This is a genomic window from Pseudoalteromonas distincta, assembly GCF_000814675.1.
In the GTDB taxonomy this organism is placed as follows: domain Bacteria; phylum Pseudomonadota; class Gammaproteobacteria; order Enterobacterales; family Alteromonadaceae; genus Pseudoalteromonas; species Pseudoalteromonas distincta.
Map to the genome: position 1 here is coordinate 1 of NZ_JWIG01000005.1, position 57,671 is coordinate 57,671.

The following is a 57,671-nucleotide window of genomic DNA, read 5'->3' on the forward strand; positions in this document are numbered from 1 at the left end:
TTACGGACAGTGCCTGGTGGGTAGTTTGACTGGGGCGGTCTCCTCCTAAAGAGTAACGGAGGAGCACGAAGGTTGGCTAAGTACGGTCGGACATCGTACGGTTAGTGTAATGGTAGAAGCCAGCTTAACTGCGAGACAGACACGTCGAGCAGGTACGAAAGTAGGTCATAGTGATCCGGTGGTTCTGAATGGAAGGGCCATCGCTCAACGGATAAAAGGTACTCCGGGGATAACAGGCTGATACCGCCCAAGAGTTCATATCGACGGCGGTGTTTGGCACCTCGATGTCGGCTCATCACATCCTGGGGCTGAAGTCGGTCCCAAGGGTATGGCTGTTCGCCATTTAAAGTGGTACGCGAGCTGGGTTTAGAACGTCGTGAGACAGTTCGGTCCCTATCTGCCGTGGGCGTTTGAGAATTGAGAGGGGTTGCTCCTAGTACGAGAGGACCGGAGTGAACGAACCGCTGGTGTTCGGGTTGTCATGCCAATGGCATTGCCCGGTAGCTACGTTCGGAACTGATAAGCGCTGAAAGCATCTAAGCGCGAAGCAGGCCTCGAGATGAGTTCTCACTAGACTTTTAAAGTCTCTGAAGGGCCGTTGAAGACTACAACGTTGATAGGCAAGATGTGGAAGTGGTGTGAGCCATTAAGCTAACTTGTACTAATTACCCGTGAGGCTTAACCATACAACGCCAAACGCGTTTTATGCGACAGTTTAGACAGAAGTTAATATGACTAAAGTAGACATTACTTAGAAAGACTTAAAAAATATTATCAGATATTTTCCAAATTCAGTTAGTGCGTAGAAATACGGATTAACGCCCAAATTTGCTTGGTGACAATAGCGTTTTGGACCCACCTGACTCCATGCCGAACTCAGTAGTGAAACGAAACAGCGCCGATGATAGTGTAGCATTTGCTATGTGAAAGTAGGACATTACCAGGCTTCAAATTGTAGAGAGCCCGATTAGAAATAGTCGGGCTTTTTTACGTCTGCAGAAAAGTGAAATACGCGCAATTAATACACACTCATATCGCGACACAAAGAGAGTGTAGCATTTCACTGTGGCTCTCCACCGCTGTGGGCACTACGACACTACCAGACTTCAAATTGTAGAGACCCGTTACAGCAATGTGACGGGTTTTTTGCTATCTGGGATTTAATAAATAGCCAAGAACCCATGCCGAACTAAGTAGTGAAACAAAACAGCTCGAAGGCGAGCCCCGGCCAACGATAGTGTAGCATTTGCTATGTGAAAGTAGGACATTACCAGGCTTCAAATTGTAGAGAGCCCGACTAGAAATAGTCGGGCTTTTTTACGTCTGCAGAAAAGTAAAATGTGCGCAATTAACACACTCATATCGCGACACAAAGATAGTGTAGCATTTCACTGTGGCTCTCCACCGCTGTGGGCACTACGACATCTTACTGCGTAGCGCACCGACTTCAAATTGTAGAGAGCCCGACTAGAAATAGTCGGGCTTTATTACGCCTGCAGAAAAGTGAAATGTGCGCAATTAATATACACTCATACCAACACCATCGAGTAGGGCGGAAAAATAGATCACTTAATTAAGCGAGTTGGTATAAAAATAAAATTGTGAACTACCGAATTTACGTTTTCGGTTTGTGTAAGCAGTTGTTTAGGTGAAGTATCAAACAGAATTTATAAATTAGTTTGATTAGTTCATTATAACTCGTTAACTAACCACAGACTTAGCTTGTTTATGAGGGCAATGAATACTAATATGATTTCATGATCTTATAACTAAATCTATTGGCTTAGTTGTTTTAAAATTACTACCAATAATGATTGTGAGCTGTAACTTAAATGCCTTATGAAACATTTGTAGATGACTCTGCATCGCTAGTTGAATTTACCCGAGTTTACTTAGCTATTTTTTATACTTTTGTTGCCGGATTTTATACATTTAGAATTATTTATAAAAATCGAAATACACCATCAGGCGTTATTTATCCCGGTGATAAATTTTGTACTAGTTGGTGGAACCATATGGTTTTTAAATTTTTCAGGGCTGCTATTTGGTTTGTATGTGTAATTAGAGTGTTTGTACCTGAGTTAGATAGCTATCTTGGGCTATTCCCGATACTCAATGGCTGGCCAGGCGTATTATTTGGCGATGTATTATTGACAGCAGGCTTTATTTTAACGATGTTTGTACATTTTCATATGGCAGCCCTTTGGCGTTCAGGCATTGATCCTAAGGGACCACATGAGCTTAAAACATCAGGATTATATGAATACTCTAGGAATCCGATGTATTTAGGCGTTGTAGCTGCACAGGTGGGGTTCTTTTTAGCCTTACCTAGTATATTTAGTTTGACCTGTTTAGTTATTGGTTTTACAGCTATATATAGACAAACATTAGTTGAGGAGGCTCATTTAGCTCATCGTTTTTCTACACAATATAAAGAGTATAAACAACTAGTCCCTCGCTGGTTATAGCTTGGGATTGAGCTTTAAATACATGGATTTTTAAGGCAAAAGTAAAGAAATGTTCTGTGTTGGCTTGCTAAAATCTAGCATGATAGACATAAATCAGATCACTTCTTTTTGTTTTATACCAATTCGCTTAATTAAGTGATCTATTTTTAGGATGGAAAACGTGTTGATAGCTAGGCAAAAAAATTGCTATTTAGTTGTTCTAAATGAAAATTTTTTAACACAGGTAGCGACACGTTCAGCCCCGAAAAATGATTAAGTATTATTGCGGATTGGTATTATATACTTTTCCATAAACTCTTGTTTAGTAATTGCCTTTGAAAAAATGTAGCCTTGAATATAATCACAAGCAAGCTGCTTTAATAGGTCATACTGTTTTTGTGTCTCAACTCCTTCAGCAACCACCATTACGTCTAGATTGTGAGCCATAGTGATAATAGCTTTCACGAGAGCAATACTATTATCGTTTGATTCTATATCGTTGATAAATGAGCGATCTATTTTTAAAATATCTATATCTAAGCGCTGTAAATACGCCAAAGAAGAATAACCAACACCAAAGTCGTCAATTGCAATATCTATATTAATAGTGCTTAAGCGTTTTAATTGTCGTTGTATTGACGAGTCGGGATCCATTAAAGTATTTTCAGTGACTTCAATTAAAATGGTGTTTGCGGGTAGTTGGTACTTTTTACTTGCAATAATCCATTCATCCACCCAGCAACCAGCGCGGTCAATTTCAAGAGGTGATGTATTTACACTGACTTGAATTGTCTTTTCACTTAAAACATTGAATTGGACAGTATCTTGAATTGCTTGAGATTTTACCCATTGGCCGATATCGTTTATTAATCCGTTTTTTTCAGCGACAGGTATAAACTCATTTGGCCCTATTAGGCCTCGCTCAGGGTGATTCCAACGAATTAGGGCTTCAGCTTTTGGTACTGATTTCCCGTCAATTGAAAATATAGGTTGGTAAAATAATTCAAATTGGTTTTTTACAATTGCAGTGCGTATCTCCTCTATTAGACGACGCTTTTCTGTGGCTTTTTCTTCGATAGCATAGGAGAAAAACTCATAGCGATTCCGCCCTTTATTTTTAGATAAATACATTGCTTGGTCAGCGCGTCTAACGAGCTCTTCTACTGTTAAACCATCAGCAGGGAAAAATGTTAAACCTATGCTTGCGGTAACATAGACTGTTTCTTTTTTTACTTTAATGCTCTGCATTAAGCTACTTTTTACTGCTTCGGCAATTTTTGATGCTTCATCCGGGCTATTTACACCCTCTAAAATTAATGTAAATTCGTCACCACCCAAACGTGCGACTGTATCTTTAGTCGTTATACAACTTTGCAGTCTTGTTGCTACTTGGTGTAAGAGTAAATCACCGTAGTCGTGACCTAGGCTGTCATTTACTTCTTTAAAGCCATCCAAATCTATGAATATAAGGGCGAACTTCATTCCCTTAATACTTACTAAGCTTTGTAGTTTTTCGTAAAAATAACGCCTGTTCGGTAAGTCGGTTAATCCATCTTGGTAGGCATATTGTTGCAACTGAATATTCGCATTTTCAAGTTCATTAGTACGCAGTCTAACTTGGTTTTCTAATGAATTTTCTCTTTGCTCAATGTTGTATAACATCGCATTAAAACAAGAGGTTAATTGTCCTACTTCATCTTGTGATAGCTGTTTAGCGCGTAAGCTATAATCGTGTGATGTAGTTATTTTATTTGCTGTTTGAGCTAGATATAAAATAGGGTTTAAAAAGCGACGCCTTAATAAAAGAGATAAAATTAGGCTGATGGCAAAGGTGAATACCATCAAAATCATTATAAATTTAAAGTAAAAAGTAATTCTGTCTTGAATGTAGCTGTTGTTAGCGCGTATTTTTAATATACCGTAATCATGCATATCGAGCTGAAGGGGTGTACTTACTTCAATACTTTGCTCCATATCTTCATCTTCGGATTGCGCAATAACAAGTTGCTCACCAGTCATACTTGTTACCATTATACTAATGACATCTGATCGTATAAGTATTGGGTTTATAAGCTCTTGCACTGCATCAATATCATCAAACATAAGTGCTGTAGTTATATTCGGTGAAAGCATTTTTGACAGAGAGCCCAAGCTTTCTATTTGTTCCTCTTTAGCGCTAGTGATTTCATAAGCACTAAATACAATGGTTACTGTCGCGGTTGATACAAGTGCAACACTCATTAAGATAAATAGTAATTTTTTGCTCATCGTATTTAATGCAAATAGTTTTTTCATTGCACTACCTATCTACAACGCGGGCAAGGCGTAGCACTTTTGAGCTCATAGTAATGCCTGCATCTTTAAGCTGTTTCGGAGCAATTTCAAAGCGAATTTTGCCACTGGAAAGAAAAAACCTGATATGACCGCCATTTTCAATAAATGTGTCTGTTTCACCAATGAGCATAACGTTTTTCAGCTCTAAAGGAGTTATGTTTTGCCATTCGATAAATGTATCAGAGGTAATAAATAGCATGTTACACGCCGAGGTTGTTACTTTATCAAGAGTGATTAATTTATTGTATAGAGGTAAGTTTTTTATAGTGCGACTTTTTAAAGCGTTGTTAGCTGCATCAATAAAGTATTTATCAGGGCTACAAATAATAAATTCATTAAGAGATTCTAAATGATAATCCCAGTGTCCAAAACGTGCAAAGTTATATAAGAAGCCTGCTTTTAGCATGTATTCTTTTTCAACAGCACAAACGCTGGCACTAAAAAGTGTCAACGTTATTAAGCTACTGTGAATTAAACTTCTTAATTTAATCATCTAATTAACTTAGAAATTCGCTGAAATTGTAAACGTAATACATTCATCAATATAGTTTGGTAATGTATAGGTTTCGCGCGTATTATTGTACTCAATATGTGAACCTGCAAAGAGGTTTTTACCCGAAATTGCAGTAGACCACACAGGTGTTGCTTGCCAATTCCAACTAATATCTAACGTTGTGTAATTATCAGTGTTATATGCATTTGAGTTTATTGCGCGCAATGTCGCAAACACATTATGGTTGGTTAAAAAAGAATAATCGGCTTTTGCAAATAACTGCCTGTTTTTAGAGTCATAGCCGATTGCGGGCTCTACTCGAGGAGGTAAATCGTACTTATAATCGGTGTAACTATAACCAAACTCAGTATTGAGATTATCAACTGGTTGCCATGATACAACTAGGTCGAACCCTTTAGTGGTCGTGTCTGCTACAGATGCAAAGTCTAAATCTATGCGAGTCATTGTTAGTGCTTGAAATACTTCTGGGATTCTCCCTGCTAGAAATAATTCAAGTATAGGTGTGAATTGTTCAGCATGGGTATTCATATCAATAACCGCTACGTTATTAGCATCTGTATAATAAGTAGAAAGATCCAATGACCAATCGTTAGCAGTAAAACGGTAGCCTAATTCATAAGATAGATAGTTTTCAGATTTAACTTTGTCGTTACCATTTAGGTAGGTTGCAATTCGGTAGTCGTCTATTTGTCCAAAGCCAGAGCTTAAACCGGTAAGATCTTTAATTTCTGTACCATTAACTTTAAAGTTGTCGTTAAATTCAATCAATGTTGGTGTACGTACACTTCTCGATATAGCACCCCAAGTAAGGTGGTTATCTACTGGTTTGTATATAAGCCTTGCTGACGGTTGATTTTCCCAGCCGGTTAAATCGTTATGATCAAGCTTAGTACCAATAATAAAATCGAGTGTATCAGGTGTCACATTGTATTGAGCTTGAACAAGTGCACCAAACTGTTTGAGGTTATCAAAGTTTTTATCGCTATCTAAAAATACACTTTCTGCGAAAGAGATAGAGTTATACCGGTAGTTTAATCCCCAATCTAGCTGTAGAGATTGGTATATGAAGTTCATTTGATAATCAATATCTATCGATTCAAAGTCTTCTTTAATATAATCTTGAGAACCATTTTGTTTCAGCCAAGAAATTTGTAGCATTTGATTGGCATCGGGCGACACTCTGTTTTCAAGGCGCGCCATTATGCGTGAGTCTGTTCGCTTTAAATCATCTGAGAATGAAATGTTTTCGTTGGTTTCATCTATAACACCTCGATAGTTTTGACCAAGTGTTGAGTGAGTAACGTCCCCCTGAAGTAGCGCAGACCACTCATCATTAGGGGTAAAGTCAGCCCGAAAACCTAAAGAATTTTGTTTAGTTGTATCGTTAGGTGCGAGTGAAATCCCTTTTTTTGATTCATTCGCATCTTTTACATGACCATACGCACGGTAGCTGCCTATGTTACTTATATCACCACCGTAACGAAGATTTGCATCAACATTTATTTGATTACCAGTTGTTACGTTTGCGTATCCACCGCGAGTATCAATACTGTTTTTAGTAATGATATTAATCACGCCATTATTTGCGTTACTACCCCAAAGTAATCCGCCTTGTCCGCGTATTACTTCAATGCGTTCAATATCATACAAAGGAACGTTGAGTGTTTCCCAATAAACTGCAGCAAATTTTGGGGTATATAAGCTTTGTCCGTCAATCATAACCAATAGTTTGCTAGAAAATCGAGAGGCAATACCTCTTGATGAAATAGCCCATTGATTGTTATCGAGCTGACGTACAATTAAACCAGGCACCATTTTCAGTGCTTCAGGTACTGATGTAGCACCAGAGTTAGTAATTTGTTCTTTACTTAATACATAAATAGATGAAGCGGTATCAAATGCTGATTGTGCTCTTTTCATCGCAGAAGTTGCTTGTACATCCATGCCCATTAAAGCATCAAGATCGAGGTCTTCATCTTCAAACGGTTCGGCCGTTAAGAGAGGGCAAACAAAAAGTAATGGCCAAAACAAACGTTGTGATATTTTCACCCAAAAGTCTCCTGCGCAATCAAAAAATCAAAAACAGTCTTTGTTTTTGTAATACATGTGATATCACACAATATTAACATACATTAACAGTGTAAAAGCATAAATGAGATTAAATCAAGGTAACTAATTTTATAGTAGTTAAAAGGTCTAATTTCGCCCAATTGAACTGTAAAAATATAGTTAAATGAACTTTATAAGTATATTTATTAAAGAGTCAGTAAAATGTAAATAGCTGATAGTTATATGTTTATATATGACTTAAAATTTAGTCTATTTCAGAATAACTTCAAAGTATTTACGGTTATTAAATATTTAATCTTAACTTTTTCGTGTCATGCTTCTCAAAGCAATATTAATTATATGGGCACAATTTATACCTAGCCCTGTGTTATCTGCGATTGTGGTTTAATTATCTTTGCTTTTGTTAAAGCTATATAGAATACTTAAATTTGCTTGGTTTTGCTTTGAAGGCACCAAAGTATGATAAAAAATGAATTAATTAATGTAGAAGAAGTACTCGCTTTAATGCTTGATGCCGTTTGTGTGGTAGATAAACAAGGCACATTTGTTTTTGTAAGCGCAGCATTTGAGCAAATTTTTGGTTATACGGCCGACGAAGTTGTAGGCAAAAAAATGATTAACTATGTTTACGAAGGTGATCATTATAAAACGCATAACGCCGTAACTTCGCTATTGTCTGGCGAAACGGTAAACCCTCGCTTCGAAAACCGCTGGATGAGAAAAGATGGTCAAATAGTCCATATATTATGGTCTGTTCGCTGGTCAGAGCAACATCAAGTAAGAATTGCAGTTGCGCACGATATAACTGAGCGAAAAGTAATGGAAGAGCAGCTCCATTACATGGCTCGGCACGATGTATTAACTGGCTTACCAAATCGCTCTTTATTGATGGAGCGATTAGAAAAAGTAATTATTAGTGCAACTACAAACAACACATTTTTTTCTTTGCTGTTTATAGACATAAATGGCTTTAAAGCAGTAAACGACACCCACGGACACGAAACTGGCGATAAGCTTTTATGTGCTATAGCAAAAAGGCTCTCAGCGTCGGTTAGGCATTACGACACAGTAGGGCGTTTAGGTGGAGACGAATTTTTAATTATTTTAGATAATTTAAGTTCTAGCCACGAAACCGTCAGAATAAAAAATAAAGTTCTCACTGAGTTTAAAGCTGTCTTTAAGTTAGATGACGTACTACTAAATATTTCCCCCAGTATTGGCATTGCAAACTACCCAGAGCACGGACAAACAGATCACGAACTTATAAAATATGCTGATCAAGCTATGTACAAAAATAAACAACAAGGCTTAGATAACGTAACCTATTTACCTTAAAAATTATGCCGAACTACCACCTTAGACAACTCATCATCACAACGCCCTTAACTACAATACATTACTTAGCGCCACATTTTTAATAGCGGTTTTCCAGTGCTGCGTTAAAAATCTATAAATGCTCTTACAGCAGTTTGTTGGTAGCTCCTCGATAAATAAACTGCACAAGCTATGCCTGGGTGATAATGAAGGCAATTACCGTATCGGCAGTAATACATTTTTTACTAATGATGCAGGCGAAAGCAAAGTTTCGGTCACTGATTATGCAACCGCAATGGTTGATGTAGCGCAAAATGCAGCGCACGTAAATCAGTATATTAGTATTGCCTACTAATATGGTTACTAATCAAAAGCGTTTGATTATTTAGATATAACAATACTGGCTCACAAGGTTAAAATAATTTAATCTGAGTGTATTAATTCTTATTAAATTATTTGCCTTATGAGCCTTCTTTTTTCTCTTGCGTTAGCAAGCCTTCCCACTTTACCAGAGCCAGTTGCTAATAATGCTGTGGCTAAAGTTACAGTACAAAACCAAACCTATTTTTTAAGCTTTATGGGGCTGGGGGGCGATAAACAATACTCGTCAGTGCATAACAAAGTGTGGGCGCTTAAAGTTGGCGATTCACAGTGGCAATCTAAAACTGGTGTGCCTTCAAGCTTGCCATTAAAAGGGCGCTTAGCGAGCACCGCAGTCGGTTTAGGCGAGTACGCTTATGTGTTTGGCGGCTATACGGTAGCAGAGGATCATACTGAAGTTTCAAGCCCCGACGTATATAGGTACGACGTAATAAAAGATACCTACACTCATCTTGCGAGCATGCCAGTACCCGTAGACGATAGCGTAGCGCTGAGCTACAAAGCGCGTTACATTTATCTAATTAGCGGTTGGCATAACGACGGCAACGTAAACTTAGTACAAGTATACGACACGCAAAATAATACATGGCAACAAGCCTCGCCATTTTTAGGTGAGCCTGTATTTGGCCAAGCCGCTGCTATTAGTGCTAACACCATTGTTATTTGTGATGGCGTTAAAACACAAGCTAATCCTGATTCGCGTCGCTCGTTTGCAGGTGTAGCACAGTGCTTAAAAGGCACAATAGATTCAACTAATCCACAAAAAATAGATTGGCGCACATTGCCACATCCAACAGGCACTGCTCACTACCGAATGGCAGCCACCAGCTATAATGGCAATATTTATATGATGGCAGGCTCTAATAACCCATATAACTACAGCGCAATAGGTTACGACGGCAAACCTGCACCTGCAAGTGACCATGTTTGGCGCTTTAGTATCGAAAAAAACGAATGGCAAATTTTATCCCCAGTTGAAGTAAAGAGCATGGATCATCGTGGCTTACTTGAGCACAGTGGGGTTTTATATCGAATTGGTGGTATAGATAACAGTCAGCAAGTAAGCGCTAACGTACTCGGTTACGAGGTTGAAAAGTGAACACTCTTTACATTACCGGAGCGGGAGTCAGCGCAGCCAGTGGTATTCCCACCTTTAGAGGGGAGGATGGTTATTGGACCATTGGCAGTAAAAATTATACGCCTATGGAAATGGCAACGCGCGCAATGTACCAAAACGCCCCAAAAGAGTTTTTAGCATGGTATTACCATCGCTTTGCAACGTATCGCAACCATGGCCCAAACGACGTACACCATTGGCTAAGTGACAAAAACCTAATTACTCAAAACATAGATGGGCTTGATGGCAAAGCGGGTAACAAAAATTACATAGCGATACACGGCAGGCTTGATCAAATGACCTTATTTCATGAGCAAGGTGAGCCTGTCACGCCAGTTGCCACCCCGTGGGATAGCGTAGACGAAAGCCGCCTGCAAGAGTCTCTTTTTGAGCTATTTAATATTCAAAACCAAACGCCTGACCTAAACCATTCATTTAAGCCCTTTGTTTTATTATTTGACGAATACTACACCGAGCTTTACAGAATAACACAAGCACAACAGCGTATGCTCAACGCCGATAAAATTGTATTTATGGGCACCTCGTTTAGCGTCAATATTACGCAAATGGCCATTGAAATAGCCCGAAATTACGACATTCCTGTTGAAGTGGTTGACCCCGCACCTGCGCATATTTTGCACGCTAACGTCACATATAAAAAAATGAATGCATTAGATTACATTCAATCTAATTAATAAGTGCTATATTTTAAAGGGGTTGGTAATGTTTTCTTAAATATTACAATCTCTTTATATAATATTAACGAGTCAAAAATGTTATTATTATCCTGATTATAACAATACTAAAGAGATCTGAATGAGCGACTTAACTGCAATAGCAAACTTGTCCATTTTACTTGTAGAGCCTTCAGAGGTTCAGCAAAAAATAATAATAAAATCGCTTTTAGAAAGTGGTGTAAAACAAGTTGAAACTGCATCTACACAAACACAAGCGCTTAGCTTATTAGCAAGTTATCACCCTGATCTAGTTATAAGCTCTATGTATTTATCTGACGGGACAGCCGACTCACTATTGCAAGAAATAAGATCAAACCCTCTCACCGAGCATCAACCTTTTATGCTTATATCGAGCGAGCGTAATAAAAAATACCTTGAGCAATTACGCCAATCGGGTGTGCTGGCTATTTTGCCAAAGCCTTTTAGCGCAAAAGCCATTACCCGCGCACTCAAAGCAACCCTCGATATTATAAGCGAAGAAGAAGTAGAACTTGATCATTTTGACGTAACGTTGCTGCGAGTTTTAGTGGTAGACGACAGCCGCTTTGCGCGTAAACACATAATACGTGTACTTGCGGGGATGGGAATACCTGCACCAATAGAAGCTGAAAACGGTAAAGAAGCTATTGAGCACTTGAATAACCAACCGTTTGACTTAATAGTAACCGACTACAACATGCCAGAAATGGACGGGCGAGAACTAACAGAAGCCGTTAGAAGCTCAAATAGCTACTCACATATTCCTATTTTAATGGTGAGCTCAGAGGCAAACGACACTCACTTAGCTAATATTGCGCAAGCGGGAGTTGATGCCATTTGTGATAAGCCGTTTGAACCCGCAACGGTGCGAGAATTACTGTATAAAATAATGTCTTGAACAGACAGCTAAGGCAAAAGTGATTTTAGCCTTAGCAATATATCTCATAAATAAATTCTAAAGACTTCCTTGGGGATTGAGTTTCTCTTTGCTGTTAACTTGGTTCGAATTTTTATCTGAAGTTAAAACAAATGCCGATACAACTACAAAGAATGCAACTACAATACCAATAAGCTTATATGCCTCAGCAAAGCCTATCGCATCGTACAAAATACCAGTAAATACAGATAAACCGCTTGCCGCAACCTGCCCCATAAACTGAAAACCAACAATATAAATAGTGGCAGAAAGCCTTGCATCAAATGTGGCAGATATATATTTAAAAATAGCAATTAGCATAATAGGCAGCTCAACTGCATGTAATAGTTTCATTGCAGAGATTGATAATGGATCAGTTGCATAGCCAGAGCCGATTATTCTTAGTGCCATAACAACACCGCTTACAATTAAGCCGTTTTTTGCGCCAATTTTATTGACTAAAAAAGGGGCTAAAAACATTCCACCCGCTTCTAAAAATACTTGAAAAGAGTTTAAGTAACCATACATAGCATTTCCCTCTTCTCTAGTAGGAAACTGCGCTGCAAAGTAAACAGGGAACTGCTGATCGTAGACGCCATATATACACGAAACGCCAATAACAAAAGTTGTAAACGCCCAAAATTTAGCATCTTTGAATAGCGCAATTGCGTCAGTAATTTTTAATGCGCTGGCGCTTAGGTTTACTTCCTTAGACTCATCACTTGCTTTAACAAACCATAAACACACTAAAAAAACTAAAGCACTTACACTTGCTAAAACAAAATTTAAGGTGGGTGATATATTAAAAATTTGGCCAGTAAAAAAGGTTGCAATAGCCCACCCAACCGAGCCCCACATACGTGCTTTACCAAATTCAAACCCAGTATTGCGGCCAACTCGTTCTATGTAGGTTTCAACGGCCCCAACGCCTGCAAAAAATGCGACCGAGCAAAATAAACCACCAGCAAAGGCCCCAACATACAAAGAACTAATAAGTAACGGGGTATAAACATAAATAAAAAATGGACCGCTTAGTAGCAACATCACACCAACAAACCATAACAGGTTCTTTTTTAAACCTAACTTATCTTGAATAAAACCATAACAAGGCATTACAAACAGTGCTGCAATAGCATTTATACTAAATACGATACCTGTTTGAGTACCATTTAAGCCTATTGCCTGGTTAAGCCATATAGGATAAATCGAAAAGCAGAAAGACCATGTTAAAAAAAAGCTTAAAATACAGCCGCTTAATAACCAATAATTGCGTTTAGATAAGTGTTCAGTCATTTGTCAGTGCCTTAATATCTACGCGGAGCTGTGTGACCCCCTAAGAAGTAGTTCTCCGCTAATTTCATGTGTTTTAGTGTGTGATTGTAATTCTTTATTTATTGCGATTTGTGCAGCTAGTTGGCCCATACGAAAGTAAGGAAGACTCACTGTTGATAATTTAGGTAGTAGGTTTTCGGCGATTAATTTGTAGTTATCGTAACCAACAATAGAAATGGTTTGAGGGATTTTGTAACCCATTTGACGTATAAGCATAAATACGCGCATAGCCATTTTATCGTTACCACAGCATATGGCTGTAGGGCGCTCGTGCCTCGACATAATGTCGCGTAATACATCGGGTAACTGTGCAAACTCATCTTCTGGGTCTGTGCAAACACCTATTTTTATCAACTCTTCTTCAACACTTATGCCTTTTGCTTCGTGAGCGTCTTTAAACCCTAGCGTTCTAAGTGGTGTAGCGGGCATATCTTCAAAAAGTGTTAAATACGCTATTTTTGTGTGCCCTAAATTTAATAACTCTTCAGTTAATTTATAGGCCCCTTTGTAATCATCGGGCAAAATAGTTGGGTGCTTAAGCTGAGATTCAAAGCAGTTAACAAGTATTAAAGGGCACTTATTAAATGATTGTTTAATATTCACTTCTCGGTGATAAACCGTCGCGTAAATAATGGCCTCGGCGCGTTGGCGCCTAAAATCATCCACCAGCCGAGAAAAGCTTTGTTCGTTACCACCAGACTCCCCAATCATTAATAGCTTGGAATGTTTTTCACACTCATGTTGAATGCCCGCAATAATATCGAAAGAGTCAGGCGTGGTGGTCAGGTGTTCGGTAATAAGGCACACAATGCCTTTCTCTTGCCCGCGTAAAGACTGCGCCGCTGCCGAGGGATAAAACTCAAGCGCTTTCATCGCGGCTTCAACTTTGTTTTTGGTTTTATCACTCACGCCCTCAAACCCGCCTAGTACTCTAGAAACGGTTTTTACTGATACGTTAGCTTTAGCTGCTACATCTTTAATTGATGACATATTGTTCAATACTCTCTTTATTTAGAAGGTAATGGATTTTCACACATTACGAACAATAAGTTGACAATAATTTAAAATTAGCCATTATAATGACCAACGATAGACATTTTTACAAGATTTAATTTACATTTATTAAGTGGTGCCTATGCAATCTTCTACAAAACAAAACGACTTAATTGAGCAGCGAAGCTGGACACCTCAATATCACTTTTATAAACCGAACCACTGGATAAACGATCCTAATGGGTTGTTTTTTCTTAATGGTACTTATCATCTGTTTTTTCAGCTAAACCCAGATGATGTTGTATGGGGAAATATGCATTGGGGGCACGCAACCTCGGACGATCTTATTAATTGGCAGCATCAACCAATCGCACTTTACGCGGAACCAGAAGGCTTAGGTTATATATTTTCGGGCGGTGCAATTGTTGATAAAAATAATACATCGGGTTTTGCTAAAAATGGTGAAACCCCTATTGTTGCTACTTTTACACAGCAATCTAAAGACGAAACGCAAGTGCAAAGTATTGCGTACTCACTCGATGAGGGTAAAAGCTTTACTGTTTATGATCAAAACCCAGTTATTCCTAACCCAGGCTTAAAAGATTTTAGAGACCCTAAAGTAACCTGGTACGAAAAAGGGCAGTTTTGGATTAAAACGGTAGTGGCAGGCCAGTGCATACACATTTACAAATCGAATGATTTAAAAACATGGCATAAACTATCTGAATTTGGACACAAAATAGGTGCCCATGGTGGGGTGTGGGAATGTCCTGATTTATTCCCTCTTATTTGCAGCGATACTGATACTGAGCGCTGGGTATTAATTATTAGTATTAACCCAGGTGGCCCAAATGGTGGCTCAGCAACGCAATATTTTATTGGTGATTTTGACGGCGAAAAATTTGTATCTCAAGATGAACAAATACGCTGGTTAGATTACGGCACCGACTGTTATGCGGGTATTACATGGGATAACACACCCAATATTAAACATTCGCGTACCTACATTGCATGGATGAGCAATTGGCAATACGCAAATAATACTCCTGATAATACCTGGCGAGGAGCCATGACTCTACTCCGCACTATGTACTTAAAAAAAGCGGAGCAAAGCTATTACTTATTAACGCCAAGCGCAGTAAAACTACCTCAAGATACAGTCCGCTTGCAATATTGCTTAAGTAAAGAGCAGCCTATTAGTGTGCCAGAAGCTTATAGCTTAGAGTGCGATATTTCACTAACTCAAGGGAATATAGCCTTAGTTTGGAAAAATGATTGTAATGAACAATTCAGACTCGAAATAGATGCCGATACACAAAGTGTAACCGCCGACAGAACGAAAGCAGGTTTTACAGATAAAGGCTTTGACTCTGTAATAAAAATGCCGCTTAGCAAACATGAGTGCACTAACTTGCAATTAGAAATATTTGTAGACGAGTGCTCAATAGAGCTGTTTTTTAACAACGGGGCACATTGTATTACCGCATTAGTTTTCCCTAAACAAGCATTCTCGCAGCTGCATATCGATCAAAGCAGCAAAAAAGAGTCGCTAGAAAATTTAAAAATAACCAAGTACACCAAATAGTTAGAATAAACTAATTAACCCCAGCAAACTTTATGTTTAATTTGTTTTTTTAAAGTAAATAAATTGTTGACATAAGGTTTGCAGTAACGATAATGTCTAACGATAGACAACTGACATCAACAGGAACACAACTATGTTTAATAAAAACGTTATAGCTATTTCCATAGCAGCTGTTTTTGCAGCACCTAGCGGTCATCTGTTTGCTCAAGAAGCTGCTCAGGAAGCACAGCAAGCAGAAAAATCTGAGGTGCAAGATATAGAGCGCGTAATAGTCACCGGTGTTACGCGCAATATGCAAAAAATGAAAGCTACATTTTCTATAAATACTATTTCAGAAGAGGAAATGAAAGTTTTAGCACCTCACGGCGCAGCTGACTTACTAGGGAATATTCCTGGTTTTTTTCCTGAAGGTGGAACCGCAGGTGAAAGCCATAACAACGTACTTGTAAGAGGCTTACCACAAGCTGGTGGCTATCGTTATGTACCAAATCTCATTGATGGTTTGCCAGTATACGAAGAGCCCGAAGCGCCGTTTATGAATAACGATGTTTTTATTAAACCCGATTTGATGACCACAACTGTTGAGGCTGTTAAAGGCGGCCCTGGCGGCGTACTTTACTCTAATGCACTTGGCGCAGCTGTAAACTATATTACTCGTACTGGTACTCAAGACTTTGAAGGTGCATACAAAATAGAAGTGGGTGACTGGGGGCATGTGCGTAACGATTTTTTTGTTGCAGGTCCAATTAACGATAACTTAACGTACGCGCTAGGTGGTTTTTATCGTGTTGCTGATGGTATTCGTGACCCGGGTTACACAGGTAATAGTGGTGGCCAATTTAGAGGTAATTTACTTTACATTAGTGACGATGGCACCACAGAGGTAAAACTACAAGCTCACGTTATTAACGATAAAACCAATTTTTATCAAAATATACCGTATTCAATTACAGCAGATCGTGCGCCAGGCACACCAGAAAACCCTTTTGAAGTTGATCCAAGTAGTGTAAACAACCTCGGTGTTGATTTTAGTGATGGAACTGTTTTATCGCATCAAACTAGTTTTTATGAGCTTTACAACGCTGATGGTAGCCAATTAAAGCTAGATATTAGCGATGGTATTGAACCCAAATTTAATATCTATACATTCGAAATATCAAAAGATTTTGCTAATCAATGGCGCTTAGACACCGCATTGCGTGCAACAAGTGGTAGTAACGGGTTTCATGCCTTATTTAACGATCCGCCTACAGAGCGCAGCCGTTTAGAGGCAGAGCAGTTTTCTCGCATTCAAAGCTTTGACGGCGTAATTGGTGACTCTTACGCAAATGCAACAGGCGTTAAAGCATTTTACTCAGATACAGTAACAGGCACCGATTTAAGCACTGCAGAACGCGCAGACTCAATTTTAGCGCATAACATTCCGGTTTACGGCATGGTTGATGCCACAAGCTATGTAGGTGATTTTCGCTTAAGCCGCTTTTTTGACTTTGAAGAACACTCTCACGAGCTAACATTTGGTTTATACACAAGCCATTACACATATGAAGTTCAATCTGTATTTGCAAGTGCCTATAGTAATATTAGTGAAAGCTCTCGATTAGTTGATTTGTATGCTGTGGACGAGAACGATCAGCAGGTTGGCCCATCTATTTCACAAGGCGGTGTTGATCAGCCCGCGTTATTTGGTTTAGGCGCAGATGCCACTATGCGCACCAATGCATTTTACTTCCTAGACCACATTTCAATGCTTGATGACAGGCTGCAAATTGATATTGGCGGGCGTTATCAAGAACTTGAAGTAGACCGTGTAACAACCAATTCATTCGACCCAGGTAATAGCTCAAACGATTTTACACCAAGTGACGTAGTTGTCGGCTCTACCAACGATACCTTGGCTGATAATTTTGTAAATGTACCCGACGGTACACCGCAATTTGCTTCAGAGAGCTACGACGCTTTTGGTTGGACTATTGGTGCCAACTATCGCTTAACAGATACCGTAACAACTTATTTAAGTTACGCTGACACTTTTAGATTACCGGGTTTTGAAGATTATATTTTTGGCGGCCCAGCAACTAACCCGTCTACCGGTGATATTGCTCGCGGAGATTTGGTCGAAAACATTAAGCAGTATGAAGGTGGCATCCGTTTTTCAGAGAAAAACTATGAATTTAACTTTAGTGGTTTTTACATTGATTTTGCAGCTAAAGAAACCTTAGCCGCAACGCTTGATGACTTAAGTGATACAGGTGCAAATGGGGTGTCTTGTAGCGCAGTACCTGCACCGGATGATTGTGCAAAAATACGCGATAGCTATCGCACCAGCTTAAAAACTCACGGAATTGAATTTGAAGGCAAATACCGCCCAGAGTGGTTAGATGGATTATCGCTACAGGGTAGTATTGTTTGGCAAGATCCCAAGCAAGGACAAGACTCAGCAATTCGCTCTGCGATTATAGAAACAGATACAGATGGTGATGGCATAAACGATACACGCCGCTACGATGTGTCATCAGGTGCAGACAGACGACCACGCCGTCAATCTCAGTGGTTGATTAACGTGCGTCCGTCATACACGTTCTCAGAATTACCGGTCACTGTATATGGCCAAGTAATGCACTACAGTGAGCGTTTTTCAGACGATGGTAATACCAACGTAACTATTTACCCAGGTTACACGCAATTAAATGCAGGTATGTTGTATTCATTCACTGAGGATATGGAGTTTCAACTTCACGTTAATAACTTAAATAATGCCGATTCGTTTACAGAAGGTAGTTCTGTAACTGAGGGACTACGTTTTTCAAATGGCGACTACACCGGTGTAGCTAGACCATTACTTGGACGAACTATTAAAGCATCATTAATGATTAACTTTTAATAGATTACTTAAAATGTGTGTTGTGCAATGTATTGTAATGTTTAATTTTACAATGTGTTGACGCTAAGGGAGCGCTTGCTCCCTTTTTTTATTATGTAACGCTATACAACTGAAAGGCCACAAAACATAAAATAACCGCAATGCAGCTATCAAATATACGCCATCGAAATGGGGAGCTTAAAACCTTTTTTAATTTTGGCGCAAATAACACCAAGCCACTAAACCAAATAACAGAGGCCACGCAAGCGCCAATAGCAAAATGCATAGGCGCAGGCTGAAGTGCGCCAATACTGCCAAGCAGTAACACGGTATCTAAATAAACATGTGGATTTAGTAAACTTATTGCAAAGGCCGCAAGGGCCGTTTTCCACCAGCTCACTTTTATTACCTGAGTTACTTTTAACCCCGATGTGCCTTTAATTGCACTGCGCGCAGAGCCAAATGCTAAGTAAAGTAACATAGCAATACCGCCCCACGTTAACCACGGTAATAACCCTGGCAGCCATAGCTTTAACTCATTAGCTGCAAATACCCCTACAATAATTAAAGTGGCGTCACAAATTATACAAACCGCGGCTAAAACAAAACGGTTAGCGCCCGCCATACATTGGCTTAAAATCCAAATATTTTGCGCCCCAATGGCAATAATTAAACTCAGCCCCAGCATCACACCCGACAAAAACGACATACTTTAAATCCAAATAAATAAAACCTGCAATTCAATGCCTTGCAGGGTAGGGAGTATTCTGTTACAAATCCAATGAATATATTTATTGTTATATGCGTAAAACTCATGATTGATTACCAGTTACTCAATGCGCTTAGTGCCGTTATAAGTGAAGGCGGATTTGAAAAAGCCTCAAAAAAATTATTTATTACCCAATCGGCGGTGAGCAGGCGTATTCATCAGCTTGAGGCCAAACTAGGCGAGCCCGTATTAATAAGAACCCAGCCGCCAACGCCCACGGCACTTGGTAAACGTTTACTTAACCATTTACAGCAAGTATTGCAGCTAGAAGTAGCCCTTAATGTAGAGGCACTTAACGAGCACACAGATTTAAACACCCCGCTTAGCGTAAAGCTTGCTGCTAATGCGGATTCGCTTGCCACCTGGCTGCCCGAAGCACTCGCCGTATTAGATACAGAGCTTGCGTGCAAATTACGCTTTGAGGTCATTAGTGAAGATCAATCCATTGCCCATAAAAGAATGAAAGACGGCGAGGTTATGGTGTGTATTAGCTCATCCCCCGAGCCCGTTAATGGCGGGCTGGTAAGCCCGCTTGGCGCCATACGCTACAAAGCCATTGCAAGCCCCGATTTTATAAAACAACATAAGCTTACTGAGCTTTCGCAATTAGCGCATTTACCGTGCTTGGTATTTAGTGAGTATGACAAGCTACAACACCAGTTTTTAGAAGATATTAATGGCTCAGCCCCACTGTTTACCCATATTTACCCTTCGTCAGAGGGATTTAAACAAGCCATGATTGCAGGCCTAGGTTATGGGCTATTACCTACCTTACAGCTAGGAGACTCGCTGATAAAAGGAGAGTTAGTCGATTTATTCCCAGAATATTATATTGATACGCCTTTGTACTGGCACTATTGGCAAACCGAAAGCCCGCAGCTTAAAACGCTACGTAAGTTTGCATTGCAAGTAGCGGGCAAGCGGTTAGAGCCTATTAAATAATCAAAGAGCTTATAGCTGCCCCAATCTGTATATAAGCAGCGCTGTTTTAGCGGTGTTTTTATTTAGGCTGGTTAAATCGGCGGCTTCGTTTTTAGTATGCGCGCCACTACCCATTAGGCCAAGGCCATCAAGTGCCATATCAACATGGTTTGCAGCAAACGAAATATCAGCCGCCCCGGCATTACGTGGGTTTGCAGCCACCACTTTGTTATAGCCTAAGTCTTGGCTTGCTTGGCTATACAGTGCAAGCAGCTTTTTATTACCCTCGGTGAGCCCCATTGGTGGGTAGCCGTCTTCAAAAATAAGCTCTGCTTTACTGCCATCTAAGTTTTTAGCCACAATTTGTAGCATTACCCTTTTAGCGCTTTCTACCTGCTTTGGCGAAAGCGCCCGTAAATCACCCGCTACATGCACGGTTTGCGCAATTACGTTACTTTTACCAAACGCCGTGGCTGACGAGTTGGCATTGTCGTAATCGGCATTTGTACCGCCTACAATAAGCCCAGGGTTAAAGGTTAAATTAGGTTGTGTAGCTAGTTGCTCTCTAAAGTCATTTAAAATACGAGAAGCCTCGTAAATAGCGCCATAACCAACGCTGTCGCTAAATATTTGTGACGAATGCGCTGCATTTGCCGTAACATTTAGCGTCCAGCCGGTATAACCACGGCGCGCCGCCATAGCTGTTTTTATATTGTTATCGCCATTTTCATAGCCAAGCGCTACGTCAGCCCAAATTGCTGCATCAACAATAGCTTGTTTAGATAAGCTAAGCGGGCGACCGCTGCTTTCTTCATCGCCAGTCAGCAATACTTTTATGCTTACATTTTCGAGTAAATTAAGGGCTTGTAAGCTTTTAAGTGCGGTAATTATTATCGTGTTACCGCCTTTCATATCGGCAACGCCTGGGCCACTGGCTGTATCGGCATCAAGTTGTTTGTAGGTAGTAAAGTTATCGTTTTTGGCAAATACCGTATCTAGATGGCCGATCATCAGTATTTTTATTGCATCGGGGTTTTTACTCTCATGGGTTGCCAGTACATGTCCTGCGCGGTTAAACGCACTGCCATCCAGCCATTCTACTTTAAAACCAATGGCTTTAAGCTGTTCACTTGTCAGTGCGCCTACTTTTTTTACACCTTCAATATTAAGCGAACCGCTATTAATATTTACGGCTTGCTCTATTTCTTTAAGTGCTTGGGGAATGTTGTTATCGACCTGTTTTACTATTTCACGCTCGTTTTTATCAAGCGCCGCATGGCTTGTAAGCGACAGGGTACTCGCAAGGGTAAAAATAAGTGCTTGGCTAAATTTTAAAAATGACATAACAGCATAATAAGTGAGAAATAAGAGTATTTAATATGAAGTAAAAATACAGAGGATTCAATAGGGGTAGATTGTGATTTTTAACTAATTTTATAAGTAATAACGAGTTAGAAGTTTAAGGGGGAATGCGTTATTGGTTTAAACACAGGTATTTAAATATAACCACTTAACTAATAATCAACCTGTGCAACTAAACAGCAATTTGCCTGATATTACTGACCTCCACCATTTTGGGGTTTTGCTACATTTAGAAAAGGTAAGGCGAAGCTAACTAACTGTTTACAGTTGTTTATTTTATAGCTAGGATAAAATCACTGTAATATAGGGACATTTTTGGGTTTGTAGAACTACTAATGTCGTAGACTAAATTGTTAACTGGCTCTTAAGCATTGAGCATATAATCAGTTGGGAGTAATAAATTGTTAGCATTTTTGAGAATACACTTTGAAATGTTACTTGCTCACTTGGGTGTTGCTTTATTCTCTGGAGGATTACTCGGTTGGGCGGAAGGTGTAGATAAAGGGTTACTATTCGGTGTACTTTATTTCATATTTATGTTCATCGTTCATTTTTATTTATTTTATAAGCACAGGTCAAGTTACGGTAAAAAACCATTTAAATAAAATGTAAGAATCTAAAGTCAGTTAACAAGGCAAATTAAAAGTGCGGACAAAAACAATTGGCTTTGTTCGTGCCTCACAAATTATAGCCAACTATTTTTAGCCGGTTACAACGGCGTTATAAACCCAGTCTAAGTCAGAGTTATGTCTCAATTAAAATGTAAGAAATGTCAAAGTTCTATAGTCGCAAGAGATCTTACTCCTAAAGGAAGACATAGAAACTATGTTTGCCCTTTATGTGGCACACCTGTTAATGCTCACAAAGAAAAGTATTTTTTTATTGGGGTATTAATTTTTATTGCAGGGTTATTAATTAATGCTTTTTATTTAGGTATTTCAAGTGCAGGATTAAACTGGATATCAGATAGCTACAAGTTATTATTGGTAATTTTAACCTCTTCAATTTTGTTAGTTTACAGCATTTATAAAAATTCAAAGTACAAAGCAAATTCTAATATGGTTGAGCCAAGGCCTTGGCCACTATTGACTGCCATCTGTACACTTTTAATAATATGGACTGTAATAAATCTTTAATTTGTCGCTAGGGTTTATAACAAGAACATTAAACGAAAAAATCACAGTTGGCTGTTTTTCGTTCCTCAAACATTATAGCCAACTTTAATTTTCCGCTTATGTAAGCGTTATATTTTCAAAGCAGGTTGAGTATGCGAATTCTATTAGCATTATATTTCTTTACATTCTTTGCCAATGCAACAAGTTGTATTGAAACTGAAGAACAAAATGCAAAATGGGATGCTGCCTATGCAAGTAAATTTAAAATAAATAGTGTGTTAAATGAAAGCACATATAGTATTTCAGTTTCAATTCCTCAAGAAATTGACGGGCAATCATTTAATTTAGCCGGGATCATTATAGGTAATAAAAATAACCCAGTTTTTTATTCCGCACTAAAAATATTTGAAGACGAAGGTGAGGCTAAAGTGTGGTTTCTCGTAAAAGCCGATGCTATTGAAAAGCATAGCTTAATTCTTAGCTACGGAGATGGCTGTGGTATATCTATAAACGTACCCGTTGTTGTGAACTGAAAATATAACAAGACGATTCAATCAGGACAAAAAACAGTTGGTTTTGCTCCTGCGTGAATTACAGTGACACCCAACCTAAATTTTGTAATGCTTTAAAAACGCTTAGAGTTAATTACAGAAGGTCGTTTTTTAATTAATTTTGGCTGTTTGAGTTACCCTACAGCCTCGTTATATATCCTAGGAAAAGTGTTGTGCTAATTCGAGCAATTAATAGTCAAAGAAAGTTAAAATCTTACTTTTAGTCGCAGTCTGCTAAAGTTGGCGGCGTTGGTTGCTTATTTGGGATTGCAACTGCATCCTCCCCTGTTCTTTGTCGTTACTTCAAGTTTTGGTGTCGAGTCAGATATACCAATCCGTAGCTACGATGGTGATACTGTATTGGTAGTGTTCACATTATGCTTCTTAATTCTCTGTTTATCGCTATACACATTTTGCGCTTTATTTGCCTGCTTTTACTATGGCATTAAGTGCAAGAAAGGATATATCGACCGACAAGAACTTATTAATATCGTATTTAAAGGTATCTATCCAAAACGGTGGCAACGTGGGCTTTAGTTCTGATGTATAACAAAGCCTTTAAACACCCATTACTTTCGCCCTATTTTACTTGCGAACATCTACCTATATTTAACGCAAGCAACCATCAGGTTTAACGCCATTAGCATTAAACCTGATAGCCAAAATCGACCAAGCTACATTTAATTAGTTGGCATTAAATAAATCTCGCGTACGCTGTTGCGCTGGTTTGCTTCAATAGCAAACAGTACGGCGCCGGCTACATCTTGTGGGTCGAGTTTGTCGGGTTTAGCTTCATCAAAAAATGGGGTGTTTACCATGCCTGGTGCTATGGTTGTGCAGCGGCCATTCCATTCGCTTATTTCCTCAGCTAAGTTTTGTCCAAAGCCATAAGCAAACCATTTAGTGGCACCGTAAATAGAGCCACCAATTGGCTTACGGCCAGCGGCAGAGCTGGTTAATATAAAGTGACCTTTGTTTTGGCGTAAATGCGGCAGTGTTAATTTTGCAGTCCACAGTAGGGCTTTAATGTTTATGTCAATCATAGTTGACCACTCATCTGGGTCGCCTTTTTCGGTGCCAGCGGTTGAAACGCCCATGCCCGCGTTAGCAAAGGCTACATCTAACCGGCCAAACTTTTCAATGCCTTTGGTAACTACGTTTTCAAGTGCGGTAAAGTCGGTTGCATCTGCGGCTACGCTCAGTGCGTTATCTGAGCCTAGCTCGGCAACAAGTTGGTTGAGTTGCTCTTCTCTACGGGCGGTTAATATAACTTTATGACCGTTGTTTACTAAGGTTTTTGCCGTTGCTTCACCAATGCCACTAGAAGCGCCGGTTATGAGTACTATTTTCTCTTTTGCCATGGTTTTTTCCTTATTAACAAATGAATAAAGGCGCAGCTCAATGTGCGCCATGCAGTTATTGCGCTATGTCAAAATTGACTGATAAATCGTCAGCTTGCGTTAGGCTAATTTGTTTTAGTTGATAAATATTAAAATCAGCATCTATTTGCTCTGCATCGTCTATGTGTGCGCTACACGTATAAGCAAGTTGATAGTCGCCTGGTGTTATGAATGCGAGTTCAAATTCGTATTCATTATCGTCTGCATCAAATACAACATTGGCAGTAGCTAACGGAGCGTTATCAGGCGTTTGGTCATCTATTTCATGAATATCTGTTGGGGTTTGTGCTTGCGCAGAGTAAAGGTAAACAGCATGGCCAAATGATGAATCATCAGCGGCAAGACCAATGTTGTCAGTCTCGCAATTGTTTATAAGTGTTTGGCTTACAGTGCCTTCAATATCTTGTGATTCAGAAAGGTTTTGTAAACGCACACCGCGAGGTTTTAAAAAGACTTCGTTATTATTTTGTGGATCAACCAACGATTTTTTTAAATCAAACTCTAATACAAACTCGTTGTCGGTTTGATTGAGTGTAAAGCCATCTAGCTGTATTTCACCCACGCCATCATTACCTTTTCTTTTTACGATAAGCGGTGCAATGCTGCCGTCTTCATAAACTACGTGAGATGTTAAGCTAAGGTTGTTTGTGTCGCCGTTTATTACTTGCGCGCGGATCCACGAATAATCACCTGCAGGTACTTCTTGATCGTCAAGTAATTGAAAAATATCGTCGCCCGTATAGTCTAGTAAATTGACCATTTGCGCTAAGGTGGAATCGTTTTTAGAGCGAGTTTCAAAGCTAACTTCTTCACCTTCTTGGGCTTTAATTGTTATTGAATCAAATACAACGTTAACTTGTTTTAAACCAGTGACTGGAGCGTCGGAAATACCTAAACTAAAAGTTGCTTTATCACTTGTTTGTGGGGTTGTTTCAGCATCGTCATTTGATGAGCCGCAGCCTGCTAAGGCAAAAATAATAGCGCTACTTAATATTGTTGATTTAAAGTTCATGGTTGTTTCCTCTTATTCGATTTGTTAAGTGTATGTATTTAACCCTTAACCTAAATTGAATTAAAAATATGAGAAGTTATAACTTTTAACATGCTGTTTTAAAACGTTTTTAATTTCATCGATTTAATCGTTTTTTACTATATACTCGCGCCACTTCTTTTGAAGTCGGTTTTATTAGATTTAACCATTATTTTGCTGAGTTTCAGCCACATTTATCGGAACAAACATGAAAGATAAACTTTTAGCGTTTTGGCAAAGCCATTCAGAAACAATCATCACTTTAGGTTACAAAGTGATTTTAGCGTTGGTGATTTTAATTGCGAGTGCCCTAATTGCACGCTCGATTAAAAAAGCGATTAAAAACTCGAAATCGCCATTAAAAAAAGTGGATAGTACGCTGCTTCCTCTTTTATCGAGTATTGCTGGTTATTTAGTTTATATAATTGGCGGGCTATTTATTTTAGATATTTTTGGCGTTAATACGGCCAGTTTAATTGCGCTAATGGGTGCTGCTGGTTTAGCGATTGGTTTAGCCCTTAAAAATACGCTGAGCAATATTGCTGCGGGTATTATGCTGCTAATACTCAGACCTTTTAAAATAGGCGATTTTGTTGATGCCAGTGGCACGCTTGGTACTGTGAGTGAAATAAACCTATTTACCACTATTTTTAAAACCACCGACGGTCTTTACATTGCATCGCCTAACGGCAAAGTGTGGGGTGGTAATATTAAAAACTTTACCCGTAATGGCAAAAGACGAATGGACATAGTGGTGGGGATTTCGTATGCCGACTCTATTGACGTTGGCTTAAATGTACTTAAAGAATTAGCCGCATCAGAGAGCCGATTACTCGCAGAGCCTGCACCTAAAGTAATGGTGACATCAATAGGCGAAAGCGCAGTGAACATTCAATTACGTGCGTGGGCTGTTAATGGTGATTATTGGCAAACTGTGTGGGATTTAAATAAACGTGTTAAAGAAGCTATTGAAGGCGCAGGGCTGAGTATTCCGTTTCCGCAGCGTACACTGCATATATCTGAGTCTATGGCATCGGCAGTAATTGTTAACAAAGATACCTAAATATGTATTAACATAAACATAAACACAAATAAAAATAGCGAGCCTTGGCTCGCTATTTTTATATTAGCCGTAGTATTAGCCTTTGTGTTAACTGAGGTATTAACCTTCTAATTGAAAGTCGTACACGGAGCCTAAATTAAGTAGTTGTGTGAGCTCATCAAGTGCTTGGTAGCTTTCAGTCAATAGGGCTGAGTCTGCAAAGTCACTTGCGCCTAATTTGTCGCGGTAGTTACGTTTTGCCCAGTCACACAGTTGTGTGTATTTAGTATCAGTTAAAATAACCTCTGGGTTTACTGCAGCAAGTTCTTGCTCGTTAAGGGCTACACGTAAACGCAAGCAAGCTGGGCCGCCGCCATTTTGCATACTTTGGCGTAAATCAAAAAACTGTACTTGATTTACTGGGTTATCAGCCATAATCATTTCTTCAATGTAGGCGTTAACCGCGACGTTGCGTTTACATTCTTGTGGTGCAACTAACAGCATTGAACCATCTTCAAGGCTCACTAACTGGCTATTAAATAAGTAGCTACTTACAGCGTCGGTAATGCTTACTTTATCGGTAGGTACTTCAATAATGTAAAATTCTTTATTGCCCACATATGCTTCGCGAATATCTTGAAGTGCCAAAGCTTGGTTTAAAAATGCTTGCTGGTGGCACAGTAATACGTTGGCGTTACCTACTGCAATTACATCGTTATGAAAAACGCCTTGGTCTATTACGTCTGGATTTTGCTGTAGTAAAATTTGGCTTGAATCTTTTAAGTTATGTAAACGGCAAATTGCTTCTGAGGCTTCTAGTGTTTGCCTTGCAGGAAATTTTGCTGGTTTTGGTAATTGGCTGTTAAACGCGCTGGCACCAAATACAAACATTTCAAGGCCTTGCTCGCCGTGGCTGTCACAAAAACGAGTATGGTTTGCTGCACCTTCGTCGCCAAAAAAGCCTTGGTCTGGCAAATGGGTATGGTGCGCAAAGTATTTGTCGTTGTTAAACATCGCTTTTAATAAGCGTGTAGTGGTTGCAGGCTCTAATGAACGATGAAACTTATTATTTAAATTAGCTGAAGTAAAATGTACTTTGCCGTCGGTTGTATCAGGAGATGGCGATACCGTAGCGGCATTGGCTGTCCACATTGCTGACGCTGAATAACACGCGCGTAATAAAATAGGATCAGCTTTAAATGCTTTATGAATTACTTGTGCATCGTTACCGGTAAAGCCTAAGCGGCGCAGTACGTTTAAGTCGGGGCGCGCATGAGGGGCAAATACACCTTGAGTTAGGCCTTTGTCGTGCATGGCTTTCATTTTTTCAAGGCCTTGAAGCACTGCTTCTTGAGGATTTGAAAAGCTTGCTGCGTTATTTAACGAGGCAACATTACCATACGATAAACCAGCGTAGTTGTGAGTAGGGCCAACTAAGCCATCAAAATTAACTTCCAAAGCGTGCATACACGTTCCAACTAAAAATTTTCAATAGGATGCAACAATACAACGCATTAGGGCTGCTTGCAAAGTTATAAACGCAGTGTTTTTACTAATTTTTTCGATGTTTTTAAATGTGGAGTTTATTACAAGGGGGTTGTTTTTATATTGAACGATTAATTTGAAGTTTAATTAAAATGTACACATAAATTTCATAGTGTGCAAAAGCTTAGCCTAAAGTAGGTTTTTACATTTAAGCTTTATGCCAAGCCTTTACACAATACGATGTTACTTAACATAGACGCGCTCTTTGTCAGCGGTGGTATGGGTATTTGTTGGATCATTAACTTGCCAAACGCTAATGTCTAAACGCCATAAAAGGTAAAGGGTGTGGTATAAGTTGAACATGGTTTTTCCTTGGTATTTTCACTGAACACATCAGTTTATAGGAAGAAGTATGCCAACATTAACTTGAATATTTTATGAATAGAAATCAGATGTTTAGTATTTAAGTGTAAATATGTACTAAAGAATTAGCACCAAAGAGGTGAAGTATTTTTAAAATATGCACCAGTGTGGTGTGTTTTTAACAAAAAGCCCTGCAACTATTGGGTCACTTAAATGTGCAAGGCTTTTTAAAAAATGTAGTCACTTAAAAAGTAAATTAGCGGCCTACTTTTCCTTTTACTAAAGGCTCGAACGACATTACTTTAAACTTACCGTGGCTTTGATTTTTGCCATTATTAAGTACAGGCGAATTATGTAAATCGTCAACGGTAAAGTATATTTTATGATCGGCTCCGTAACTAAAACCATCAGGCCAGCTTAAGCGTTCGTCTTTAAATAATACTTCGTAGTCGCCAGTGGGTTTAACTACGCCAATTGCGCCATTGGTTATGTCGGTTACATATACGTTACCGCCGCCATCAACAATAATACCATCTGAAATTGGCTTAGTGCCGTAACGCGTAACTTTGTCTTCAAGCGCTTTAGCCGAAAGGCTCTTGTTATTTATATCGCTGGTGGCAATGCGGTAAACCGACGTGCCCGACATAGAGCCAAAGTAAAGCCAGTCTTCGTTAGGGTCAAGCGTAATTGGGTTAACACCTAAGCGGGCAGGTTGTCCGCCAAGGCTCATTGTGCGCCCATCAATAACCATATCGATATTTTCGGCAGTGGTGTAATGGCTATTTTGTAACACTCTGCGTGCGACACCTGTTTTAAGGTTAACCGTAATAATAGCGGCTTGGCTGCCTTGTGCTGTGTCGGCAATGTATACAACGCCATGCTTATTATCGATGACTAAATCGTTTAAAAACGAGGTGTCGGTAATGGTCGGTTTAGCCAGATAAATAATTTTGTGCAGTTGCTCTTTGTTTGTATCCCAACCTACTAAGCGCCCAGCGTGATCGGGTCCTGAAGTGTCGAGCATCCATAAAACGCCATCGCTTGATACGTTTATACCAAGCACATCGTAAAAACCTTTACCGTTATTGTACGCGTATGCCCATTCTTCATTAGGGTAGGGCTTAGTTGTACCATCGCTTAAAAGCTCCATAATTTTTTGCTTTTGGCCAAAAAAACCGTGCACAGATAAAAACTTTCTGCCCGATGGGGTAATAGCAATGTTACCCGGTGGGTGCTGCGCATCAAAAGTGGCTACTGTTTTTAAATCAGCATTTTGGTTAGCAGTATTAGCAGATACGGCGTTGCTACCTAAAAGTGCCGTGCTACACGCCGCAGCTAATAGTAATTTTTTAATATGAGTCATTTTTAAAACCTTTTAAAACACGTTTATTGTTTAAAAATTAAGAGCCTAATCGGCTAAGTCGTTTACTACTAAATCGAGCAGCTGCATCAACTGTTTCGCTTGTGTTGCATCTACACTATCAAATTTACATAAAATATTTTTAGGAATATCGGCTGCTTTTAACTTAAGTGATTGGCCATGCTGGGTTAGCTGCACTAGGCGTTTGCGTTTGTCGTGCTCATCTTTAATAACAGCCAGTAATGATTTGTCGCTCATTTTTTTGAGTATTTGAGTCATTGCACCGCCATCTATCGCGGTTTTATCTATTAGCTCTGCAATTGTTATTTCGTCTTGCTCCCACAGCGCCATCATTACTACGTATTGCGGGTAAGTTAAATTTAGCTCGTTTAAAGGCTCGCGATACGCACGCGCAATGCTGTTAGATGCCATATATAACCGGTGGCATAACTGATTTTTTAACTTTAATTGCTCAAACGGCATAACGTTATCCTTTATTTCGATACATGGTATTTTAATTTGCATGCAAAGTATTTGCAATCTCTAATTACTTGTTCTATTATTTTGCACACAAACTAAATAAATTACTAAACTTTGGAGTTCATTATGAATGTATTACAAAACGTAGCTTACACTGCAAAAGCAACTGCAACTGGCGGCCGCGAAGGCGTAGCTAAATCTGATGATGGTCGTTTAGATGTAAAACTATCAACACCTAAAGGCTTAGGCGGAGACGACGGTCAAGGCACTAACCCAGAGCAATTGTTTGCCGCAGGTTATGCTGCGTGCTTTATTGGCGCACTTAAATTTGTAGCAGGTAGCGAAAAAATAGATTTACCAAGCGACACACATATTAACTCACAAGTGTCTATTGGTGCTATTGAAGGCGGTTTTGGTATTGCAGTAAAACTTGCTGTGTCACTAGGTGATATGGATAAAGCTGCAGCGCAGGAGCTTGTAGATAAAGCGCACCAAGTATGTCCATATTCAAACGCAACACGTGGCAATATTGAAGTAGAGCTTTCAGTTATTTAATTAATTGCTAAGTTAACAAATACTGTAATAGCCCAGTGGTTTTGCCTCTGGGCTTTTTTGTGCGTGGAGTTTAATAAAAATGAGTCGTTAAATAAATATACAAAAAATCATATATTCACTATTCCATATATTCTGTTTTTGTTTTATTGTATGTGCAATAAAACTGCGAGGACAATATGGAACAATTCAACCCACTTCAATTTTATAAATGCCTAGCGGACGATACGCGTTTAAAAGCAATGCTGCTCATTAGCCATCAAGAAGAGCTATGTGTATGCGAACTGGTTGCTGCACTTGAGCTAAGCCAACCTAAAGTGTCTCGACATTTAGCGCAGTTAAGACAATGCGGATTGTTGAGCGACCGTAAACAAAATCAATGGGTTTATTACAGTATTAATAAAGCCCTACCAAAGTGGGCTAAAAATGTATTAACGCAAACGCTTACTGCTAACCCTTCATTTTATGAAAACGATTTAACGCGCTTAAATGTTATGGGTAATCGCCCTGAACGTATTACTAGCTGCTGTAACTAACTTATTAAAGGTATTTAATTATGACTATTAAAGTAGGTATTAACGGTTTTGGCCGTATGGGACGTTTAACTCTGCGTGCAGCAGTTGATTGGCCAGAAATAGAGTTTATTAAAGTAAATGATGTAGCGGGCGATGCTAAAACCCACGCACATTTAATTGAGTTTGACTCAGTACACGGGCGCTTAGCACAACAGGTTTCTAGTGATGATAATAGCTTTAGTGTGGGTAAGCATACGATTGCAGTTACCAACAACAAAACCATAAACGAAACTGATTGGTCAGATTGCGATGTAGTAATAGAAGCCAGCGGTAAAATGAAAACCACTGAGCTGTTAAATCAATATTTAGCACAAGGTGTTAAGCGTGTTGTGGTAACCGCACCTGTAAAAGAAGACGGTATTTTAAATGTAGTAATGGGTGTAAACGATGATCTTTATAACCCAAGTGAGCATAAAATTGTTACAGCCGCCTCTTGTACTACTAACTGTTTAGCGCCAATAGTAAAAGTACTGCAAGAAAAAGTGGGCATTAAACACGGCTCAATGACTACTATTCACGACATTACTAATACCCAAACAATTATTGATGCCCCTCATAAAGATTTACGCCGTGCGCGTTCGTGCGGTACAAGTTTAATTCCTACTACAACCGGTAGTGCAACTGCTATTACGCATATTTTTCCTGAGCTTAAAGGTAAATTAAACGGCCACGCCGTGCGCGTACCTCTTACTAACGCATCAATTACCGATTGTGTTTTTGAGCTCGAGCGAGGTGTTACACAAGACGAAGTAAACACGTGGTTTAAAGACGCTGCAAATAACGAGTTACAAGGTATTTTAGGCTACGAAGAAAGACCGCTTGTATCTATAGATTACAAAACAGATCCGCGCAGCTGCATTATTGATGCGCTTTCAACCATGGTAATTAACAACACTCAACTTAAACTATACGCTTGGTACGATAACGAGTGGGGTTATGCAAACCGTACTGCTGAGCTAATGCTTAAAGTTGCACAAAGTGATTTGGTTTAATCTCGTTTAAAAAGGTTTAACGCTATGTTTGCGCAGTTAGCTAACTTACCGAGCTCTATAAAACAATATTTAATAATTACTGGTAACTATTGGGCATTTACTTTAACTGATGGTGCGCTACGCATGTTGGTGGTGCTGTATTTTCATCAGTTGGGTTATGGCGCATTTGCGATAGCCATGTTGTTTTTGTTTTATGAAATATTTGGGGTGATCACCAATTTAGTAGGTGGTTGGCTTGGCGCGCATTTAGGGTTAAACAAAACCATGAATGTAGGGCTTGGGCTACAACTTGTCGCTTTAGCCATGCTTTGCGTGCCAGGGGATTGGCTAACCGTTGCCTATGTTATGGCAGCGCAAGCACTGAGTGGCATAGCAAAAGACTTAAATAAAATGAGTGCAAAGAGCGCCATTAAGTATTTAGTACCACAAGACGATGCAGGGCAAAGCCAATTATATAAATGGATTGCCATACTTACGGGCTCTAAAAATGCTTTAAAAGGGGTGGGCTTTTTTTTAGGCGGCTTATTACTAACTGTATTTGGTTTTATGGGAGCATTAATAAGTCTAATTATTTTACTTAGTGTTGCGTGGGTTATTAGTTTAATTTTTTTAAAAGGCGATATTGGTAAAGCTAAAAACAAACCTAAGTTTAAAGAATTATTTTCTAAATCGCGGGCAATTAACTTACTTAGTGCAGCGCGTTTATGCTTGTTTGCGGCGCGCGATGTATGGTTTGTAGTTGCACTACCTGTTTACTTAGCCGCTCAGTTTAACTGGGATCATTGGTGGGTCAGCGGTTTTATGGCTTCGTGGGTAATTGCTTATGGGCTGGTGCAATCGCAAGCACCGCGAATAACTGGGCAAGGTGATTCAACTTCACATTCGGTCAAAAAAGCATACTGGTGGGTTGCTTTATTGAGTGGCGTAACTGGCATTTTAGCGTTGTTGATGCAATTGGATATAGCGGTACATTTTACGCTTGTTATAGGCTTACTTATTTTTGGTGGAGTATTTGCTGTAAATTCATCGCTGCACAGTTACTTAATAGTAAGTTTTGCTAAAAACGATGGAGTGTCACTCGACGTTGGCTTTTATTATATGGCCAATGCGATAGGGCGTTTGCTTGGTACGATGCTTTCTGGTTGGGTTTTTCAAGTATATGGGCTTAGTGCGTGTTTATGGGTAAGTGTGTGTTTATTAGTTTTAGCCGCAATTACAACAGCACGGTTAGCTAAACTTTAAAAAACTCAACGTATTGTATTAAATTCAATTTGTTTAACGATATTCATAGCTTCATTGATTAGATCTACTAAACTGTATCAGTAGTTTTAATTTAAAGGGTGTGATGAATGCGAGAAATATCGCTAGCAAAAAAATTACTGTGGCTTACTGTCGGAAGTATATTTATTACCGTATTGGTGCTTTCGGGCATTTTATGGTGGCAGTTATCTGCAAGTAATGAAGAGCTTGCAAGCAAGTCTGAAAATTATATTGTTGCTGAAGTAGAAGAGAAGTTAAATGCGAATGCCGCAATATATGGTGAAAAAATAGCGGGCTTTATTAACGAAGCTTATCGAGTACCATACTCTTTAGCCGCTTTATTAGGTGATACCGCAAAAAGCGAAACCCTTAGCCGCGATACGGTAGTAAGTATAAATCGCTCTATTTTAGAACAAAACACATTACTCTCATCTATCTACTCTCAGTTTGAACCAAACGCGTTTGACGGGCAAGATTCGAGCTTTAACAAGGGCTATAAACACTCTGTTGATGGTGATGGTACGTTAGAAGTTTATATAACACGTGATCCAAGTGGGGCTATTGAGCAGCAAAAAGTAGCTAATGCTGCCGATAAATATATAACCTCTTTAAACGAATTTGGTATTCGCGAAGCGCATTGGTACTTATGTGCAAAAGACACGCTTAAGCCTTGTATTATGGAACCGTACTTATACGAAATCCCATCGGGCGACTCAGTAATGCTAACTTCGTTAACTGTGCCTATTTTAAAGTCAGATCAGTTTATTGGTTTAGCTGGCGTTGATTTAACTCTACCTACCTTCCAAGTAATGACTGAACAGCTTTCTAAGCAGCTTTACAATGGCCAAGCTAAAGTAACTATATTAAGTGATTTAGGTTTAGTAGTAGGTAGCAGTCATTATAAATCTAAATTAGGACGCCCAATTAAAGAGGCTGTGAGTGCTAATATATTTAATGATATTGAAAAGTCTAAAGGGCAAAGCGGTATTTTTAAAACAAATAGTGAATACTTAGTAAACTACCCAATTAATATAAAACTAGCTAACACTCAGTGGTCATTAATCATAGAAGTACCTACAGATCTAGCACTTGCAGGGCCTGAAGCGCTAGAAAAAAACATGCAAGAGACAGCAACATCACTCAGATTTATTATTTTAATAACAGGCTTAGTAATTGCTGTGGTTGCTTTTGTTATTATGAAATTAGTAATAGCAGGTGTAATAGCGCCGCTACAACAAATTCAACAACGGGTTGATAATCTCGCAAGTTCTGAAGGTGATTTAACACATACATTGCATGTTGATAGTCACGCAGAGCTTATTGCATTAGCTGGTGGGTTTAATCGATTTTTAGCAAAGCTACGTGATTTAATTTCTGAGCTTAAAACGGTGTCAGATCAAACCAAGCAGCAAGGCGAAATAGCACAACACATAGCTATTGATACTAAGCATAATGTGCAATCTCAATTTCAAGAAATTGAAAGTGTGGTAACGGCTATGAACGAAATGAGCGCAACAGCACTCGAAGTAGCCAGAGCATCAGAGCAATCAGCCCAACAAGCCGATGAAATAAATAGCTTGGTAGTGAGCAGTGAGTCGAGCTTATCATCTGCGATGACGCAAGTTAAAACGATGTCTGAAGAAATTAAAGAAGCTAACCAAGCCGTTGAAAAAGTTGCTTCGCGTAGTAAAGACATTACGCAAATATTAGATGTAATTCGTACTATTTCAGAACAAACAAATTTACTTGCACTTAACGCTGCTATTGAAGCTGCGCGCGCTGGTGAACATGGGCGCGGCTTTGCCGTTGTTGCCGATGAAGTACGTGCACTTGCTTCTAAAACGCGTTCATCAACAGATGACATAAGCCAGCTAATTGATAGTTTATTATCTGAAGTAGGTAACGCATCGACCGTTATTGAAAAAGGCGTTGTACGTGCACAAAATGCCGTTGATGAAACATCAGTAGCTTTTGATGCTCTGCACAGTGTTGTTGTTAAAGTTGATGAAATAACCAACCAAATTACACATATTGCCACCGCTGCCGAAGAGCAAAGCTTAGTGACTGAAGAAATAAACCGTAATTTAACGCTTATATCTGATGCCGCATCGCAACTTGCTGACTTATCTACACAAGCAGGGGATAGCAGCGAAGCGCTTAATGCACTTGTTGCCCAGCAAGATAATGAGCTAAATAAGCTTAAAACGTAACTTATAAATTAAGTTTTAAGCACAAAAAAATGGCCAGTTAATACTGGCCATTTTTATTTAGTAAAATAAGTATAACTTGTTGAGAATGCGCGATAACTGCTATTTATAACTTTTTAATCAACATAAACATTTGGTTGATCATTGGCTCAGCAAATTGCTCTACATTAGGACGATTAAAATAACCGCGTAAACCTGTAAATTGCACCTGAAAAAAGCGCGCATATTCAACAGCGGTCAACGTATTACTTAACTCACCTTTGTTTATTGCTTGTGTAAACAACTGCGTTAAATAAGCTTCAAATTGAGCTGTTAAATCTAAGCTTAACTCGTATAGGTTTGAGTCTTTTTCTGCAAATTCACTGTTTGCTTTAACCAGCATACAAATAGCGCTTGGGCTGCAATCTTTTGTTTTAATTACCACGTTTTCAACAAATGCACGTAACCCACCAAGTACTGTATCTGCACTTGATAAAAACCCCTCTATTTGGGTTTTCATTTGTACTGTGTAATCTTTCAGCGATTCGCAATATAGACCTTCTTTAGAGCCAAACGCAGAGTAAATACTACCCGGGCGCATATTAACTGCTTCTTGTAAGTCACGCGTTGAGGTTGCATGAAAACCTTTTTGCCAAAATAGCTGGCTTGCAACGCGAACTACATTATCGCGTTCAAATTTAACCTTATTAGCCATATCATTCTCAATCAATTTGAACATTTGCTCAATTTTAACTTGAACAGTCGCTCAAAATCAAATATTATGTGTCTCGAAGTTACTTAAAACTATTAATTATTAGGAGCTAACCATGGCCGAATTTACTTTATACACTCAAGAAAACGCACCAGAAGAAGCAAAACCGTTACTAGCTGATTCAGTAGCAGCATTTGGTATGCTTCCTAACTTACATGCAGTAATGGCTGAAGCACCAACATTACTTAAAGGTTACCAAGTATTGCATGAGTTGTTTCAAAAAACATCATTCAACGCAGAAGAGCTAACAGTAGTATGGCAATCAATTAACGTAGAGCACGACTGTCATTACTGTGTTCCTGCTCACAGTGGCATTGCAGCGGCAATGAAGGTTGATCAAGGTATTGTTGACGCACTTGTTAACAAAACACCACTTGAAAACCCTAAGCTAGAAACTCTTCGTGAAACTACACTTGCAATGACACGTGAACGTGGCGTGATCAGCGATGAGCAAATCGAAAAATTCTTTGCCGCAGGTTACGCTAAGCAACAGCTACTTGAAATTATTGTAGGCTTGTCTCAAAAAGTAATGAGCAACTACACTAATCACCTTGCTGATACACCAGTAGACGCGCCATTTAAAAAATACGTAAAATAAATACGATTTTATAAATGACAAAAGGCAGCCTAGGCTGCCTTTTGTGCTTTTAAATCACAGCTATTTAAATTTAACCGTTTTTGTACTGCGTGTATAAATACGTTGTTCGGGTTTTGTCCACTCACCTTTTTTTAAATAAGAGGTCGATACAATAAATTTATCGTCTTTTAGTTCACTCATCGATTTAACCTTTGTAATACCATCTTGGCTACCAGTTACGTCTTCATAGGCTACAAATTGAGTGGGGCTGAGCACTTTCATAGTGCCTTTTGTATAAAATCCTGCGGTTGTGAAATAGTAAAATACCAAAGACTCTTTTTTACTGTCGTAAAAAATCATCGACTCGCCGCCATACTCACCTTCATTAATAGAGTGCTTGGTATGTATCGCTTTACCGTTTAAAGCACGCTCCCAACGGCCAACATCTTGTATTTTTTTAGCACCTTCAGGTACTTTAAAGTCAGCCTGCCAAGTTCCTAAATAGGGCTTAAATACGGCAAGTTCTTTATCAAGGTTGGTGAATGTATCGGATGCATAGCTATTAAATGTTGATAAGCATAAGACTAAGAATATCGCTTTAAAATATGTCATAATTTGGCTCTTGTTTTTGTAATACCAATGCCAAGTATAGGCGATAATTAATTGATAAAGAAAATATTAATCACATTCTCATTACTTTATTTAGCCGCCATTTGGCTGGCTTACCTACTGCAATACTTACCTGTTTATATACCAATATATGTACCTGGTTATATAAGTGTATTAAGTGCTATCACTTTTTTAATGTACGCGTGGGATAAGCGACAAGCTAAGCGCTCTTCACATAAAAAAGTAAATCGTACGCCAGAGCGCACACTGCAACTACTTGCATTATTTGGAGGATGGCCGGGGGCATTACTTGCTCAACAATTACTTCGCCATAAATCGCAAAAGCGACGTTTTATAGTGATGTTGTGGTTATGTATTTTAATAAATGCGGGATGCAGTATTATCGCTATTTATTTTCCAGATTTATTGTTAGGTTAAAGTATAAATAGGAAAAGGACTTTTTATGACTAATACAAGATCGGCTGGCGTGACCTTAACGCTTATTTTATTTTTATTAATACCATTGCAAGGATGTGCAGACATGTTTGGGTTTTTTAATAAACAAGACGTTACGTTGTCGTTGCCTGTAAAAGGCAGACTATTAAATAATGGTGAGCCCCAGCAGGGCGTTAAAGTAACAAGAGAGCTGATTTACGGTGATACTTATATTAATGAAGCCATAAGTGATAACAATGGTTACTTTTATTTCGATAATAAAACAATACGTAGTTCAAAGCCTTCAAACATGTTTTTTAATAGCTCTTTGCTACAGAGTATTTATATTAAAAACAAAAAAGATGAAGATTCAATCTTGTGGTATACCACAATACCGTTCACCGAAGAGCAAGCACTGCTGTCTGATATATTAAATAACTTTGAATGCGAACTTAGTGAAGAGGCTACAACGTACGATATACCGATAAAAAACACCGGTCAATTTTATACAGTTTATACGCGTTGTAATATCAATTCGCTTAATTAAGTGGTCTATTTTGAGGGCGGAAAAACGTGTTGATAGCTAGGCAAAAAGTTCGCTATTTAGTTGTTCTAAATGAGAATTTTTTAACGCAGGTAGCGACACGTTTAGCCCCGCAAAATGATTAAGTATTATTGCGGATTGGTATAAGTTATAGAAATTAGTGAGAAGTCTGATAAAGCCACCAATGTTCATCTATTAGTGGCTTTAATGTGATGATTAACGTTTTAACTGTGCTTCTTTTTGGTTTAGTAAACGAATTATAGGGTTTTGCTCTAATATTTTACTTTTCAAAATATAACCAATAATTAGTCCAGCTATAAAGCCACCAATATGTGCACCATAATCAATGCCATCAGGGCCTGTTACTGCACCAAAAATGTTAAATCCTAACCAAATAGCAAAAAACCATACCGCAGAAAGTTTCTTCTGATAAATTACAAACATAAAAGTGAGGCTTGCGTGCCTAAACCACATCAGATACATGCCAAATAAACCGGCTATCGCACCACTGGCACCCACGCCTGGAATATTCGACATAGGGTTTACAATGTAGCTAGCAAATGATGCGAGTAGACCACAGGCCAAGTACCACAACAAAAAGCGCTTGTGTCCTAAAACATCTTCTAAGTTATCGCCAACGATATATAAAAAGTACATATTGCCAACTAGATGCATTATGGAACCATGTAAAAATACGCAAGTTAATACAGTCCATAGCTCATTACCTTTACTTAAATCTGCAGGTGTCATGGCAAAGTTATCAATGACGTAGCTAAATGAGCTCGGGTTTAAAAAGTAAAGTGCAAAAATCAGTGTGTTTAAGACAATAAGACCGCGAGTTACCCAGGGGGTCTTTTGTGGCTTAATATTATATTCAACAGGCATTTGCGTTAAAAATTGGAACAAGTAAGTTTTCCAACTTACTTTTTGATTTAGCTCGCCTAAACTCGCTTTTATTTCAGGGCTATTTTCAACACTTTCAAGCTCATCTTTATCAATCCATGTGCCATCGCAGTGTCTACAAACATCTATTTCGGTATGAAAAGCTTCAAGTAAGTGAAAACGTTCCAAGCTTTTTTTACAATCAGGGCAGTCAAGCTCAGAAATTCCTAATGCTTCACCAAAGTGAGTTTCAAATTTATCACCTTCAGGGCCTTCATTTATTTCGGAAATCATCCGATTTACTTCATTTTTTTCGAACCATAAGCCACCACATTCACGGCAAATATCTATTTCTTCGCCTTGATAATTGGTTACTTCTAATGGATGGTCTTTACAATGTGGGCAGCTCTTAGTTGGCATTTTCTAGCTCCTTTAACGAACCAACAGAAATGTCATTCTGCTGTAATTCCATTTTTAATTGTTTAGCGCTATTTTTTAGTGCGGGTAGCGTTTGAGTTTTAATTGAGTCTGTTATTTTTGCTAATTCGATAGAAGCCTGCTTAGCAGACATTTTTCTTTCTATTGCGGCATTAATGATAAAATCAGCTCGAGAATAAAACCGACGTATTTTAGTCAAAAATTCACTTGGTGTTTCAAGCGTAGTAGGCGAAAACTGCATGGTTTTCCATATGTACTGCTCAAGTGTGGGTTTAAAAAATTCCATTTCTGATTTTGGCGGGCTCTTCGCTAAGCGTTCTGCATACTTAGCTACCGTATTTGCGTTATCATTAACTTCGTCATAGAGCGATGTACGCAAATAGTAGTTATCTTCCATTTTGCTAAATGAATCGAACTTAAGCGCTTGTTCTAAACCGCTTTGAGCAGCCAAATAAACACCAAATACGGTAGAAATAACCATAAAAAATTGATTTAACCAAAAACCAGTACTTTTGAGCTCTTTATGATCGACCGTTTTAAGGGCTTGAGTGAGTTTCTGAGTAACTACAGGTGGTTTTGTATTGTTGTCAGGGGTGGGATTAGTTGGTTCCAACAGTTTGTTCCTTGAATATTGCTTCCTTTTTAAGCGCACAAGAATACTTAAAAATTAACCAGTTAGCAATGCTACTATCCGTATTGAATATACTTTTTTACGTTTCGACCTGCATGTACATGCAGACGTAAACTTTACTCATTTCCTAAGGAGAGTGGGTAATGAATCTTTAGTAATTATACTTTAAGTGCACAACTACTAAAATCCCCATATCAAAACCGTTAAAGGTTTCAATTGATTACTTTGTGATTAAAAATAAAACAAGCAGCCATGGCTCTTCGTCATTTAACAGTTAAAGCAAATAAGAATTCTGTGCTAGAAAAGCTATGTTTTGCTCATGAGGTAAGTATATTGGTATATATAAAATTGATAATACTAAGTTATGGCTAATTAGTTTTTATTTTAAATATATAACAAAGGTCATTCTTGAAAAATACTTTCAACCTTTGAATTTAAAAATACTGCACCGTTTTGTGTTTTGCCTAAATGGTCGTCTTTATTATAAATAGGGCAGCTTTTCAGTGATAAACAGCCACATCCTATGCAGCTGTCTACCTTGTCTCGCAAACGCTGCATATACGCTATTCGCTCGTCCAGCTGTGCTTGCCATTGCTTTGAAAGGGCTGCCCAGTCTTTTTGTGTGGGTGTGCGCTGTTCAGGTAATGTGGCCAGTGTTTGTTTAATTTCATCAAGGGTTATTCCCATTGCTTGTGCGGCTTTTACTACCGCTATGCGGCGCAGTACATCTTTTTTATAGCGGCGTTGATTGCCGCCATTGCGCCAGCTACGTATTAGTCCTTTTGTTTCGTAAAAATGCAGGGTTGATACTTTTACGCCGCTACGCTTTGCTACATAGCCCACGGTTAAGTTGGCCTCAGTTAGTTTTTTTTGATCTATTGGCATTATTTTTAATTTCCGATTGACCTCAATATAACTTGAGGTTTTAAGCTTCTTTCAACATTAAAAAAGGAGCTAACTAAATGCAACAAAAACTTGAGCGTAGCACTGTTATTATTTATTCAAGCGCACGCAAAAATGGTAATACACAGGCGCACGTTAATGGATTTGCAGAGCAAAATACTGTGCGTGTAATATGCTTAGATGATTATAAAATTGCGCCGTACTGCTATAACAAAAACTATAAAAATGATGATTTTTACGCTGTGTTTGAAGCACTTTTAAAATATGAACATTGGGTGTTCGCGTCGCCTGTTTATTGGTACAGCACCACGGTACAAATGAAATTATTTATCGATAGAATAACCGATTATATGGACGATGAAGCATTAAAACCTAAGCTTCGTAGTTTACGCAGTAAGCATTTTTCAGTGCTTTCTAATGCGTCATCAAGTGAAGCCCCCGCCTGTTTTGTAGAGCAGTTTAAAAATACGTTTAGTTATTTAGGTATGCAGTTTATTAACCACAGCCATAAAAGTACCCAAAAGGTTGCTTAAATTGCAGCCTTTTTTGGTTGTCTCTGGTAGTTTAGTAATAATCTTAAAAAACACAGGACTGTTTTATGAAATATTTACTATTGTTAGTGCTGCTTTTTAGCCCTTTAATATATGCAACAGAGCAACCAATTAAGGGGTATGGTAATTATTACAATGTACCCGAGCATGATGAAATTAATGACGCTACGGTATTTAAAATAGCATTTGATGTTGCTGATGGCGCTAAAGAAGGCGCGCAAAATAATTCAATAAATTCGCTAGCGCGTTTTATTAACATGCATGTGGCGCATGGCGTAAAGCCTGAAAACATACAACTTGCATTAGTTGTGCACGGCAGCGCAAGTGTGGATGTGTTAGCTAATAGCGAATATAAAAAACGCTTTAACGCTGACAATAAAAACCAAGCGTTAATTGAGCAGCTACTAGCAAATAACACTAAAGTGTATGTTTGCGGGCAATCTGCTACTCACTTTAAAGTAACGCCAGCGCTTTTAATTGAGGGTGTAAAGATGTCGCTTTCAGCTATGACCGCTCACGCACAACTTCAACAACAAGGCTATACGCTCAATCCATTTTAATGACTCAAATAATAAAAAATATTCTCTGCTTTGGGGATTCAAATACATGGGGCTTAAACCCTGAAACGGGTAAACGTTTGGATGAAAATACCCGTTGGACATCACTTTTAAATAAAAACTTAGGGTGTGGTTTTAACGTAATAGAGGCTGGGCAACCTAACCGCACGTTAGTGCATAATCCCCCGTTTGACGGTGTGCTCAATGGTGTTAGCTATTTAAAGCCTTATTTGGATAAGCATGATCTCGACTTTATTATTATAGCTCTTGGTACAAACGATCTTAAAAAACGTTTTAATTTAACACCTACTTTAATAGCAGATGGCTTGAATGATTTAATTAACTCAATACACATTTATTATCAGCAAGGTAGTACTTTAAAATCCCCTAAAATTATTATTGCTAGCCCACCTAGAATAAGAATTACCGAGCAGTATTCACGTATTTATGAAGAGGCTGATACAAAAGTAACAGAGCTCTCTAGTGCATTTAAAAGCGTTGCAGCTAATAATAAGTGTGCTTTTATTGATTTTAATTCGTTTATTAACATAACAGATGGTGATGGGATTCATTTTGATGATAACCAACATTTGGCAATAGGCTTTAAAATAGCGCAATTGGTTCAAAACTCACTCAATAATTGTTGAATCTATCTGTGTGAATTTAATGCGACTTATGCAATCATCTAATAAATTAGTGATATAAATTAACAATCTCAGGATGCTATGGAAAAGTACCAAAAAAAATCGATTATAGCCGTTCTAACAGGGGTGTTAGTTTTTATAACTGGCTGTCTCATTTTGCTCTATTTTGCAGCGCAAGAACTCATTACTCAAATCAATGCCGATACTAAACACATTCTTAAACATGTTGACTCTGCTGTATTAGAGCGTCGCAGTGTGCTTACACCTCTTAATAAGTTTGGTTTCAAGCAGTGCAATGAAACTACATTGCTTGAAATGCGGCGTGCTTTATTTGATTCACAATATGTGATTGATATCGGTTTTTTTATTGGTAACCAGTTAATGTGTACAACTGGGGCTGGTTTGCTAAGCAGTGGTATAAACGACCTTGAGCCTGACTATATCCGTAAAGATGAGGATGTACGTGTACGTTTTGAGCCGCAGTTGTATTTATTATTATTTACCGGACGTCCTATGGAAGTGGTAATCGTTCGCCAAGGTAATTTTAACCTGATCATGGAGTCAAAGGCATTCAACTCTGCGAGTATTGGGTCCAAAAATTGGGAAGTTGTATATAGAGACTCCGAGGAACTGCATCATTTAGCAGGTACAAAAGGCACTTATAGTAAAATAAGTGGCGACAGCTATTTACCGTATGAAACGGGTGTTGCTTGTAGTACTGAAAATGAGAACTACTGCGCAGCAGTGCATTTGCCTTGGAGTCAGTTCTTTTCTAATAACCACTTTTTATTAATCATCTCCTTAATTTTAACCTGCTTAGCTGGTGTATCGAGTGCGCTAATGGTAAATGCAAGAATTGCTGCTCGTCGCTCTATTAATCAGCGTATTCGTAAAGGACTCAAAAAGGGATCATTTTATTGGACTTACCAGCCTATTATTTGTTTGCAAAGTGGCAAGCTGATTGGTTGCGAGGTACTTGCCCGTTTTGAAGATAAGTACGGTGTTTTATTTCCAGATGAGTTTATTCCGGTTATTAGAAAAAACAATTTAACCTGGACTTTTACTGAGGCCATGATTGCCACCACAATCAAAGAGTTAACTTCTATAGAGGTATTGCCTGAAGGCTTTAAAGTGTCGCTTAATATATTTCCGTGTGATGTAGAGCTGGGTAACGTATTGTTGTTACCACAAATTACAGAGCTTACCAATTCACGCTTTATTATTTGTTTAGAGATAACTGAAGACGAATACCTTGATACAAGCATCGCGCATGCTCATTTTAGAACCTTGGTTGAATCGGGATTTAACTTATCATTAGATGACTTTGGTACGGGTTATTCGAATTTAAGAAACTTACAAAATTTGAGTTTTCATCAACTTAAAATTGACCGTACGTTTGTTCAAGATATAGCAACTGAGGGCTTAAAAGCCTCTATGATCCCAAATATTATGGAACTTGTGCATAAGTTTAATTATACCTGTGTAGCAGAAGGAATTGAAACCACTGAGCAAGAGGCCATTTTAAAAACAGCGGGTGTGCATTACGGACAAGGCTGGAAGTACGGTAAGCCCATGACTGCGTCTAAATTTAAAAATTATATAACTAGTCAGCATTTTTAGATCTCAGCTGCCATACTAAACGTATCGGTATGAAATTTATAAATATTAGGTTTATTATGATCAAATTAACATTAAGTGCTTTTGCACTTTTACTACTTAGCGCATGTACTACACAGTACCCAAACCAGCAATTAACAGGTAAGCAGTTTCCAAGCATTAGTGGCGAAAGCTTAGAGCAAAGTATGGTGACTATACCTAGTGATTTTAAAGCAGATAAAACACTACTGCTCATTGGGTACAAGCAAGACAGCCAGTTTGATATAGACCGTTGGTTAATTGGTTTAGATATGGCGGGCGTAACGCTCCCTACATACGAACTACCAACCATTGCCGGCATGGCACCACGTATGTTTAGCACATTTATAGACAGCGGTATGCGCAAAGGCATCCCTAAAGAATTATGGGGTGGGGTAATCACTATTTATAAAGATGGCGAGACAGTTCAAAAGTTTACAGGTAATCAAAGCCCAAATAACTCTCGTGTGGTACTTATAAATAGCAGCGGCGAAATTTTATACTTTTATGATCGAGGTTTTTCGGTTGATGCGTTAAATAAATTAAAAGAGACAATAGAATAATTACCCCTAAAGCTTAGTTTACGACAATGTATATTTAAGGTTTTAAGAATTACTAAACTACTAATCCGATCTGTTATTTATCTTACAAAAGCAATTGTAAAAACAAAGGCAATGTAGGTTATATATTGATTTAATAGGTTTTTATCTGTTTTAGGGTGAGAAGCGATAACTTTATTTTAATACCAAAATCTCATTGTAAGTTGTATTTGGTTTAGGTAATGTAGTGTAAATGTTTCAAGGACGAAATTTATGCCCCATAAAAACTCGGTATTCGTAAAAACAACATTTCAATCCTCTTTTCATTTACATAACTACGCCACTATTTTAAGGACACTACAAGCCCTGTTTGGTGATATTAAAATGGATGATGTTTTGCCTAAAATAGAGTTGCGTGCAAATTATGATTTATTTTTAATAGATGGTGCTAAAAGTAAATGGCAAGATCTCATTCCCGCAGACCTTATTTGTTTAGCTAAACACTATAGCGTTGTTATCTTTAATGTTGATAAAGAAGATGTGTGCGAGCAAAACTTATTGCTTAACCATTTTAATGGTGTTTTTTATAAATCAGATGCGCCAGAAGATATTTTTAAAGGGTTAATTCGTGTTGATACTGGCGAGCTTTGGTTTACGCGTAAAGTAATTTCAAAAGCTTTTAACGACATTTTAGCCGTGGCAACGTCATTTAATAACCTACACGGCGACATTGAATTAAAGCAGGACTATTACGAGCATTTAACAAAGCGGGAAAAGTCTGTTATTCATTTAATTGCACAGGGTGCGAGTAACAATACAATCGCTGATAAACTTAGCATTAGCGACCACACTGTAAAAACACATTTGTACAGTGCGTTTAAAAAAACTAACTCACGCAACAGGGTGGAGCTTGCTAATTGGGCGCAGCGCTACATATCTGTTTTGCTGCCAATGGGGAAATAGTTTTTTGAATAAATTTCACTACTCCTAAAGTGACTTTAAGCCCCGCATTGCTGGGCTTTTTTATGTTTTAAAAAAATATAAACTATGCTTTTTTATACGGATGGGTTTTAAGCCAGTGCTCGGCTATTTGTTCACGTGTGGCAAACCAAACCTGATCATGCGAGCGAGCATATTCTAAAAACCGTGCTAATGCTTTTATTCTTCCCGGTCTGCCAATTAGGCGGCAATGCAAACCTATCGACATCATTTTAGGGGTGTTTTCACCTTTTGGATCGCCTTCCTCGTATAGTGTATCGAATGCATCTTTTAAGTAATTATAAAATTGATCGCCGGCATTAAAACCCTGTACGGCAGCAAAGCGCATGTCGTTTACATCAAGCGTGTAGGGCACTATTAACTGTGGTTTACCTTCTTTAATACTGTAAAAAGGTAGGTCGTCGCTGTAATCGTCGGCATCATATAAAAAATTACCATTTTCAACTACAAGGGCTGCTGTGTTAGGGCTTGTGCGCCCTGTGTACCAGCCTTTGGGCTTTTTACCTGTGAGCTTTTTAATGACATCAATGGCTTGTTGCATATGCTCGCGCTCGGTTTGCTTATCTATATTCTGATAATTAATCCAGCGCAGGCCATGGCTTGCAATTTCGTGACCCGCTTCAACAAAGGCTTTAGCTACATCGGGGTGGCGCTCAAGGGCCATCGCCACTGCAAAAATGGTGACCGGTATATCGTATTTTTTAAATAAACGCAGTAGCCTCCACACGCCAGCGCGTGAGCCATATTCGTAAATAGACTCCATGCTTATATGGCGGTCCTCAACATGCGGGGCACTGACTATTTCAGACAAAAATGTTTCGGCCGCTGCATCACCATGTAATACACAGTTTTCGCCGCCTTCTTCGTAATTTAATACTACTTGCACGGCAATGCGGGCTTTATTAGGCCAGTTTGCATGGGGTACATCTGGACCATAACCAATTAAATCGCGCGGGTAGTTTTTAAAATGCTCACTCATTTTATTGCTCCTTTTTAAGTGCTGAGAGCCAAGCGCCTAGCGTTTCACGTTCTGTGTCTGTCATTTTGGTCATATTGGCCAGTGGCATATCTTTGGTTATAACCGCGCGGGTATGAATAAGCGTGCTGGATTTTTTTACATCACTAATAGAGTCGAGCTTAAAACCTAGCGGCGCTGTTTGAAAAAGCGCAGAGGTGGGTGTTTCGCTGTGGCACTGTGTACAGTGCTTACTAATTATATCCCACGCTTGTGCGTCGGTAATACTTGCTTGTAAAGGCGCGCTTTCGCCTGCATTTGTTGGTGTACTGGGCCAAGGGGCTATGGCGAGCATAAGAGCAAAAAAAGCTGCAATACCGCTTACAAGTACTGAGGGTTTATTAACGCCTTGATGCTTTAAGTTAAAGTAATGGCGTATCCACATACCAATACCAAACAGCGCAATTAAAATAAGCCAGCCAAAGTTGTGGCTATACGTGTAAGGAAAGTGATTGCTAAGCATTATAAATACTACAGGTAATGTGGCGTAGTTATTATGAATAGAACACAGCTTTGCCTTTAAACCTGGCGCTGAATCAGGGATTCTACCGGCTTCTACTTCACTTACCATATAGCGTTGGCCTGGCATAATAATGTGATACACATTACCCACCATACACGTGCCAATAAGTGCACCTACATGAATATACACAGCGCGGTCGCTAAATAATTGATCAACCCCAAAAGTCCACAGAGCTAATAAACCAATAACGACAGCAATAAACACTTTGCCGTTTTCAACCAGTGGGCTTTTACACAATAAACGATAAACACCATAGCCTAAGCCAATAAAACCAAGGGATGTGCCAATAGCTGCAAATTTACTTAGCTCACTTTTACTGTTATCAATTAAATACACATCGGCGCCAACATAATAAAGTAAGCTAAATAGTAATATACCGGTGATCCACGTTGTGTAGGCTTCCCACTTAAACCAATGCAGAGTATGGGGCATTTTTTCAGGGCCATTTTGATACTTAGCCACTTCGTAAAAGCCACCACCATGCACGGCCCATAAATCGCCTTTTATGCCTTTATCTATTTTCCACTGCGGTGGTGTTTGTAGGTTGTTATCAAGCCATGCAAAATAAAATGAAGCGCCAATCCATGCTATACCAGCAATAACATGAAAATAACGCAGTACTAAATGAGCAAGCTCAAATAAATAGTTTTCCATAACGGTTAAGCCTCTTCTAATACCGGTGAGCGGGTGTCTGAAAATTGATTGTTATCATCGCGCTTATACACGCTTTTACCCATAATGTAGGTTTGCTCAACGCAGCGGTCGTCGCCTAACATCATCATTGCAAATAGTTTTTCATGCAGGGTTTTGGCATGTTGTATTCTAAATTTTAAAAATGGGGTTGCTGAACAATCCATTACAATAAAATCGGCCTCACAACCGACTTCAAAATTACCAATTGTCCCTTCTAAATCAAGTGCTCTAGCACCGCCGAGAGTTGCTAAATACAGCCCTTTAAATGCTGAAAACTTTTGACCTTGTAATTGCTGGATTTTGTACGCTTCGTTACCTGTTTGTAGCATAGAAAAGCTTGTTCCTGCGCCTACATCGGTACCCATGCCTACGTTTATACCGTGCTCTTCACAGGCTTTTAAATTTAAAAGTCCTGATCCTAAAAATAGGTTTGAGGTTGGGCAGTGCGATATTGCCGCATTGTTATCTGCAAGGCAGCAAAGCTCGCGCTCAGATAAATGAATGCTATGGGCAAATACCGAGCGTTTACGTACCATTTTTGCTTGCTCGTACACGCCAAGGTAATCTTCAGCTTCTGGAAATAGCCCTTTTACCCATTCGCACTCGTCTTTGTTTTCCGATAGGTGTGTATGCAGGTAGGTGTCTGGGTATTCTTCAAGCAACTGAGTACATTTTTGAAGTTGCTCAGGGGTTGATGTAGGAGCAAAGCGTGGTGTAACTGCGTAGCTTAACCTATCAACATTGTGCCATTTTTCGATGAGGGCTTTAGATTCGTCATAACTTGTTTGCGCGCAATCAGATAAGTCGTCAGGGCAGTTACGATCCATCATTACTTTACCGGCAATCATGCGTAAATTGCGTTTTTGTGATTCTTTAAAAAACGCATCAACCGATTGCGGGTGCACAGTGCCAAATACAAGAGCAGTGGTTGTGCCATTGCGCAGTAGCTCGTCTAAAAAGCGATTAGAGATCTCTTTTGAATAATGCTTACATGTAAACTTTTTCTCTGTCGGAAACGCGTATTCGGTGAGCCAACTTAGCAGTTGCTCGCCATACGCGCCTACCATTTCGGTTTGCGGCAAATGTATGTGTGTGTCAATCATACCAGGCATAACGAGTTTGCCATCGTGGCGGATAACACGCGCTGATTTATCAATTGTTGGCAGTATGTCGTGCTCGTAGCCAAGTTTAACTACTTTGCCGTGCTTGATAACTAATGCGCCCTTTTCAAAAAAACGATGGGCGTTTTCGCCAGAAATGGCAGGGTCGTCAACAAAGTCGAGTATATCGGCACAAACTACTGTTAAGTCATTATTGTTTTGTGTGCTCATAGTTAGCTACCTCTGTATGTAGAGTAGCCAAACGGACTAAGCAACAATGGGATATGATGATGTTTAGTATCTTGTAATCTAAACGTTATTTGCGCCTCTGGGTAAAACGCAGGGGTAGGTTGGTTTTGGTAATAACTATCTAAATCAAATACTAGCTTATAAGTTGCAAATTCTACGTCTGTATTTAGCCAGTCGGTAATACGCCCATCGGAATCTGTTTTGCCTTGGGTTAGTTGTACCCATTCGTTATTTGTAAGTTTAAATAGCTTAACAGCAACGTTTGCTGCTGGTTTTCCGGTGCTGGTATCAAGTATATGGGTGGTTATAGGGCTTTTGTTCATAGCAGTGACTCCAATCTTATTTTTGTTATTTTGGCTTGTTCGCCCGCGGCTATATTTAGCTCTGTACTGCGGGTGTTGTGTATGCGCTGCTCTATGAGTTCGAGCATTTGTTCGGCCGTTTTACCGGTGGCGCACACAATAAAAATAAAGCCAAACTTGTTCAGGTACTCTTTATTAAGGGCAATCATTTTGGTAAGTACGGCCTCGTTTGCTTTGCTCATACCTGATTGCTCATGCCCCGCTTTTTGTGCGGTAGCAGCGTATTTTTTGCTAAGGGTTGATAAGTCGCCTATTTGCGGGTGGCCTTCAAAGGCAGCTAAATAGTCGCTCTCGCCAAGGCTATCCCATATGCTTTGTGCGCATTCAAACAGCTGTTGAGCACTTTTAAATGGCATTGCTTTTATCATGCCCGCTACCCAGTTAGGGGCCGCGCAGCAATGCTCAAGTGCTTGTTTTGCATGTGCATCATTTAGCGTATTTATTTGTAAACTGCTCATGCGTTTACTTCCTCCTGCGTGGTGCTAATTAAGGCATTTTTTAGTGTGCGCCATTGCAAGCCTTGGCGTTTTGGCGCTTGGGTTTGCATAGCCTGATAAAGGGCAATTAGCTGTCCACTAATCGAAATAGCCACTTCCATTGGTAATTTGCCCGTAATATTTTTAAGCCCAACAGGGCAGGTCATTTGTTGTATTTGAGCGGCTGTAAAATCGCGATGTGCTAGGCGTTGTTTAAAACGTTTTGCTTTAGTGTCAGAGCCAATTACACCAAGCCAATTGGCATCGGCGCGTTTAATAATGGCTTGGGTGAGTGCAAAGTCGAGCTGGTGGTTATGGGTCAATATTAAGTAGTTGTTAGCTTTAGGCGCACGTTTTACTTGCTCTGTTGGTTCTTCATCAACCACTTTTACTACGTTATTTGGAATAGCCTGTGGGAATACATCGGCGCGGCTATCTATCCAGCGTATGCGCATAGGTAGTTGTGCCAATATACCAATAAGCGCCTGTGCTACGTGGCCTGCGCCATAAATGTCTAAGGTAAAGCGCTCGCATTGCATGCATTCAAGCATAACGGTGGCAGCCCCGCCGCAGCACTGGCCTAAATTTGCACCTAGGTTAAATTGCTCAATTACTTGGGCGGCTTTGCCTTTGGCAAGTAGTTCGCGGGCTTTTTCTATTACTACGTACTCAAGATGGCCACCGCCAAGGGTGTCGTAAATATGCTCGCCGCTTATTACCATTTTAGAGCCTGTGCCGCGTGGGGTTGAGCCATTGGTGCCAAGTACCGTGGCAATTACATAGTTAGTGCCGCTTTGTTCGTGCTCGTTTATAGCCTGCGCCCAATTTTGCGTATGAAAACCCTGAAACGACTCATTTAAATTAGTCATGTTGATGCTCCTTAAACCAGCTAGCGGTTTGCTCAATTGCACTCAATACTCGCTCTGGGGTTGCGGGTGTATCCAGTGGGGCGGTGTATTTGTAATCAGCCACACTGCTTATTGCATTACGAATGGCGCTCCATACACTAAAGGCCAACATAAATGGCGGCTCGCCTACGGCTTTTGATCTAAACACGGTGGTTTCTGGATTTGCTGAGTTATAAAGATTGACGTTAAATTCGGCAGGGGTATCGCCAATGGCTGGTATTTTGTAGTTGGCTGGGCCAAAGCTTGCAAGCTGGCCTTTATCATTCCATTGTAAGTCTTCGGTTGTTAGCCAGCCCATACCTTGCACAAAGGCGCCTTCAATTTGGCCTATATCAAGAGCTGGATTAATTGAACTGCCTACATCGTGCAGTATATCAACGCGAGTTACCGTGTTTTCGCCAGTTAGGGTATCTACTTCTACTTCGCTGAGTGCTACGCCGTGAGCGTAGTAAAAAAATGGGCGGCCTTCACCTTTGGCTCTATCGTAATGAATCTTTGGAGTGGCGTAATAACCGGTAGATGAAAGCGATATACGATTCATGTAAGCAAGATTTGCAAGTTCGCTAAAGCTAATTTCCCCTTTACTAAAAGTAATGAGGTTATCTTTAAATGTAATACTTTGGCTGTCTACTTCAAAGTGCTCGGTAATAAAGTTTATTAAGCGCTCTTTTATTGTGTTTACTGCATTTAGCGCCGCCATACCGTTTAAGTCGGTACCGCTTGAGGCCGCTGTTGGTGAAGTGTTTGGCACTTTGTCAGTACGCGTAGCACTAATACTTACCGCGTTAAAATCGACCCCAAAGCCATGGGCCACAATTTGCGCAATTTTGGTGTTTAGCCCTTGGCCCATTTCGGTGCCGCCATGGTTTAAATGTATCGAACCATCGCTATATACATGTACTAATGCACCAGCTTGGTTTAAATGTTGTACCGTAAACGAAATACCGTATTTAACCGGCGTCATTGCAAGGCCTTTTTTGATAATAGGTGACGATACGTTAAATGCTTTAATAGCCTTTTTACGTGCCCAGTAGTCACCCGACTGCTCAAGCTGAGCAATCATATCTATTAAAATATGTTGCTCTACGGTTTGATGATACGGCGTGGTATCGCGGCCTTTTTTGTATAAATTAAGTTTTCGGATCTCAAGCGGATCTTTACCTAATTTAGCGGCTATATCGTCCATTATTAGCTCGCCCATAATCATTCCTTGCGGGCCACCAAATCCTCTAAATGCGGTATGGCTTACGGTATTTACTTTACAGCGATTACCCTTAATTGTGGCGGCTGGGTAGTAGTAGGCGTTATCGGCATGAAACATGGCACGGTCTACAATTGCATCTGATAAATCTGGGGAGTAGCCACAAAATCCGTTTACGGTAATGTCGGCACCTTCTATTAAACCATTTTCGTCAAAACCGACATGATAGTGATTATAAAACGGGTGGCGCTTACCGGTTAATTTAAAATCGTCGCTGCGGGCTAGGCGCATTTTTACTGCGCAGCCAAGGTGGTAAACCGCAAGGGCTGCAAGGCATGCCCATGGTGCGCCTTGGGTTTCTTTGCCGCCAAAAGCACCGCCCATACGGCGGGTTTCTACGTTTACAAAGCTAAATGGCTTTTTTAAAATTTTAGCAACTAAGTGCTGCACCTCAGTAGGGTGTTGCGTAGAACACTGAACATGAATGCCCCCGTCGTTATCAGGTTGCGCCAGCGCTATTTGGCCTTCTAAATAAAAGTGTTCTTGCCCGCCTATGCTTATTTCGCCTTTAAGCTGGTGGGCTGCGTTATTAATGGCGTTTTCGCTGTTACCACGGTTAAGTGAATGGGGCGGCCTTACCCAATGCTCTTTGCTAATGGCTTCTTTAATATCAAGTATTGGAGTAGTTTGCTCGCACTCTATAACCACTAAACGTGCCGCGCGGCGCGCTATTTCATATGTGTCGGCAACGACAATTAATACAGGTTGCCCGTGGTATTGAATTTCATGGCTGGTCAGCAGTACATCACCAGGAAATACCGGGCCAATATCTAATTTACCGGGTACATCTTCTGCCGATAAAATACGTTTAACGCCTTCAACTGCCAGTGCGAGACTGGTATCTATTGATTTAATAAAGCCGCTTGTAACAGGGGCGAGCACTGGGTAGGCATGCAGGCAGCCGTATGGTTCAGGGTTATCGTCGGCAAAATTTGCACTGCCACAAACTTGTTTAATAGCGCTTTCGTGATATTTAGATTCTCCAACGCTACCACCTTGCGCTTTTAGTTTATCCATTTCAAAGTGACGCATGTGAGATCCTCGTAATGGCAATGTTGTTATTGTTGCGTGCTTGTGGCTCACAAAACTCAATACCAATGCGTTGTAATAAGTTTTTGCTTACCGTGGTGCGATAATGCGCACTGCTTCTTACATCGCTCATGGGCGTAAAGTCACTGTTAATAGCCGTTGCTGCGTCTATAAAACTACTTACTTGTAATGATTGAGATATCAGCTTTTGCTCAATATGCTGCGCGCGCTTAGGAATAGCTGCCATACCGCCCATAGCGCAGCGGGCTTGAGTAATCATGTTTTGTGAATGCTCTATAGCAAGCACCAAACACACGGTAGATATATCGTCTTCAAAGCGTTTTGATATTTTATGACACGCCAGTTTTAGTGACTCTGGGCGCTTTGGGATGGTGAACTTACTAATTACTTCATCGCTTTTAAGAACTGTTTTTTTGTAATCAATAAAGTAGTCGGCAACTTTAATAGTGCGCGTACCAGCGCTGCTTAATAAATCCATTGATGCATTAAGAGCGATTAAAAGGGGAGCGGGATCGCCAATAGGAGAGGCATTCCCTATGCTGCCACCGAGTGTGCCGCTGTTACGTACTTGGCTTGATCCTAAGCGTTCAAATAGCTCTTTTGACTCTGGGTAATGGTTATAAAATACTTCAACAAATTGGCTATAAGGAAGTGCTGCACCAATGTGTAACTCACCGTTATTATCTGCCAAGGTGCAAAACTCCTTTACTTGGCTAAGGGAGATAATTACATCCGGTAAGAGCATGTTTTGGCTAAGCTCAATGGCAAAGTCGGTGCCACCAGCAACTAAATGTGCATAAGGATAAAGCGCTTTTAGCTCAACAAGTTGTTGGGCAGTTTGTGGTAAGTAAAATTTGCGAGGACCATTTTTTAAAAATGGAATATCGCCATCATATTGCGTATTAAGTGATGCTTTAAATTGGGCGGCCATTGCTGAGTAAGGTTCAGCTTTACGCTCATAGCTATAGGCTTTTTCGGCTGCAAGTAATATTGGGCTATAACCTGTACAACGGCACAAGTTACCGCCAAGTGCATGAATAACCGCTTTTTTACCGGGGTACGTAGGCTCATTAATATAAAGAGCCAACAAACTCATTATTATACCGGGCGTGCAAAAACCACATTGCGAACCATGGCACTCTACCAGTGCACGTTGTACGGGGTGTAAATCGGTTAAGTTTGGGTATAAGCCAGTAGTCACAGCTTCTACCGTTACTATATGTTTTGCATGCGCATTACCTAATAACAATAAACAGCTGTTCATTGTTTTGTATTGCCAACTAGTTTGCCCGTTTGCATTTATACGCTCTTCACCCACTAAAATTGTGCACGCGCCACAGTCGCCAGTTGCACACCCTTCTTTGGTGCCCACTTTCCCTTTTTTGGTGCGTAGCCAGTCCAAAATGGTGAGACTTGGCGAACATTCTTGTACTTCAATTGGCGTGTTATTTAATAAAAACTGAATCACACAGACCCCCTTAATTTTTATAAAGCCCTGATACATAAAGGCTTGGCGTATGTTTTTTCTTGTTGTTTGCGCACGGGTAAGAAAAATACTTTTTCATCTTGGTAAGTATATTGCAGTTACCATGCCATTGTTGACCGGTTGGTCAGTTGATGTTTTGAGTAGGCTAAATTGCTCATTAAGTACAAATAGGCCCTAATAATGAATAATAAATACCGCCTTACTATGCAGGAAATGACAAAGCAGTATCCCGGATGTATAGCCAATAATGACGTAACCTTAAAAATTAAGCATGGTGAAGTGCATGCCTTATTAGGTGAAAACGGTGCAGGTAAAAGCACATTAATGAAAATGCTTTATGGTGTGGTTAAACCTGACCAAGGGGACATGTTTTTCAACGGCCGTATAATGAATATAAAAGAGCCTGCTGATGCGCGTGATTTAGGCATTGGAATGGTCTTTCAGCACTTTTCGTTATTTGAAACACTTACGGTCGCCCAAAATATTGAACTAGCGTTAGGTGATTTAGCAGGGCATAGCAGCACGCTTGCGGGTCGAATTACGAAAACATCAACACGTTATGGTATGCCATTAGACCCCCATAGACTGGTATCAACACTTTCAACTGGCGAGCGCCAACGAGTAGAAATTGTTAGATGCTTATTATTAGATATTCAGTTACTTATTCTAGACGAACCCACTTCAGTACTGACTCCACAAGAAGTCGATGCATTATTTAAAACCCTAAAGTCACTTAAAAAAGAAGGCTGCTCTGTGCTCTTTATCAGCCATAAACTGCACGAAGTGATTGAGCTATGTGACAGTGCTACCATTTTGAGAGGCGGGAAAGTAAGCGGGCATTGTATTCCTAAAAACGAAACTAGTGAGTCAATTGCTAGGCTGATGGTAGGCGACAATACGCCAATTAGTAACCAAACTCGCAGAGCTTTGGGTACTGCGGATTTTTTAACCGTTAATAATCTAACCACCGCCGCACAAGCGTTATTTGAAACACCCCTTAAAAACATTAACTTTGCAGTACAGCAAGGCGAAATAGTGGGGATTGCGGGTGTTGCTGGCAACGGACAAGAAGAGTTATTAAAAGTGCTTTCGGGGGAGCAGATTCAAGCTAGTAGTAGCGCCATTAAATTTAAAAATACCGTAGTTGATGCACTGTGCCCGCTAAAAAGGCGCCGCCTTGGGCTTGCATGTGTGCCAGAGGATAGGCTTGGGCGAGGAGCCGTGCCCACTATGGATTTAGCACAAAATGCACTGCTTACTAGTTTTGATAGTGGACTAGTTAAAAATGGCTTTTTAGTAAAACAAAAAATTACTGAGCTTGCTAATAAAATCATTACAAAATACAAGGTTAAAACACCAAGTTTTCGCACTCATGCAGCTAGCCTTTCAGGCGGTAATTTACAAAAATTTATTATTGGTCGCGAGGTAGAGCAAAGCCCAAAACTACTCGTTATGTCGCACCCTACTTGGGGTGTAGATATAGGCGCACAAGTGGCGATACATGAAGCTATTTTAAAGCTTCGCGACGAAGGGTGTGCGGTACTCGTTATTTCAGAAGATTTAGACGAACTTTATAAAATTTGCGACCGTATTGGCGCAATTTGTGATGGCAAACTGTCTCCTATTTTAAATACCGATACCGTACCGCTTGTGCAGTTAGGGCAGTGGATGGCTGGCGACTTTAGCGATGTTTTTAATAACCAGCCTAAAGTACACACACCACAAGGGGCACTCGCATGATTAAGTTAGAACCACGTGTTGAACGCTCACCGGCTTGGAGTTATCTCTCTCCTGTTTTAGCTATTTT

53 protein-coding genes and 2 rRNA genes (1 of these 55 running past the window's edge) are annotated in these 57,671 nt (G+C 39.5%); 30 read left to right on the plus strand and 25 right to left on the minus strand.

The window, feature by feature from the left end:
• From QT16_RS04430 to QT16_RS04440, 3 genes are all read left to right on the plus strand, one after another.
• Positions 1-686, plus strand: a 23S ribosomal RNA gene (locus QT16_RS04430); the annotation flags it as partial.
• Between the two features lie 145 nt (positions 687-831).
• A 5S ribosomal RNA gene (gene rrf, locus QT16_RS04435) occupies positions 832-946 on the plus strand.
• An 886-nt stretch (positions 947-1,832) separates the two neighbouring features.
• Positions 1,833-2,468: a methyltransferase family protein gene (locus QT16_RS04440; RefSeq protein ID WP_039486508.1), complete on the plus strand. Its 636-nt coding sequence runs from the start codon at positions 1,833-1,835 to the stop codon at positions 2,466-2,468.
• Between the two features lie 252 nt (positions 2,469-2,720).
• Here the strand turns inward: QT16_RS04440 and QT16_RS04445 are convergent, their stop codons facing one another.
• From QT16_RS04445 to QT16_RS04455, 3 genes are read right to left on the minus strand one after another with little or no spacing between them, the layout of a single operon-like run.
• On the minus strand, positions 2,721-4,742 hold the full coding sequence (locus QT16_RS04445; RefSeq protein WP_039486511.1) for a putative bifunctional diguanylate cyclase/phosphodiesterase: 2,022 nt from the start codon (positions 4,740-4,742) through the stop codon (positions 2,721-2,723).
• 4 nt (positions 4,743-4,746) lie between these two features.
• Positions 4,747-5,274, minus strand: coding sequence for a YfiR family protein (locus QT16_RS04450; protein ID WP_082007384.1), 528 nt, complete (start codon positions 5,272-5,274; stop codon positions 4,747-4,749).
• A 9-nt stretch (positions 5,275-5,283) separates the two neighbouring features.
• Positions 5,284-7,344 (minus strand): TonB-dependent receptor plug domain-containing protein, encoded by a 2,061-nt coding sequence (locus tag QT16_RS04455; RefSeq protein WP_039486515.1) that lies wholly within the window; start codon positions 7,342-7,344, stop codon positions 5,284-5,286.
• A 480-nt stretch (positions 7,345-7,824) separates the two neighbouring features.
• Between QT16_RS04455 and QT16_RS04460 the strand changes: the two genes are divergently transcribed.
• The 5 genes from QT16_RS04460 (at position 7,825) to QT16_RS04480 (ending at position 11,791) form a co-directional block, all read left to right on the plus strand.
• The gene (locus QT16_RS04460) at positions 7,825-8,700 is read left to right on the plus strand and encodes a sensor domain-containing diguanylate cyclase (RefSeq protein WP_039486518.1); all 876 of its coding nucleotides are present in this window, start codon (positions 7,825-7,827) and stop codon (positions 8,698-8,700) included.
• 118 nt (positions 8,701-8,818) lie between these two features.
• A complete protein-coding gene (locus QT16_RS04465) occupies positions 8,819-9,034 on the plus strand; it encodes an NAD(P)-dependent oxidoreductase (RefSeq protein WP_039486520.1) in 216 nt (71 codons plus the stop codon).
• Between the two features lie 108 nt (positions 9,035-9,142).
• On the plus strand, positions 9,143-10,159 hold the full coding sequence (locus tag QT16_RS04470; RefSeq protein ID WP_039486525.1) for a Kelch repeat-containing protein: 1,017 nt from the start codon (positions 9,143-9,145) through the stop codon (positions 10,157-10,159).
• Positions 10,156-10,872 (plus strand): SIR2 family NAD-dependent protein deacylase, encoded by a 717-nt coding sequence (locus QT16_RS04475; protein ID WP_039486528.1) that lies wholly within the window; start codon positions 10,156-10,158, stop codon positions 10,870-10,872. Before QT16_RS04470 ends, QT16_RS04475 begins: the two co-directional genes overlap by 4 nt.
• A 121-nt stretch (positions 10,873-10,993) precedes the next feature.
• Positions 10,994-11,791, plus strand: a complete 798-nt coding sequence (locus tag QT16_RS04480; RefSeq protein WP_039486531.1) for a response regulator — start codon at positions 10,994-10,996, stop codon at positions 11,789-11,791.
• A gap of 57 nt (positions 11,792-11,848) precedes the next feature.
• On the opposite strand, the gene QT16_RS04485 is transcribed toward QT16_RS04480, so the two are convergent.
• Both QT16_RS04485 and QT16_RS04490 read right to left on the minus strand, forming a co-directional pair.
• Entirely contained in the window at positions 11,849-13,102 is a 1,254-nt protein-coding gene (locus QT16_RS04485) for an MFS transporter (RefSeq protein WP_039486536.1), read from the minus strand.
• 18 nt (positions 13,103-13,120) lie between these two features.
• Positions 13,121-14,131 carry a LacI family DNA-binding transcriptional regulator gene (locus tag QT16_RS04490; protein WP_052201256.1) on the minus strand — a complete coding sequence of 337 codons (1,011 nt, stop codon included), beginning with the start codon at positions 14,129-14,131 and terminating at the stop codon, positions 13,121-13,123.
• Positions 14,132-14,276: 145 nt separating this feature from the next.
• On the opposite strand from QT16_RS04490, the gene QT16_RS04495 reads away from it, so the two are divergent.
• Positions 14,277-15,719: a glycoside hydrolase family 32 protein gene (locus QT16_RS04495; RefSeq protein ID WP_052201257.1), complete on the plus strand. Its 1,443-nt coding sequence runs from the start codon at positions 14,277-14,279 to the stop codon at positions 15,717-15,719.
• Between the two features lie 133 nt (positions 15,720-15,852).
• Entirely contained in the window at positions 15,853-18,603 is a 2,751-nt protein-coding gene (locus QT16_RS04500; protein ID WP_082007385.1) for a TonB-dependent receptor domain-containing protein, read from the plus strand.
• Between the two features lie 91 nt (positions 18,604-18,694).
• Here QT16_RS04500 and QT16_RS04505 read toward each other — a convergent pair whose 3' ends face one another.
• Positions 18,695-19,291 carry a LysE/ArgO family amino acid transporter gene (locus tag QT16_RS04505; RefSeq protein ID WP_039486538.1) on the minus strand — a complete coding sequence of 199 codons (597 nt, stop codon included), beginning with the start codon at positions 19,289-19,291 and terminating at the stop codon, positions 18,695-18,697.
• Between the two features lie 105 nt (positions 19,292-19,396).
• Here QT16_RS04505 and QT16_RS04510 point away from each other — a divergent pair, with 105 nt between their 5' ends.
• A complete protein-coding gene (locus QT16_RS04510) occupies positions 19,397-20,293 on the plus strand; it encodes a LysR family transcriptional regulator ArgP (RefSeq protein WP_039486674.1) in 897 nt (298 codons plus the stop codon).
• A 9-nt stretch (positions 20,294-20,302) separates the two neighbouring features.
• Here the strand turns inward: QT16_RS04510 and QT16_RS04515 are convergent, their stop codons facing one another.
• Entirely contained in the window at positions 20,303-21,616 is a 1,314-nt protein-coding gene (locus QT16_RS04515; protein WP_039486541.1) for a M20/M25/M40 family metallo-hydrolase, read from the minus strand.
• A 764-nt stretch (positions 21,617-22,380) separates the two neighbouring features.
• Between QT16_RS04515 and QT16_RS20425 the strand changes: the two genes are divergently transcribed.
• Together QT16_RS20425 and QT16_RS04525 are read left to right on the plus strand one after the other, a co-directional pair.
• Entirely contained in the window at positions 22,381-22,770 is a 390-nt protein-coding gene (locus tag QT16_RS20425) for a hypothetical protein (protein ID WP_052201258.1), read from the plus strand.
• A gap of 131 nt (positions 22,771-22,901) precedes the next feature.
• A complete protein-coding gene (locus QT16_RS04525; protein WP_039486545.1) occupies positions 22,902-23,282 on the plus strand; it encodes a hypothetical protein in 381 nt (126 codons plus the stop codon).
• A 698-nt stretch (positions 23,283-23,980) separates the two neighbouring features.
• Here QT16_RS04525 and QT16_RS04530 read toward each other — a convergent pair.
• Both QT16_RS04530 and QT16_RS04535 read right to left on the minus strand, forming a co-directional pair.
• Complete coding sequence (locus QT16_RS04530; RefSeq protein ID WP_039486679.1) at positions 23,981-24,661, minus strand: SDR family oxidoreductase; 681 nt, start codon at positions 24,659-24,661, stop codon at positions 23,981-23,983.
• A gap of 55 nt (positions 24,662-24,716) precedes the next feature.
• The gene (locus QT16_RS04535; RefSeq protein WP_039486547.1) at positions 24,717-25,712 is read right to left on the minus strand and encodes a DUF4382 domain-containing protein; all 996 of its coding nucleotides are present in this window, start codon (positions 25,710-25,712) and stop codon (positions 24,717-24,719) included.
• Positions 25,713-25,938: 226 nt separating this feature from the next.
• Here QT16_RS04535 and QT16_RS04540 point away from each other — a divergent pair, with 226 nt between their 5' ends.
• Positions 25,939-26,793 (plus strand): mechanosensitive ion channel family protein, encoded by an 855-nt coding sequence (locus QT16_RS04540; protein WP_039486550.1) that lies wholly within the window; start codon positions 25,939-25,941, stop codon positions 26,791-26,793.
• 99 nt (positions 26,794-26,892) lie between these two features.
• On the opposite strand, the gene astB is transcribed toward QT16_RS04540, so the two are convergent.
• The 3 genes from astB to QT16_RS04555 form a co-directional block, all read right to left on the minus strand.
• Entirely contained in the window at positions 26,893-28,239 is a 1,347-nt protein-coding gene (astB, locus tag QT16_RS04545; RefSeq protein ID WP_039486553.1) for an N-succinylarginine dihydrolase, read from the minus strand.
• 637 nt (positions 28,240-28,876) lie between these two features.
• The gene (locus QT16_RS04550; RefSeq protein ID WP_039486557.1) at positions 28,877-29,983 is read right to left on the minus strand and encodes an L-dopachrome tautomerase-related protein; all 1,107 of its coding nucleotides are present in this window, start codon (positions 29,981-29,983) and stop codon (positions 28,877-28,879) included.
• 45 nt (positions 29,984-30,028) lie between these two features.
• A complete protein-coding gene (locus QT16_RS04555; protein ID WP_039486559.1) occupies positions 30,029-30,463 on the minus strand; it encodes a MarR family winged helix-turn-helix transcriptional regulator in 435 nt (144 codons plus the stop codon).
• A gap of 123 nt (positions 30,464-30,586) precedes the next feature.
• Here QT16_RS04555 and QT16_RS04560 point away from each other — a divergent pair, with 123 nt between their 5' ends.
• The 5 genes from QT16_RS04560 to QT16_RS04580 all read left to right on the plus strand — a co-directional run bounded on the left by QT16_RS04560 (position 30,587) and on the right by QT16_RS04580 (position 36,049).
• Complete coding sequence (locus tag QT16_RS04560; RefSeq protein WP_039486563.1) at positions 30,587-31,015, plus strand: organic hydroperoxide resistance protein; 429 nt, start codon at positions 30,587-30,589, stop codon at positions 31,013-31,015.
• A gap of 176 nt (positions 31,016-31,191) precedes the next feature.
• Positions 31,192-31,548 carry a metalloregulator ArsR/SmtB family transcription factor gene (locus tag QT16_RS04565; RefSeq protein WP_039486566.1) on the plus strand — a complete coding sequence of 119 codons (357 nt, stop codon included), beginning with the start codon at positions 31,192-31,194 and terminating at the stop codon, positions 31,546-31,548.
• A 20-nt stretch (positions 31,549-31,568) separates the two neighbouring features.
• Positions 31,569-32,579 (plus strand): ArsJ-associated glyceraldehyde-3-phosphate dehydrogenase, encoded by a 1,011-nt coding sequence (locus QT16_RS04570; protein WP_039486570.1) that lies wholly within the window; start codon positions 31,569-31,571, stop codon positions 32,577-32,579.
• Positions 32,580-32,603: 24 nt separating this feature from the next.
• A complete protein-coding gene (gene arsJ, locus QT16_RS04575) occupies positions 32,604-33,821 on the plus strand; it encodes an organoarsenical effux MFS transporter ArsJ (RefSeq protein ID WP_039486572.1) in 1,218 nt (405 codons plus the stop codon).
• A gap of 107 nt (positions 33,822-33,928) precedes the next feature.
• Positions 33,929-36,049: a methyl-accepting chemotaxis protein gene (locus QT16_RS04580; protein WP_039486574.1), complete on the plus strand. Its 2,121-nt coding sequence runs from the start codon at positions 33,929-33,931 to the stop codon at positions 36,047-36,049.
• Between the two features lie 103 nt (positions 36,050-36,152).
• Here the strand turns inward: QT16_RS04580 and QT16_RS04585 are convergent, their stop codons facing one another.
• Positions 36,153-36,740: a TetR/AcrR family transcriptional regulator gene (locus tag QT16_RS04585; RefSeq protein WP_010553549.1), complete on the minus strand. Its 588-nt coding sequence runs from the start codon at positions 36,738-36,740 to the stop codon at positions 36,153-36,155.
• A gap of 112 nt (positions 36,741-36,852) precedes the next feature.
• Between QT16_RS04585 and QT16_RS04590 the strand changes: the two genes are divergently transcribed.
• A complete protein-coding gene (locus tag QT16_RS04590) occupies positions 36,853-37,395 on the plus strand; it encodes a carboxymuconolactone decarboxylase family protein (RefSeq protein WP_004334524.1) in 543 nt (180 codons plus the stop codon).
• Between the two features lie 60 nt (positions 37,396-37,455).
• Here QT16_RS04590 and QT16_RS04595 read toward each other — a convergent pair whose 3' ends face one another.
• Positions 37,456-37,986, minus strand: coding sequence for a hypothetical protein (locus QT16_RS04595; RefSeq protein ID WP_039486581.1), 531 nt, complete (start codon positions 37,984-37,986; stop codon positions 37,456-37,458).
• Between the two features lie 51 nt (positions 37,987-38,037).
• Here QT16_RS04595 and QT16_RS04600 point away from each other — a divergent pair, with 51 nt between their 5' ends.
• Both QT16_RS04600 and QT16_RS04605 read left to right on the plus strand, forming a co-directional pair.
• Positions 38,038-38,421, plus strand: a complete 384-nt coding sequence (locus QT16_RS04600) for a DUF1294 domain-containing protein (RefSeq protein WP_039486583.1) — start codon at positions 38,038-38,040, stop codon at positions 38,419-38,421.
• A 25-nt stretch (positions 38,422-38,446) separates the two neighbouring features.
• Positions 38,447-38,965, plus strand: coding sequence for a DUF6795 domain-containing protein (locus QT16_RS04605; RefSeq protein ID WP_039486585.1), 519 nt, complete (start codon positions 38,447-38,449; stop codon positions 38,963-38,965).
• Between the two features lie 213 nt (positions 38,966-39,178).
• On the opposite strand, the gene QT16_RS04610 is transcribed toward QT16_RS04605, so the two are convergent.
• From QT16_RS04610 to soxR, 3 genes are all read right to left on the minus strand, one after another.
• The gene (locus QT16_RS04610) at positions 39,179-40,264 is read right to left on the minus strand and encodes a rhomboid family intramembrane serine protease (protein WP_039486587.1); all 1,086 of its coding nucleotides are present in this window, start codon (positions 40,262-40,264) and stop codon (positions 39,179-39,181) included.
• Entirely contained in the window at positions 40,254-40,895 is a 642-nt protein-coding gene (locus QT16_RS04615; RefSeq protein WP_039486589.1) for a hypothetical protein, read from the minus strand. The genes QT16_RS04610 and QT16_RS04615 overlap by 11 nt, the downstream gene beginning before the upstream one ends.
• Positions 40,896-41,315: 420 nt before the next feature.
• Positions 41,316-41,798: a redox-sensitive transcriptional activator SoxR gene (gene soxR, locus QT16_RS04620; protein WP_039486591.1), complete on the minus strand. Its 483-nt coding sequence runs from the start codon at positions 41,796-41,798 to the stop codon at positions 41,316-41,318.
• A gap of 77 nt (positions 41,799-41,875) precedes the next feature.
• On the opposite strand from soxR, the gene QT16_RS04625 reads away from it, so the two are divergent.
• The 6 genes from QT16_RS04625 (at position 41,876) to QT16_RS04650 (ending at position 46,705) form a co-directional block, all read left to right on the plus strand.
• Positions 41,876-42,349, plus strand: coding sequence for a flavodoxin family protein (locus QT16_RS04625; protein ID WP_039486593.1), 474 nt, complete (start codon positions 41,876-41,878; stop codon positions 42,347-42,349).
• A 65-nt stretch (positions 42,350-42,414) separates the two neighbouring features.
• Positions 42,415-42,927, plus strand: coding sequence for a DsrE family protein (locus QT16_RS04630; RefSeq protein WP_004334547.1), 513 nt, complete (start codon positions 42,415-42,417; stop codon positions 42,925-42,927).
• Between the two features lie 8 nt (positions 42,928-42,935).
• Entirely contained in the window at positions 42,936-43,571 is a 636-nt protein-coding gene (locus tag QT16_RS04635; protein ID WP_052201261.1) for an SGNH/GDSL hydrolase family protein, read from the plus strand.
• 78 nt (positions 43,572-43,649) lie between these two features.
• On the plus strand, positions 43,650-45,188 hold the full coding sequence (locus tag QT16_RS04640) for an EAL domain-containing protein (protein WP_039486597.1): 1,539 nt from the start codon (positions 43,650-43,652) through the stop codon (positions 45,186-45,188).
• A gap of 56 nt (positions 45,189-45,244) precedes the next feature.
• Positions 45,245-45,766 (plus strand): hypothetical protein, encoded by a 522-nt coding sequence (locus QT16_RS04645; RefSeq protein WP_039486600.1) that lies wholly within the window; start codon positions 45,245-45,247, stop codon positions 45,764-45,766.
• Positions 45,767-46,015: 249 nt separating this feature from the next.
• On the plus strand, positions 46,016-46,705 hold the full coding sequence (locus QT16_RS04650) for a response regulator transcription factor (RefSeq protein WP_039486603.1): 690 nt from the start codon (positions 46,016-46,018) through the stop codon (positions 46,703-46,705).
• Positions 46,706-46,787: 82 nt separating this feature from the next.
• On the opposite strand, the gene puuE is transcribed toward QT16_RS04650, so the two are convergent.
• The 8 genes from puuE to xdhA are packed head-to-tail and all read right to left on the minus strand — an operon-like array spanning position 46,788 to position 55,846.
• Positions 46,788-47,720, minus strand: a complete 933-nt coding sequence (gene puuE, locus QT16_RS04655; protein ID WP_039486606.1) for an allantoinase PuuE — start codon at positions 47,718-47,720, stop codon at positions 46,788-46,790.
• A gap of 1 nt (position 47,721) precedes the next feature.
• Positions 47,722-48,933, minus strand: coding sequence for a urate hydroxylase PuuD (locus tag QT16_RS04660; RefSeq protein WP_039486610.1), 1,212 nt, complete (start codon positions 48,931-48,933; stop codon positions 47,722-47,724).
• A 5-nt stretch (positions 48,934-48,938) separates the two neighbouring features.
• A complete protein-coding gene (gene guaD, locus QT16_RS04665; RefSeq protein ID WP_039486613.1) occupies positions 48,939-50,303 on the minus strand; it encodes a guanine deaminase in 1,365 nt (454 codons plus the stop codon).
• A 2-nt stretch (positions 50,304-50,305) separates the two neighbouring features.
• Positions 50,306-50,644, minus strand: coding sequence for a hydroxyisourate hydrolase (uraH, locus tag QT16_RS04670; RefSeq protein ID WP_039486616.1), 339 nt, complete (start codon positions 50,642-50,644; stop codon positions 50,306-50,308).
• A complete protein-coding gene (uraD, locus tag QT16_RS04675; RefSeq protein ID WP_039486619.1) occupies positions 50,641-51,141 on the minus strand; it encodes a 2-oxo-4-hydroxy-4-carboxy-5-ureidoimidazoline decarboxylase in 501 nt (166 codons plus the stop codon). The genes uraH and uraD overlap by 4 nt, the downstream gene beginning before the upstream one ends.
• Positions 51,138-52,028 (minus strand): xanthine dehydrogenase accessory protein XdhC, encoded by an 891-nt coding sequence (gene xdhC, locus QT16_RS04680; RefSeq protein WP_039486623.1) that lies wholly within the window; start codon positions 52,026-52,028, stop codon positions 51,138-51,140. Before xdhC ends, uraD begins: the two co-directional genes overlap by 4 nt.
• Positions 52,021-54,360, minus strand: coding sequence for a xanthine dehydrogenase molybdopterin binding subunit (gene xdhB, locus QT16_RS04685; RefSeq protein WP_039486626.1), 2,340 nt, complete (start codon positions 54,358-54,360; stop codon positions 52,021-52,023). The genes xdhC and xdhB overlap by 8 nt, the downstream gene beginning before the upstream one ends.
• Positions 54,347-55,846: a xanthine dehydrogenase small subunit gene (gene xdhA, locus QT16_RS04690; protein WP_039486629.1), complete on the minus strand. Its 1,500-nt coding sequence runs from the start codon at positions 55,844-55,846 to the stop codon at positions 54,347-54,349. The genes xdhB and xdhA overlap by 14 nt, the downstream gene beginning before the upstream one ends.
• Before the next feature lie 198 nt (positions 55,847-56,044).
• On the opposite strand from xdhA, the gene QT16_RS04695 reads away from it, so the two are divergent.
• Together QT16_RS04695 and QT16_RS04700 are read left to right on the plus strand one after the other, a co-directional pair.
• On the plus strand, positions 56,045-57,604 hold the full coding sequence (locus QT16_RS04695; protein WP_039486632.1) for an ABC transporter ATP-binding protein: 1,560 nt from the start codon (positions 56,045-56,047) through the stop codon (positions 57,602-57,604).
• Positions 57,601-57,671: the beginning of an ABC transporter permease gene (locus QT16_RS04700; protein WP_039486636.1), read on the plus strand. 1,033 nt of this gene lie beyond the right edge of the window; the window shows 71 of its 1,104 coding nt (coding positions 1-71); its start codon is at positions 57,601-57,603; its stop codon lies beyond the right edge, outside the window. Before QT16_RS04695 ends, QT16_RS04700 begins: the two co-directional genes overlap by 4 nt.

Coding starts and splice junctions, on each gene's coding strand:
- QT16_RS04440 (WP_039486508.1), top strand. CDS start 1,833: ATGCCTTATGAAACATTTGTAGATGACTCTGCATCGCTAGTTGAATTT.
- QT16_RS04445 (WP_039486511.1), bottom strand. CDS start 4,742: ATGAAAAAACTATTTGCATTAAATACGATGAGCAAAAAATTACTATTT.
- QT16_RS04450 (WP_082007384.1), bottom strand. CDS start 5,274: ATGATTAAATTAAGAAGTTTAATTCACAGTAGCTTAATAACGTTGACA.
- QT16_RS04460 (WP_039486518.1), top strand. CDS start 7,825: ATGATAAAAAATGAATTAATTAATGTAGAAGAAGTACTCGCTTTAATG.
- QT16_RS04465 (WP_039486520.1), top strand. CDS start 8,819: ATGCTCTTACAGCAGTTTGTTGGTAGCTCCTCGATAAATAAACTGCAC.
- QT16_RS04470 (WP_039486525.1), top strand. CDS start 9,143: ATGAGCCTTCTTTTTTCTCTTGCGTTAGCAAGCCTTCCCACTTTACCA.
- QT16_RS04480 (WP_039486531.1), top strand. CDS start 10,994: ATGAGCGACTTAACTGCAATAGCAAACTTGTCCATTTTACTTGTAGAG.
- QT16_RS04485 (WP_039486536.1), bottom strand. CDS start 13,102: ATGACTGAACACTTATCTAAACGCAATTATTGGTTATTAAGCGGCTGT.
- QT16_RS04490 (WP_052201256.1), bottom strand. CDS start 14,131: ATGTCATCAATTAAAGATGTAGCAGCTAAAGCTAACGTATCAGTAAAA.
- QT16_RS04495 (WP_052201257.1), top strand. CDS start 14,277: ATGCAATCTTCTACAAAACAAAACGACTTAATTGAGCAGCGAAGCTGG.
- QT16_RS04500 (WP_082007385.1), top strand. CDS start 15,853: ATGTTTAATAAAAACGTTATAGCTATTTCCATAGCAGCTGTTTTTGCA.
- QT16_RS04505 (WP_039486538.1), bottom strand. CDS start 19,291: ATGTCGTTTTTGTCGGGTGTGATGCTGGGGCTGAGTTTAATTATTGCC.
- QT16_RS04510 (WP_039486674.1), top strand. CDS start 19,397: ATGATTGATTACCAGTTACTCAATGCGCTTAGTGCCGTTATAAGTGAA.
- QT16_RS04515 (WP_039486541.1), bottom strand. CDS start 21,616: ATGTCATTTTTAAAATTTAGCCAAGCACTTATTTTTACCCTTGCGAGT.
- QT16_RS20425 (WP_052201258.1), top strand. CDS start 22,381: ATGTCTCAATTAAAATGTAAGAAATGTCAAAGTTCTATAGTCGCAAGA.
- QT16_RS04525 (WP_039486545.1), top strand. CDS start 22,902: ATGCGAATTCTATTAGCATTATATTTCTTTACATTCTTTGCCAATGCA.
- QT16_RS04530 (WP_039486679.1), bottom strand. CDS start 24,661: ATGGCAAAAGAGAAAATAGTACTCATAACCGGCGCTTCTAGTGGCATT.
- QT16_RS04535 (WP_039486547.1), bottom strand. CDS start 25,712: ATGAACTTTAAATCAACAATATTAAGTAGCGCTATTATTTTTGCCTTA.
- QT16_RS04540 (WP_039486550.1), top strand. CDS start 25,939: ATGAAAGATAAACTTTTAGCGTTTTGGCAAAGCCATTCAGAAACAATC.
- astB (WP_039486553.1), bottom strand. CDS start 28,239: ATGCACGCTTTGGAAGTTAATTTTGATGGCTTAGTTGGCCCTACTCAC.
- QT16_RS04550 (WP_039486557.1), bottom strand. CDS start 29,983: ATGACTCATATTAAAAAATTACTATTAGCTGCGGCGTGTAGCACGGCA.
- QT16_RS04555 (WP_039486559.1), bottom strand. CDS start 30,463: ATGCCGTTTGAGCAATTAAAGTTAAAAAATCAGTTATGCCACCGGTTA.
- QT16_RS04560 (WP_039486563.1), top strand. CDS start 30,587: ATGAATGTATTACAAAACGTAGCTTACACTGCAAAAGCAACTGCAACT.
- QT16_RS04565 (WP_039486566.1), top strand. CDS start 31,192: ATGGAACAATTCAACCCACTTCAATTTTATAAATGCCTAGCGGACGAT.
- QT16_RS04570 (WP_039486570.1), top strand. CDS start 31,569: ATGACTATTAAAGTAGGTATTAACGGTTTTGGCCGTATGGGACGTTTA.
- arsJ (WP_039486572.1), top strand. CDS start 32,604: ATGTTTGCGCAGTTAGCTAACTTACCGAGCTCTATAAAACAATATTTA.
- QT16_RS04580 (WP_039486574.1), top strand. CDS start 33,929: ATGCGAGAAATATCGCTAGCAAAAAAATTACTGTGGCTTACTGTCGGA.
- QT16_RS04585 (WP_010553549.1), bottom strand. CDS start 36,740: ATGGCTAATAAGGTTAAATTTGAACGCGATAATGTAGTTCGCGTTGCA.
- QT16_RS04590 (WP_004334524.1), top strand. CDS start 36,853: ATGGCCGAATTTACTTTATACACTCAAGAAAACGCACCAGAAGAAGCA.
- QT16_RS04595 (WP_039486581.1), bottom strand. CDS start 37,986: ATGACATATTTTAAAGCGATATTCTTAGTCTTATGCTTATCAACATTT.
- QT16_RS04605 (WP_039486585.1), top strand. CDS start 38,447: ATGACTAATACAAGATCGGCTGGCGTGACCTTAACGCTTATTTTATTT.
- QT16_RS04610 (WP_039486587.1), bottom strand. CDS start 40,264: ATGCCAACTAAGAGCTGCCCACATTGTAAAGACCATCCATTAGAAGTA.
- soxR (WP_039486591.1), bottom strand. CDS start 41,798: ATGCCAATAGATCAAAAAAAACTAACTGAGGCCAACTTAACCGTGGGC.
- QT16_RS04625 (WP_039486593.1), top strand. CDS start 41,876: ATGCAACAAAAACTTGAGCGTAGCACTGTTATTATTTATTCAAGCGCA.
- QT16_RS04630 (WP_004334547.1), top strand. CDS start 42,415: ATGAAATATTTACTATTGTTAGTGCTGCTTTTTAGCCCTTTAATATAT.
- QT16_RS04640 (WP_039486597.1), top strand. CDS start 43,650: ATGGAAAAGTACCAAAAAAAATCGATTATAGCCGTTCTAACAGGGGTG.
- QT16_RS04645 (WP_039486600.1), top strand. CDS start 45,245: ATGATCAAATTAACATTAAGTGCTTTTGCACTTTTACTACTTAGCGCA.
- QT16_RS04650 (WP_039486603.1), top strand. CDS start 46,016: ATGCCCCATAAAAACTCGGTATTCGTAAAAACAACATTTCAATCCTCT.
- puuE (WP_039486606.1), bottom strand. CDS start 47,720: ATGAGTGAGCATTTTAAAAACTACCCGCGCGATTTAATTGGTTATGGT.
- QT16_RS04660 (WP_039486610.1), bottom strand. CDS start 48,933: ATGGAAAACTATTTATTTGAGCTTGCTCATTTAGTACTGCGTTATTTT.
- guaD (WP_039486613.1), bottom strand. CDS start 50,303: ATGAGCACACAAAACAATAATGACTTAACAGTAGTTTGTGCCGATATA.
- uraH (WP_039486616.1), bottom strand. CDS start 50,644: ATGAACAAAAGCCCTATAACCACCCATATACTTGATACCAGCACCGGA.
- uraD (WP_039486619.1), bottom strand. CDS start 51,141: ATGAGCAGTTTACAAATAAATACGCTAAATGATGCACATGCAAAACAA.
- xdhC (WP_039486623.1), bottom strand. CDS start 52,028: ATGACTAATTTAAATGAGTCGTTTCAGGGTTTTCATACGCAAAATTGG.
- xdhB (WP_039486626.1), bottom strand. CDS start 54,360: ATGCGTCACTTTGAAATGGATAAACTAAAAGCGCAAGGTGGTAGCGTT.
- QT16_RS04695 (WP_039486632.1), top strand. CDS start 56,045: ATGAATAATAAATACCGCCTTACTATGCAGGAAATGACAAAGCAGTAT.